The organism is Paenibacillus sp. FSL R7-0179, assembly GCF_038002265.1.
In the GTDB taxonomy this organism is placed as follows: domain Bacteria; phylum Bacillota; class Bacilli; order Paenibacillales; family Paenibacillaceae; genus Paenibacillus_AQ.
On the sequence record NZ_JBBOCC010000002.1, the window covers coordinates 75,172 to 132,842 of the forward strand.

A 57,671-nucleotide genomic window follows, 5' to 3' on the forward strand; every position below is an offset into this window, starting at 1 on the left:
GCTATAGCGAATTGTTGTCAAAAATGCAGCATTTCAGCTTCTCAGAGCGAACAAGTGGCGAAATTGCTGCATTTTGTGCAACATTGTACTAAAATAGTGGGTTTCACAGGCATCAGTGTTGCAGATAATGCAACATAAGTCGGGCAGGAGCCGGGGCAAAGTTTGGTCAAAGGCGAGCTACAGCCGGGAGGAAGCCGGGCAGAAGTTGGGCCAGTCGGGTCGAAGTCGTGTCAAAGTTGGGTCAAGTTAGTGTCGAGTTAAGTTTCTGTACAGCACGAGCCGCCCTACCCACCACCCATCAGCCAGAGAAGCAACATCAGAATAAAGAAGGAGTCGATGACTATGAACAATAGTGAGAACAATTCAAGCGGAGTGCTGAGCCAGCCGGAGTTCACCTCGGCCACCGCGTTGTCTACAGCCGCCAACTACATTATGAACGCGCCGGAGGCGTTCATCCATACGTACCGCACCTATATCCGGCTGCGGGAGAATGGCAGGCTGACTCTGAAGTTCTGGTACAGCAACGCGGTGGATTCGACCTGGGATCTGGGCGCGGATGCCGTAGCCAGTGAACCGGGGGGCGAGTGGAGCATCGAAGCGGCATATGTCGCCGATGGCGGCGCCGCACCGGATGGCAGCATTGTGCCGGGCTCACAGGTGCCGGTTACCTTCAGCGGCGAACGGTCGCGGTGTGTGGAGCCGGGCGAGCAGTTCTGGAGCGACGAGGCGCTTCTGGAGCTGCCGGAGGGCCATATGCTGGCCTTCACCTGGACCTTGAAGACGGCTGACGCAGGCAAGTCCTTCCCCTACAATGTAGAGGGAATGCTGGTCTCCGGCTATGATGCACCGGGCCATCTGGCTGCTCAAGAGTCGGCGGCCGGATTCAGCGTATCGGATAAGCTCCAGGTGCTTCCAAGCTTCCTGGGCTACAAGAAGGACGTAACGAGGAAGCTGGTATTCCTGGGTGATTCCATCACGCAGGGCGTACGGACGGCCAAGAATCAATACACATACTGGGCGGCAAGAATTGCAGAGGGGCTGGGCACACAGTTCGGACTGTGGAACATCGGCTCCGGCTGGGGCCGGGCTTACGATGTCGCCACGGACGGTCCCTGGCTGCATAAGGCGCAGCAGGGGGATGAAGTGCTGATCGTGCTGGGCGTGAATGATCTGGATATCGGCCAGCGCTCGGCAGATGAACTGCTGGGGGACCTCGCACACATTATCTCCAGCATCAAGGAAGCACAGCCGGAGGCAGCGATAATTCTCAGTACGGTGCCACCTTTCAATTTCGAGGGGGAGCGGGAAGCCCATTGGCGCAAAGTCAATGATTGCATTCGTACGAGCCCTCCGGCCGGAGTGGACCGTGTATTCGACATGGCCATCGTGCTCTCTGTTGCGGCTCCCGCTGACCATAGAATTAAGCCGGAATACATGAGCGACGAGTTCGACCCGCATCCGAACGGTGCGGCGGGCGAGGCAGTGGCGGAGGCTTTTCTGGCGTGGTACGGTGGACGGCCATCGGTATCCTGACCGATCTGTCTTTTTCGCTATTGCGTGGGGTTAAATGTTTGTTTGTGAAGTGAGAGAGTAGTTGGATTTTGTCCACTTGCTGATGCGTGATTGCAACCTTTCGGGACAGCAATTGGAAAACCAGCACTTAAATTTGCCTGATTCCACCTTGGGCGGCGTATCTGGCGGTATTAGATGCTGTTAATCCAATTGCTTCAGTCTATTCGGCGGGAATTGAGGAAATAAGCTGCATTTATCCAATTGTTGGCCGAGGTTCAGGCGGTGAACGTTCAAGAGTTAGTTGGCCGTTGGGCGGGATTAGCGGGTAGGGGAATTGTTCATCCATGCCCGTACGATAGCGACCGTAGCACCAGGGCACCAATGTACCCAACCACCCAGGCGGGGCTCAATGCTCAGCCTGTTCCCGGTAGTCCTTGGGCGAATGGCCGGTGTGCTTTTTGAAGACCTTGCTGAAGTATTTGACGTCGTGGAAGCCGACCATTTCTGAGATCTGGGCCAGCTTGAGGCCCGGATTCTGCATCAGCAGCTTGGCCTTCTCAATGCGGACGCTGACGATGTAGTCGGAGAAGTTGATGCCGTATTCCTGCTTGAACCGGCGGGAGACATACTCGCGGCTGACCTGGAATTTGCCCGCCACCTCCTGAAGGGAGAGGTCTGACGGGTAATTCTGCTCGATGTATTTTACGATCTCCGTCATCGGGTTCCGCTCTTTCTGCTGTCTGTCCGCGAGCGCCCGGGATACCTGCTGCATGAATGCCAGGGACCAGTCGCGCCAGGCGAACAGGGAAAAGGAATAACCGCTTGGCTGCGGAGAGGGATTCTGCTGGTCTCCTTGCTCAAGCTCAGTCAGCACGTCAGCGGCCTGGCTGCCAAGCGCTTCCCGGACCAGGCGGGAACGCAGCAGCAGCGCATCGGCCTTCCAGTCGTTCAGCATTTGCGGGGTAACCACTCCCCGGCGGCTCAGCTCCTGGGTCCAGTGCTGCGCCGCTGCGGTCAGAGCTTCAGGCGTCCCGCTGATGACTGCCATCCGCCAGTCCTCCTGGACATCGGCGAAGCTCAGCGGGACTGCGGTCTCCCGCGTATCGCGCTGCCTCCCGCCGGGCATCGTGCCCGGCTCCTTGCCCGTCACTGCACCTGCGCGATTGCCCGTTACCCAACCTGCATCTATTCCCGTGCCAGACAATCCGCCTGCCGCCGAGCGCGGCCCCATGGTTGATTTCCCGCCTGCTGCTGTCCACGCATCCATACCAGATTCCACACCTGCCACCGAGCCCGGACCGATGCTTGGCTTCCCGCCGGTCCCCGCACCCATAGCAGTCTCCCCGCCTGCCGCCGAACCTGCTCCCATGCCTGTCAACCCGCCTGTCACCGTATCCGCCCCCGCAAAGTGGCAGTAATCCTCATGCCGCAATAGATTCCGCCGCAGCAGGGCTTCGGCGGCTTCGGCGCGTCCTGCCGGCAGATGTGCAGGGAAGGCACCCGGCATGCTGATTCCGAAATGCATGCGGAATTGCAGCGTCAGGAAGATGCCCTGATTCATCCGGCTAATCAGCGAAGTGACGGATTCATGCGGCTCCCAGAGCAGGATGGCAATCTCCGGAGGCCCGCCCCAATAGCGGAACGCGATGCCCGTGCCCTGCTGCTGCAGAAATTCGTTGCAGATGTTCACGATGGCATAGTAGAGCAGCTCGCTGTCGCCGCCGAAGCGCCGCAGCAGCGGATTGTTGCCGCTGTCCGTCTGCACAAGGAGCAGACGTGAAAGCTTAATGTCCGGCGGAAGGATGCCGTCATGGATCAGGCGGCGCAGCGAGGCTTCGGCATTCACCCTGTCATCGATCAATGCGGACAGCAGCTTCTCCCCGAAGATCGGCTTGATCTCGTTCAGCCGGAGGCTCTGGTGCTGGCGGTGGCTGCGTTCCGCCTCCTCGGCCCGCCAGGCGGTTACCGCCCTCGACACCGCGCTGTTAATCATATCCGGCTCAATCGGCTTCAGGATATAATCGATGCCCCCGTGGCGGACGGTCTGGCGGACGAAGTCGAAGTCATTATGCCCGCTGACCACAATGAACTTGGTGCTGCCTGCGAATTCATCCACCCAGGTCATCAGCTCCAGGCCGCTCCCGGACTCCATCATCATATCCATAATGACCAGCGCCGGCTTCTCCTGGCGGATTAGACCGATGGCCTCATTGCCGTTACCGGCCTCCAGAACCTCCTCAATCTGATGGGCCTCCCAGTCCACCAGCAGCCGGACAGCCTTCCGGACTCTTGCCTCATCATCTACAATCAGTGCCTTCATATCCGCTCACTCTCCACTATGATATCGATTTCCAGGCGGATGATTACCCCGCCTGCCTTCAGATTATCCACGGTCAGCAGGGCATTCTCCCCGCAGACCAGCCGCAGCCTGGTCAGCACATTCCCGAGGCCGATGCCCGCGCCCGGAGCATCGCGTCTGCTAGGGCTGTCCTGTCCGGCGTTCTGCAGCAGCTCCCGTTCTTCAGCCGTGCTGGACTGCTCCAGCTCCTTGCGCAGCGCCTCCAGCCGGCCTGCCGGAATGGGGAGGCCATTGTTGGAGATGCTGATCTCCATCCGCTCCGGAGTTGCCCCGGCCACGTTAATCTCCATGTATCCGTCCTGCCGGTCAAGCTGGAAGCCGTGCTTGAAGTAATTCTCCACAATCGGCTGAAGAATCATTTTGGGCATCAGCGCCTGAAGCAGCGGCTCCTCCACCTCACAGCGGAAGCTGAACTTGTTCTCGAAACGCTCCTTCTGCAGCTGGATGTACGCCTTGACATGGTCCAGCTCATTCTGGACCGTCACCACCTTCTCATCATTGTACATGCTGTAGCGCATCATTTTGGCCAGAGCCGAGAGCAGGCCGTAGATCTGCGGCACCTTCAGCTCCAGAGCCAGCGTACCGATAATCTGGAGAGTGTTGTTCAGAAAATGCGGATTGATCTGGGACTGGAGCGCCCTTAGCTCATTGGTCCGGCTCGCCAGCTCCAGCCTGTACTCCCGCAGGATCAGGTTGTTGATCGTGTCCATCATACTGCGGAAATGCTCGGTGACCACGCCGATCTCATCGTTGCCTGCCGGGCGGATCTCAATATTGAGATTCCCGGTCTGGACCTGATTCATATACCGGGTCAGCTGCTTGATCGGCGCGGTAATGCGGAAGGAGACGAGGATCGTCAGAACAATGATCGTCACCAGCAGCAGCGCCAGCAGCAGCAGGTTGATCGCGGCGGCCTCCTTGGCTTCGCGGAACAGGTAGGAGACGGGAATCTGCTTGACGAGCGTCCAGCCGAGGCCGATGCTGTCGATCTTTTGATAGATGAATACAGAGCTGTCCTGTTCAAAATAACCCTGCAGCTGCGTGCTGTCTGCAATCTGGCTGTTATACCAGGCAGCATTCAGCGGTTTGCCGAGCTGCCCGGTAGTCTGGCTGTACACCAGCCTGCCGCTGCTGTCCACCAGATAAAGCTTCTCCTGATCCTGTTCGTACAGCTGGTCTACAATCTCACTGAGGGCAGCCAGCTTCACATCAATTGACAGATAGCCTAGCGCCTGCGAGGTAGGGATCCGCTCAATTCTGCGGTGCAGCGTAAAGACCGGCTCCGGCACGAACTGTGTTAACGGCAGCCTTAGCCCGTAAGCGTTGCTCAGATGCGTACTCTGCACGCTTACCGGAGAGGTTCCGCTAAGACTGGACTGGTGGTAGGGCGCAGCAGCCAGCCAGCGCTTGGGTGTTGTATTGTCGGTAATCAGCGTAGCCTTCGTGTCTTTCACACTGTATAAGTACACCTGTGAGAGGTTTGGCAGCGAGGTGGAGATATAGCTGAGCGAGTTATAGATGGCAATATCGGAGGACAGATCATCGTACCCTGCTTCTAGCAGCCGGTAGAAATCGCCGTCAGAATACACGTTCAGCGACAGACGGTTGATCTCCTGCAGCAGACTGTCAATGTTCTTGTAGCCCTGATAGAGCAGGTTCTTGTTCTCATCAACCGCCCGGTCCCGCAGCGACTTGGTGGTGTGGGAATAGCTGACATACATCGTAGCCATAATGCAGATTAAGGTGGGCGCAAGCAGGAAGACGATCAGCTTCGTGCGGATACTGGTCCATTTCATGGGGCGGGTCACATCCAGGTCAATATTTTACACCCTAAAGATCACTTGCGTAGGTGTAAGAGGCTCTGCAAAAAACAGATAATATCTTTAGATCATAAACAAGTGAGTGAGTAAAAGAAAGGGGGGCCATAACATGCGCGGCAATAAATTGTCCCAATTCGGTCAGCAGGTATTTTTCGTTGGCCCGGCATTATTGTTTTTTACCTTGATCATGATTATTCCGTTTCTGATGGGGATGTACTACTCCTTCACGGACTGGAACGGCGTATCCGGTAATGTAAGCTGGGTCGGCTTTGAGAATTTTAAAAGTATTTTTACGAATGATCACGACTTCTGGTCATCCTTCTGGTTTACCGTGAGATTCACCGTGCTGGGTGTGATCTTGACTAACATAGTAGGCTTCTTCCTGGCCTATCTGTTGACCAAACCTTTGAAGACACGCAATATGCTCCGGACCATTTTTTTCATGCCGAATGTGATCGGGGGTCTGCTGCTCGGGTTCATCTGGCAGTTCATCTTCATCAAAGGCTTCTCCACGATGGGCGATCTTACGGGTCTCTCCTTCTTCAACCTTCCCTGGCTCGGGGATGCGACCACCGGCTTCTGGGCGATTGTCATGGTCTTCATCTGGCAGTCCTCCGGCTATCTGATGGTCATCTACATCGCTTCGCTCAGCAACGTCTCCAAAGAGGTGCTCGAAGCGGCCGAGATTGACGGCGCCTCCCGGATGCAGGTGCTGCGCAACATCATCTTGCCGCTGATTATGCCTGCGGTTACGATCGGACTGTTCCTGGCGATCTCCTGGTCCTTCAAGATGTTCGACCTGAACCTCTCGCTGACCAAAGGCGGACCGTTCAAATCGACGGAATCCGTAGCGATGAACATTTATAACGAAGCCTTCCTGAACAACCGTTATGGTCTGGGTACGGCTAAGGCGCTGTTATTCTTCCTCATTGTAGCGCTGATCACGGTCATTCAGGTCCGTATAACGAAGAGCAAGGAGGTAGAAGCTTAATGAATGCCAAGACCAAAAGCAGATGGAATATCGGCATTGAAGTGATGATGATCCTTCTGGCGCTTCTGTTCCTCTCACCGTTCTACTTCCTGCTGGCGAACTCGGTGAAATCCTTCGGTGAGATTCTGAGCGACGCGGCCAGCTGGCCGCAGACCTTCATGTGGTCGAACTATACGAATGCCTGGAAGCTGGCCCGGTTCTCCGAGGCCTTCCGCAACTCGCTGATTATTACGATTATCAGTGTAGCGCTGATCTCGCTGTTCAGTGCGATGGCGGCGTACCGTATGGTGCGTGCCAATAACCGGTTCAACCAGATTCTGTTGCTGCTGATGGTAGCGGCGATGGTGGTGCCGTTCCAGACGATCATGATTCCGATCCTGAAGGTCGTGAATGTCCTGGGCATTAACAACTCCTTCACAGGTCTCATTATCTCCCATCTGGGCCTCAGCATTCCGATGGCGATCTTCCTGTTCCACGGCTTCATTAAGTCCGTGCCGCTGGAGATTGAAGAGGCGGCCACGGTAGATGGCTGTAACCCGATCTCGGCGTTCTTCCGGATTGTATTGCCGCTGCTCAAGCCGATGCTGATGACCATTATCGTACTGAATGCGCTGGGGATCTGGAATGACTATTTGCTGCCGTCCCTGATTCTTCAGGCACCCGGACTGCGGACGATTCCACTGGCGACCTTCTCCTTCTTCGGCCAGTATACGAAGCAGTGGGATATGGCGCTTCCGGCACTGACCATCGGGATTGCCCCGATCGTCATCTTCTATCTGTTCATGCAGCGTTACATTGTTGAGGGAATAGCGGCTGGCTCGGTGAAGGGTTAATTCACCGGGCTCCCGTTCCACATAAGAAGCAGTTAAATTATTCAAGGGGGAAATATCCAATGAAGAAGAAACATTCTGCACTGATGATGTCATCCGTAATGCTAATGTCAGTAGTGCTCGCGGCTTGTGGCGGCAATGCCGATAAGTCTGCCTCAAATAATGCTTCGAATGGAAGCGCTGGCAACAGCGGCGCTGTGAAGACGGTTAAGATTTTCCAGTTCAAGACCGAGATCGTGGAAGGCCTGAATGAGCTGAAGGTGGAGTTCGAGAAAGAGCATCCTAACATCAAGCTGGATATCCAGACGGTTGGCGGCGGCGCAGACTATGGCGCAGCGCTGAAGACCAAGTTCGCGTCCGGCGATGCTCCTGATATTTTTTCCAATGGCGGGTATGCGGAAATGGCACTGTGGCAGGACAAACTGGAAGACCTGTCCGACCAGCCTTGGGTGAAGGATCTGATTCCGCTGGCAGCAGAGCCTATGACCAAGGACGGCAAAACCTACGGGATGCCAATGAACCTTGAAGGAATCGGTTATGTCTATAACAAGGACCTGTTCGCCAAGGCCGGGATTACAGAGACGCCAAAAACCATTTCACAGCTTGAAGAAGCAGCTAAAAAGCTGCAGGCGATCGGCGTAACTCCGTTCGGCAACGCTTATCAGGAGTGGTGGCTGCTGGGGATTCAGGGGATTAGCGTAGCTTTTGCCCAGCAGGATAATGTGGATGAATTCATCAAGGGCCTGAACGACGGAACTGCATCCATTGTTGGGAATGAGAAGTTCAAGGATTGGAGCAACCTGCTGAACCTGACGGTAAAATACGGCCAGAAGAATCCGCTGACCACCGATGCCAACACTCACCTGGCGCTGTTCGCCAAGGGCGAAACGGCTATGATGCAGGAAGGCAACTGGGCACAGACGCTGGTGGACAACATCACGCCGGACATGAACATCGGGATGTTCCCGATGCCGATCAACGACGATGCAGCAATGAACGATAAGCTGTCGGTGGGCGTTCCGGCGAACCTGGTAGTGAACAAGGAATCCGGCTCCAAGGAAGAAGCGAAGACGTTCCTGAACTGGCTGGTGACTTCGGATATGGGGAAAGAGTATATCGTGAAGAAATGGAAGTTCATTCCTGCATTGTCCACCATTCCGGCAACCCCTGAGGATATCGGTCTGCTGGGTGCGGATGTCTGGAATTATGTAAAAGAAGGCAAGGTCTACGGGCTGCAGGCCTCCAAATTCCCTGATGGCGTTACACAAGAATTCGCCAGCTCCATTCAGGAATTGATTGCCGGTAAAGTAGATGAAGCCGGCTGGGAGAAGAGCATGCAGGCTGCCTGGGATAAGCTGAAGAAATAAGCAGGCTTCCCTGGACTAGCGGAGTAACTGCAAGCGTACAAATAAAGTTCCCGAAGGGAATAGCTTGGATAAAGTGGAATGCCCGGGACGCTCATGCCCATCTCAGTGAATGAGGTGAGGCGGGGCGTCCTTTCGGGTTTCGGGTTAACAGGTGCTTGAGGTATACTCGAAACAGAGTCTTGTACATTACGATAAGAGGGAGCTGGGCACAATTCGGGAGCGGAATCATTACAGCAACGTGCAAATCGGTGTCGACTATTATCCTGAGCATTGGGACGAGTCTATGTGGGAGAAGGATATCAAATTAATGAAGGAAACCGGGGTCAAGGTTGTCCGGGTTGCGGAATTTGCCTGGAGCCGGCTGGAACCGGCGGAGGGGATCTTTGATTTCGCCTGGTTGGACCGTGCGCTGGAGCTGTTCCATACTTACGGTATCCGGATTGTGATCGGGACGCCGACAGCGACAGTGCCGCGCTGGCTGACGGGTGCTTACCCCGATGTGCTGCCTGTATTCGGTGATGGAAGCGTATTCTACCCCGGTGTGCGCGGTCACCGCTGCTACAACAGCAATTCGCTACGAAAATATGGCCGCCGGATTATTGAGGCGCTTGCCCGCCGTTACAGCAGCCACCCTGCGGTTATCGGCTGGCAGACGGATAATGAATTCAGTATGCTGGATTGTCATTGCGAAAGCTGCAACCTGGCGTTCCGGGACTGGGTTCAGCAGAAGTACGGGACGCTGGAGCGGCTTAATTCGGAGTTGGGAACCGTGGTCTGGAGCGGAAGCTACAGCAGCTGGAGTGAACTGACGGTTCCTTATGGCGCTTCACCTTTTCAGAACCCCTCGCTCCTGCTGGACTTCCAGCGGTTCCAATGGGATTCAGTGATTGCCTTTCAGAAGTCGCAGATTGATGTGCTACGGGCGATCTGCCCACATCACTTCATCACCCATAACTTCCACAGTTATCCGCAGCGGCTGGACATGCACGGGCTGGCTGAGGAGCTGGATGTGGCGGCCTTCGATTATTATCCGAATCCTTCGCCTAAGAAACAGGCCACTGCACCTTACAGCGGTGCCTTATCCCTGGATCTGACCCGCGGTATTAAACGCAGGGGCTTCTGGATCATGGAGCAGCTTAGCGGCCCTCCGGGCTGCTGGTTCCCGATGTGGCGCACTCCGTATCCCGGACTGATCCGTGCATATGCCTGGCAGGCGATTGCCAGAGGTGCGGATACCGTAGTGCATTTCCGCTGGAGAAGTGCAGCCGCCGGAGCAGAGCAGTTCTGGCATGGCCTTATCGATCACAGTAATGTGCCCGGGCGGAGATTTGCCGAATTCGCGGAGCTGTGCGGTGAGGTGAATGCTCTGGCTCCGCTGCTGGAAGGGACCGGGGTTATGAGCCAGACAGCTATCCTGTATTCGCACGAGCAGCTGGCTGCGCTGCGGATTCAGCCGCAGGCGGAGGGGCTGGACTATTATGATAACATCAAGCAATATCACCGGGCGTTAACCAAGCGTGGCATCAGTTGTGATGTGGTGGACTGGCGTCAGCCGCTGGAGGGCTACAAGCTGGTTATAGTCCCGAGCCTATACCTGCACGACGAAGAGGCGGCCCAGGCGCTGGAAGCCTTTGCGGAAGGCGGCGGCACGGTCATTCTGATGAGCCGAAGCGGTGTGAAGAACATGAATAATGTCTGTGTAATGCAGCCTCTCCCCGGGCTGTTCGCGCGTGCGGCCGGCATAACGGTGGAGGAATATGATCCGGTTGGAGTTGAGGTTCATACGCCGTGATGCTGAGGGGAATCTGTATGCATGCAGCCAATGGTGCGACATTCTTCGTCTGGAGAGTGCGCAGCCGATAGCCTGGTATGAAGATGATTACTATGCCGGAGTTCCTGCGGCTACAGTGAACCGCTTCGGGGCGGGCAAGGTATATTATATCGGAACCTACCCCGGCGAGAATTATTGGCTGAAGCTTCTGGGGGATATCGCGCTGGACGCAGGGCTTGAGCAGTTCGAGGAACTACCGGAGGGCGTTCAGGTCTTCAAGCGCACAGGAGAGAACCGGGAGCTGCTGTTCCTGCTGAACCTCAGCCGGACGGCTCAGAACATCCGGCTGGACAAGAACTACCGCAGCGCGCTAACCGGCACTCTGGAGACTGGAACCGTCATGCTTCCGCCGTTTGCTGTTCAGATCCTCCAAGCTGTAAGCGGTGGCCGGCAGTAAGCCTGAATCAGGCAGTAGGGTGACGTCTATTCTCCGGCAGACGGGAGGCCAGGGAGATCACAGGAGCTTTGGGCTGTGGCTTCCGCCTTTCGGTCTGATGCTTCTGAGCCGCCATAAGCTCCTCTTGGCGGAACCGGGTTAGGAGGTCATGAACAGTTCTGATTTCACTCGTACCGGTCGCTATTTCTATGCCATCCGGGTTACCGGGCAGCCGGAACTTCCACTGTTTGTTATCCATTGTGCTCACTCCTAGAAATTTGTCAGTTGGGGTCTCGCGTCCCTGTTATATTTCCATCATAATCCGTGGAGCGGATCATGTATAATGAAGGGAAATGATGGAGGCCATCACTGCGGCTGATGGATGATCCGGGGGGAGCGATGCGGCGTGGATACGGGTCTTCTGAAAGTATTTCTAGCGGTTGCCGAAGAAGGAAGTATCTCCAAGGCGGCCCAAAGCCTGAATTATGTACAGTCCAATGTAACCGCAAGAATTCAGCAGCTGGAGCAGGAGCTGAAGACTCCGCTGTTCTATCGGCATAGCCGGGGGATTACCTTGACCTCGGCCGGACGGACGTTCAAGGAGTATACGGTCAAGATTCTTAATCTGCTGGATGAGGCGAAGCTGGCGGTGTTGGATTCGCCGGTGCCTACAGGCTTGATTAACATAGGATCGGATACGACGGCGGCAGTGCGGCTGCCTGCTATCCTGTCCACTTACCGGGGATGCTACCCGGAGGTGGAGGTGCATCTGCAGGTCGGACGGGCGGGGGAGCTGATCGAGTCGGTTCTGCAGCATCAAGTGCAGGGGGCCTTAATGGACGGGCCGGTGGAGCACCCGGAGATTGTCCAGGAGCTGCTCATTCATGAGCGGATTGGGCTGGTGATTCCCGATAGTATGGATTATGAGGGTATCCTCTCTGTTCATGACAAGACCCTGCTGATGCTGAATTCAGAATGCCTGTACCGGAACAAGCTGGAGAACTGGCTGGCGGAAGAGGGCGGACGGCTGGGTAAGGTGATGGAATTCGGGACGATGGAGGGATTACTCGGCTGTGTCAGGGCGGGGATAGGCTACGCAGTGCTGCCGTTATCCTATTTCACACGGATGAATGTCACGGAGGGCATCCGGATCTATCCTTTCCCCGAGCAGTATGCAGAGGTGCCGACGGTATTCATCCGGCGGCGCGACCTCTATATGACGAGCGCGTTCCGGGAGTTCATAGAAGAGCTGAAGGCAGGTCTGCCGGAAGCGGAGACTTATACAGACACGCTGCAAGGCAGCGGCGGTGCCGTGGAGGAGCAGGCGCAGTGAAGGTATAAGCGTAGGATAATAATAAGATGCGAAGCACGCGATGTGGCTGGCTCTCGCAGAAACGGATACCGTCCATTTATAAGGAAAGTATCCGTTTTTGTGTTGTATACAATGGGCTGCTGCGAAGGCGATAGGCCGAATGTATGCGAAAAACCGATCACATTCGGGTGCCCCGGCGGCGTAAGGCCAAATGTAATCGAAAAACCGATCACATTCGGGTGCCCCGGCGGCGTAAGGCCAAATGTAATCGGAAAACCGAATACAATCTTACTTGCTACTCAGTGCAGCTTCCTGAACTGCTCCGGCGTAACCGCCGATTGCTTGCGGAAGGTGGCTACGAAATGGCTGACATCGCGGAAGCCGACCAGCTGCGAGATGGCCTTGACGGTAAGCTCGGGCTTCGCAACCAGCAGCTCCTTGCTCTTGCGGATGCGCAGCCGGACGAAATAAGCATAGGGTGATAGCCCGAAGGTCTGCAGGAACAGGCTGTTCAGATATCTGCCGGATACCTCAAGGCGGGAGGCGAGATCACTGAGGCCTATCTCTGGATCGCCATAATGGCTGTCCATCCATTTCAGCAGCGGCTGAAGCTTGTCTACATTGCGGGAGATTGCCGTGTTGTTATGCAGCTGCCCGTATTTGTTCAGGGTCAGCAGGAAGCGGTAGGCATCGCTGGACTCTCCCAGACTGAACATGTCATTCGAAGCATCGTGGCGGTCCAGCATCTCCCTTAGCATCCAGCATAGCGGTGCCCCGTTCTCCCAGCGGTAGAACAGGCTGGTGTTCATCCCGAGCGAATCCAGAATATGCCGGGCTGAGGTCCCGCCGAAGGTGAGATAATAGGTGCGCCAAGTCTCTGAGGAGAGCGCTTCATAGCGGTGCGGAGTACCGGGCATCAGCAGAATGCCGTTGCCCTCGGTGAGGGTGAGCTTCTTGTTGTCGAAGTGGATCATTCCGCTGCCATGTGCCGTCTGCAGCCAGTGATAGGTGTGATAGCCTTGCGGCCGGGAGACCTGCTCCTGATCAGGGTTATAACCCATACTGTCGAGGGTGATGGGGAGCAACTGGCCGCTCTCCTGGGCGAATACGATTCTGCGGACGGCATCCAGTGACATTCGGGTTCATCTCCTGTTGTTCCATATTATTATATTAAGATTCATTAATATTATATTTATAGCGATAGAAGTAACGATTAGAATAAGAATATACTTATACTATAAAGGATGTGCGTAGCGTGATCAACGAGAAGTTACCTAAGATCTGGTACGGTGGAGATTATAACCCGGAGCAATGGGAGGCCCCGGTCTGGGCAGAGGACGAGCGGATGTTCAAGCTCGCTGGCATCGACGTGGCAACCATCAATGTGTTCTCCTGGGCGCTGATTCAGCCGTCTGAGGATACGTACGATTTCACGGGTCTGGATGAGCTAATCGACCGCTTATATAAGAACGGCACCTATGTATGTCTGGCTACGGGTACAGGGGCGCATCCGGCCTGGATGGCTCACCGCTATCCTGAAGTGACACGGGTGGATGTCCAGGGCCGCAAGCGCAAATTCGGCGGGCGTCACAACTCCAATCCGAACAGCGCAGTGTACCGTAAATATGCGGCGCTGCTGGCCGGCAAGCTGGCTGAGCGCTATAAGGATCATCCGGGCCTGGTGGCCTGGCATATCTCTAATGAATACGGCGGCTATGATTACTCCGAGCAGTCCGAGGCTGCTTTTCGCGTCTGGTTGAAGGAGCGTTACGGAACACTGGATACGCTCAACAGAGCCTGGAATACCCGGTTCTGGGGCCATACCTTCTATGACTGGGAGGAAATCGTTGTTCCGAATGAGCTCAGTGAAGAGTGGGGCGGCAACCGGACCAACTTCCAGGGGATTTCTCTGGACTACCGCAGGTTCATGTCGGATAGTCTGCTGGAATGCTACATCCTCGAATATGAGGCCATCAAGGCGCACAGCAAGGATATTCCGGTTACGACCAATCTGATGGGCTTCTACCCGGAGCTGGATTATTTCAAGTGGGCAAAATATATGGATGTAATCTCTTGGGATAACTATCCGTCATTGGACACCCCGGTCAGCTATACGGCGATGACGCATGATCTGATGCGCGGCCTGAAGAACGGCCAGCCGTTCATGCTGATGGAGCAGACGCCAAGCCAGCAGAACTGGCAGCCGTACAATTCCCTGAAGCGCCCCGGCGTCATGCGCCTCTGGAGCTATCAGGCGGTAGCGCGGGGTGCCGACACCGTGCTGTTCTTCCAGCTGCGCCGGTCCATCGGCGCATGTGAGAAGTACCACGGAGCGGTTATTGAGCATGCAGGGCATGAGCATACCCGAGTATTCCGCGAATGTGCTGAGCTGGGCCGGGAGCTGGAGAGCCTGGGCGGCGAGCTGCTGGATGCACGCAGTGCGGCGCAGATCGGGATTATCTACGACTGGGAGAACCGCTGGGCGCTTGATCTCTCCAGCGGCCCGTCCGTTGCACTGAAATATGTGGACGAGGTCCATAAGTACTATGACGCGCTCTATCAGCAGAACATCGAAGCGGATATGATCGGGGTAGAAGAAGATCTGTCGCGATACAAGATTATCATTGCACCGGTGCTGTATATGGTGAAGCCGGGCTTCGCCGAGAAGGTAGAAGCCTTCGTCCGGGCAGGCGGAACCTTCATTACAACGTATTTCAGCGGGATCGTGAATGAGAATGATCTGGTTACGGTTGGCGGGTATCCGGGAGAGCTGCGCAAGGTGCTGGGAATCTGGTCCGAGGAGATCGACGCCCTGCTGCCGGGCATGAGCAATGAAATCGTAATGAATAAGGACTGGGGAGCCCTGAACCGTTCTTATGCCTGCGGCCTGCTCTGCGACCTGATTCATCCCGAAGGCGCAGAGGTGCTTGCTCAGTATGGCACGGATTTCTATAAAGGCATGCCTGCCCTAACGGTGAACAGCTTCGGCGCTGGTAAGGCTTATTATGTGGCCACAAGTCCCGATGCGGCTTTCCTTAGCGGCTTGCTCGCTAACCTGTGCGCGGATAACGGTATTGTGCCGCTGGTCAGCGCACCGGAGGGTATCGAGTCGGTGCAGCGTGTGAAGGACGGCGTATCCTATCTGTTCCTGCTGAACCATTCAGCAGAGGAGCTTCGGGCGGATATCGGCACCGGCGAGCGGACCGATCTGCTTACCGGGAAGAGGTTCAGCGGCTCGACTCCGGTTCCCGGCCGCGGTGTGCTGATTCTCTCAGACAAACAGTAAGGCACGACAAAGCAGTCCCGAAGGCCGTTCATTAAACACGGCTGGCCGGGACAGCTTTTTTATTACAGATTCAGTTCTATTGAGTGAAGGAGCCGAAGTCCGTAATCTTCAAATCAACGGTGACATGAATAGGGGTCCGGCTGAACTCCTCATCCCAGTGATCCTCCAGCTTCCGCCATAACGCGGGCTCCTGAATACTGAGCCTGGTGGAGAATCCGGCCGCATCTGCTTTGTAATTGGACTGGAGCTTGTGAAGCAGGTTCTGCATCATCTGCTCCAGCCGCTTCTTGAACAGCTTCTCTGCTTTTTGGGGAAGATGGGTGGCAGCAGGGTATTCCTCTGCGTTCCAGGTTTCAATCAGCCTTCCTTCCGTTTTAATGTTGACGTCGAAGGACAGATGGTCGCCGTCTACTTTGGACGTAATTTTACTTTTCATGGACTTGAGTTCGTAGGTAATGGGCTCATTGCTCCAGTCGTAGGTCTTGATGACCCCGCTTTGCCCCCCGTTGGTCAGCCAGCTCAGACATTCGGTCTCTTCCTGATTCAGCGGGCCTACCCAGTGCCCGGTATCTCCCTTGATGACTCCGGCTCCCGAGAATTCAACCTCACCATTCGCCGTTACCAGGTTCTGCAGCGCATAACTGCGTTTGGAGTGCATATTGGCATCCATTTTCGATAAAATCACAGGGTCCAGCACCTTACTGGTTCTCTTCTGGTTGCGCAGCATATCTCTGATGTGAAAGGAAGGGATTTCATTTTGTTGCTTCGAGACCATGGTGTCTGCTGCCCGGTCTTGGCTTAGGAACACCATCGTACTGGGGCGGATGTCATTATCCCGAAGGACGAAATCCAATAACTGGTTGATCTTCTGCTGCTTGAGCAGCTTACTGGAGATCACTATAACCTTGAGGTGGTGGCCGATGATCGGCCGTTCACGCAAGATCGAATACTGACGGAAGATCTCCAGCACAGAATCTCCCGTTCCGGTTACATTCATATAGGGTGCACTACTACTGCTGCTGCCGCCTTGTTTATCCGCCCCTCCCACAGAGTTAGCCGGAACCATCTGCACAGTGGCGGTAATCTTATTCTTTTTATAATAGGTGGCGCCCTTGTCCTCCAGCTCCTGTTCTGTGGGCGAGAACTCTCCGATATCCAGAGCCAGGCCAGCGTATAGGGCCAGATCCTCAATCTCTTTACTGCTCCAGCAGGAGGTCAGTGTGGCAAGGATCAGCAGACAGCACAGCACCACCAGGATTCGTCTACACATGCTGCTTCAGCCCCTTCACCCGGATCAGCCAGACGACAGAGAGCAGGACAGGCACCAGCAGGAACAGCCCCAACCCCATCTTGCCTATGGTATCTCCGAGTGCGAACAGGTCGCCTAAGGATTTGGGCAGCATGGCCGAAATGAATAGAAGCGGAACCAGTGCATAGATAACCGGGTGCACCTTAAGCTTGAAGATCTGTGACAGACCCAGCGAGGACTGGAAAAAAAAGCTGCTGAAGTTGCAGAACATCTGCATCAGCCAGATGACCATGAACGGGAATTCCAGACGCTCGAAGAAAAATCCCGGCACCTCAAAGCTGCGCAATAGATCGATAGTGGGCCAGGTGCTGGTGATGGCGGAATCAATAGAGATGCCTCCGATTACTATAATAATAGTCAGGAAATAGATGGACAGCAGGATGGTCAGGCCTCCAAGCATGGCTTTGACAGCCTTTTTGGGGTCCTCCATGAACGCAACAATCGTCATGGCTACTTCACACCCGGTGAATACAAGCACAGTGGATTTGAGCCCTGCAAATACGGGGGACCATCCGTTACCGAGTACAGGACGCAGATGATCGATATCGAACATCCGCAGGCTGAGCACGAAGGAGATGAGCAGAATCATAATGCTGATCGGAAAAACAATGGTGAAGACACGGGCTATAGAATTGATGCCTCCGTACACCAGGTAGGTGCTCAGCCAGAGAAAAGGAAGAATCACTGCCCAGATCGGAGTTCCCTCCAGCAGAAAAAACAGGGTAACCTCGGCCAGTGTACGGATCTCAAAACCGGCGATCGTGATGAAATACAGGATTAACAGCATGGACAGAAGGCCGCCGATGAACCGGCCGGTCAGCAGCCTTGAGTACTGAAAGACGGTTTTTCCCGGAAATTGCTGGCTGATCTTCACCATAAGAAATACAGCCAGCATCACAATGGCTCCGCCGAGCAGGGTGGAGATCCAGCCATCCGGGGTTCCGACACTCTTGCTCACGCTGCGCGGCAGTGTGAGAATACCCGCGCCCAGCAGTGTATTGTTCAGGAATATAGCCGTTTGTGTAGCGGTAATTTTATCATCGGTACGTATGAACATACTGCATTCCTCCTTATACCAGGTGCGGTTATGATCTTCGTTTACTCTGTTTGGTCTTCATCATTTTCGGTCTGCGCTTCATCAGTGCCATCGGAGCGCGCAGGAACAGATCCTTCCAGTCATTGAGCCGGAACGGGGAGAGCGGGGTCAGATAAGGCACTCCGAAGCTCTTGAGCTTGGTCAGGTGGCAGCAGATCAGCAGGAAGAACAGAATGGTCCCGTACATTCCGAGCACCGAGGCGAACAGCATGCCTGCGAAGCGCAGCATCCGCAGGGTGATTCCGGCACTGTACATGGGAATGGAGAAGGAGGAGATGGCGGTTACGGCGACCGTAATGACCAGGAACGGACTGACGATCCCGGCCTGGACCGCTGCATCACCGATGATCAGACCGCCGACGATGCCCATCGCCGGACCGATCGGCTTCGGCAGCCGGATGCCCGCTTCCCTAAGAATCTCAATGGCGACCTCCAGAATCAGCACCTCTATCAGAGAAGGGAAGGGCACACCCTGCCGGGTCTTAATAATCGTGATCGCCAGCTCTGTAGGAATCAGCCCCGGATGGAAGGAGATGAATGAGATGTACATCGCCGGAGCCATCAGTGCAAGGAAGGAGGCGAGAAATCTCAGTAGCCGCAGCAGAGTGCCTGGCAGCCAGCGCTCATAGTAGTCTTCCGGCGACTGCAGCAGCATGCTGAAGGTCACCGGTGCGATTAGCACAAAGGGTGTGCCATCCAGCATAATGGCTACCCGCCCTTCCAGCAGGGCACTGATGACCCTGTCCGGCCGTTCGGTGTTCTGCAGCTGCTGGAACGGACTGAGATAATTATCCTCAATGAGCTGCTCAATATAACCGGATTCGGCCAGGAAATCCATATCGAGCTTGCCGATCCGGTTCTTGATCTCGTCCAGCAGGTCAGCGTTCACGATATCCTTCATGTAGGCCACAACAATCTCCCTTTCAATAGCGGTCCCTGCCCGGAAGGATACCATCTCAAGCTGATCGCTGAGGCCCTGGCGGCGCAAAATAGAGGTATTCTCGCTAAGCACTTCCGTGAAGCCCAGTCTCGGGCCGCGGAGCAGTGCTTCGGAGACCGGCTCGTCCGCCTGGCGGCTGGGAGCACCGGGCATCTCGATCAGGAGCCCGCAGGGCAGCCCTTCGATCAGTAGGGCCGCATGGCCGAAGAGGACAGACTTATTGAAGTCCCTGACATGCTCTTCTTCCCGAAGCTCGCTGAAGGGGAGGCGAAGCCCGGCCAGTTCAAGTGAAGACTGTGGACCGGCAGGCATCTCATACATCAGGTAATGCATGACTTCCATACTGAGCAGCCGGTCGCTCTGCATCCCGTCGACATGGATGACGACTCCTTGTGCACCAGTGTTCGCATTTGTGAATGCTCTGAAATGGACATCGCTGTTGTTGCCGATGCCGGATTTAACCGCCTGCAGGTCAGCCTTAAGATCACCGGTAAACCGGGCGGAGGATTCCTCCGGAGCCAGCGGTGGCTGCTGCGGAAGGGTTCTTGCGCCGTGCCCGATCTGGCCGCGTCCGCTGCCTACCAGCTTGTAGAGCGATTTATAGAGAAAGGCCAAGAGCAGCGGAACAAGCATAGCCACACCCGCCTGGGCGAAGATTGCCCAGCCGGGTATATAGGATAGAATCATACCGAACAGTGTAATCATCCCCAGCTTTCGAATTTGGGTATAACGGAGTATGAGCTTTCATCTTCATGCAGTTTTCCAAACTTTATCTAAATTTACTCGTAATTACCGAAAAAAAATTTGGCACAGCGGGTCCGGCTTATAGGCTCCCCGGGTCCGGCAGCCCTGCCGTGCGAAATAAGATATAATGCATAGAGTACAGGTTGTTCCATACATTTCGGAATGAAGCAGTCAGGAGAGAGGCGTGCACATGAAGACTTTACTGGTCACAGGCTACCGGGCCCATGAGCTCGGCATTTATGACAGCAAGCATCAGGGCATTCCTTATATCAAAAAAGCACTCGCGAACCGGATCATTCCGCTGGTGGAGGAGGGACTCGAATGGGTCATCACTCCCGGGCAATATGGCGTCGATCTGTGGGCTTGCGAGGTGGTGCTGGAGCTGAAGCAGCAATACCCCGGGCTGAAGCTGGGCATTATTACAGCCCATGCCTCACCGGAGGAGAAGTGGAAGGAAGAGAAGCAGAATGAATACCGCCGCATTGTGGCCGGAGCCGATTACTACGGAGCCGTTAGCAATGCCCCCTATGACGGGAGCTGGCAGTTCAAGGCCAGAGATGATCTGCTGCTGCGCAAAAGCGACGGGATTCTGTTGTTCTACGACGAGGATGCAGCGGAGAGCAGTGCGAAGTTCACGAAAGAGCGGGTCGTGAAGCTGCATGCCGAGGGCGATTATGAGCTGCATCTGATGCATGCCGAGGAGATTCAGAGCATTGCCGATGAAGAGAACCGGCATGACTATGATTGAAGGAGAGATGTTCATGAATGAGAAGACGGCTTATCCCGAGGATATCTGTTACGTCATTCTGCTGAGTCCCACGGAGCAGGACCGCAGGGATATGGAGATCATCCGGGCGCATGTCAAGCATCTGCAGGAGCTGGAGAGAAGCGGACAGCTGGTGCTGTGCGGACCGTTCAGTGACAGCCCCGGCGGGATGGTGATTATCCGCGCAGCTTCCCGTGAGGCAGCGGCTGCTATTGCAGAGCGGGACCCTTATGTCACCTCAGGAATCCGCAGCTACGAGCTGCGCACCTGGGGCCTGTCCCATGAAGGCAACAGGCATATGGGCATAGCCGCAGATTAGGCACTGTATCAAGAATTATAGAGCATAGAGTGAAGTTGAATCAGATGAAGCTGCGGAGTGAAGGCGGCTTGCGTACCTTATAGTTCTGCTCATAAGCATAGGCCAGTCTGACAAGCACCGGTTCTTCATAGGCTCGGGCGGAGAAGGTTACGCCGAAGGGGACTCCGGCTGAGGTATAGCCTGACGGCACAACGATGGACGGATATCCCGCTCTTGAGGTAATCCGTGCGCCGAAGTCAGCGGGGAACAGCAGAGCGTCAAGCTGATGCTCGCGCATGGTAGCATCGATTCCCAGCTCCTTGCAGAGCCTGAGATCTGTCATACGGTCACGCAGATATTGCGGCTCAGTGAAGGTGCCGGAGGTCGTATGCTCAGCATCTAGCAGGGTCGCTTGCCCGAACTTCAGCGTCTGGACCGGATGGGCATGATTGAAATCAATAATATCCCTTAGGGTGCGCACCGGTGCACCCGGACCCAGGCGGGCCAGGTAGGCGTTCAGCGAGGTTTTGAATTCATTCAGCACTACGGATGAATAGCTGATCTCCCGTGCTGTTGTAATCTCGGCCGGATCAATGATGGTCGCTCCAAGCTCCCGCATTCTCTCTACAGAGGCATTGAATAGCGCAAGCTGCTCCTCCGTCAGCTCCTCGAAGTAATAATCGCGCGGAATTCCGATTCTTGCTCCCCGCAGACCGTCTGCATCCAGGAAAACCGTATAATCCTCATGAACCTTACCTCTGTTCGTACCCATGGCCGCATCGCCGGCATCCTGGCCGAGCAGGGCATTCAGCAGAAGGACGGCATCCCGGACCGTTCGTGCCATAGGCCCGGCAGTATCCTGCGTGCTGGAGAGCGGCAGAATACCCGAGCGGCTGATTAGCCCCACCGTGGGCTTAATACCGATAATAGATCCGAGATTGCCGGGATTGAGGATGGAACCCGAGGTTTCCGTTCCAACGGAGACAGTGCAGAAGTTACAGGCCACCGCTACCGCAGATCCGGCGCTGGAGCCGCCTGTCGGTGTGGAGATGTTGTAGGGATTCAGCACCTGCCCGCCCCGGGAGCTGTAACCGGAGGGCATGCCATTCGTCATGAAGTTGGCGAATTCTGTCATATTGGCCTTGCCCATAATGATAGCTCCCGCCTCGCGCAGCCTGCTGACGATGAAGGCATCCTCTCCTGCAAAAGAGTCCGCCAACGCGAGTGAGCCTGCGCTGGTATGCATGTTATCCCCGGTATTAATGTTATCCTTCAATAGCACGGGGATGCCGTGCAGCGGTCCGCGCGGCCCCTGCTCCAGACGCTCAGCATCCAGGGATTCAGCGATGAACAGCGCATCCGGATTAATTTCCAGCACGGAATTGACGGTCAGGCCGCTTTTGTCATGATCGGCAATGCGCTCCAGATACATCAGGACTAATTGTCTGGAAGTGGTCTCTCCGGAATCCAGAGCAGCCCCAATCTCCGCTATGGTAGCCTCTACAATTTCAAAACTCATGCGGGTCCACGCTTCTTTCCCTTTTGGATTTTAGTAGTATTCTCCATCATATAAGCATAGTTTTGGCTGTCTTCATAGTGTTGTTTTACGGGCGGGACGACCATGACTTTGGATGTAACTTTTAAACGGCTGATTAAAAGGGGGGCTCCTGTGGTTAAATACATCACAAGATTTAACAATACTACTTGCTGAAATCATTAGGAGGAATTGAACTTGAAGAAATGGACTACGATTTTTATGGGTGTTATGCTGACTGTTGCCTTGGCCGGCTGCGGCAATAATGAGGAACTCAAGCCCTCGGAGGGGGCTGCAACGGCTGCGCCTGCAGGAAACGCGGCTCCGGAGGCTTCCGCTTCAGCAGCGCCTGCTGAACAGACATCAAAAGGTGTTCCAACGGTTGATGAATTGGTTCAGAAATCGGTTGCTGCATCTGGTGATCTGAAGAGCTATGCAGTTGACATGCAGGTGAAGCAGAAGATTAATGTAAAGACGGCACAAGGGGACAATGCGCAAGATACTGATATGACCACGAAATCTACGTTCATTAAGGAGCCGCTGATGATGCATCAGGAGGTGCAGATGAAAACGGCTCAGGGTGACCAGAAGATTGAGCAATATGTGACTAAGGACGGCTTCTATTCCCAGATGAACGGGCAATGGATGAAGCTGCCTGCTACGATGGGTGAACAAGTCCTTACTGCTATGCAGCAGTCCGCTAACCCTGAAAAGCAATTGGCACAATTCAAGGCACTCACCGATAAGACCAAAATTACCGAGGAAGGCGATAGTTATCTGCTCTCTGCTGAGGTATCCGGAGATGACGTCAAGGAACTGGCGAAGACTTATATGAACCAGACCGGCAGCTCTGACCAGCAGATGGCTGCCATGATGGAGCAGATGAATATCAAGAGTATGAACATCGCTTACGCAGTGGATAAGAAGACCTACTTCCCAACCCGTACCGATGTAACCATGGTCATGGATATGACCAGCAATGACCAGACGATATCGATTGATATGGATATGAAGGGAACCATCAGCGATCACAACAAGGTTGATGAGATCAAGGTTCCGCAGGAAGCGCTGGATGCGAAGGAAGTTGAAATGCCAGCGGCTCCGGCAGCTCCTACAACTCCGTAACAAGCGTACCGGGCTGAATAGAAGTGTAACATATGGAAACGGCGCTGCTGTCCTGATTAGGACGGCAGCGCCGTTTTTGACGTTTGAGGGGTGATTTTAGAATTTGAACGAGTTACTGAGCATTCCTAAGGCTGCACCGGCAATGACGGAGGTGATCAGCTTGTAGAAAATATATCCGGTCACAATGTTGGCGATGGCAATCGGGTATAAGGTGTCAATGCCCCGGCTGCCGCCGCTGTTCAGCGGATGTTGGAACAAAGCCGTATTCATGCTGATGAAGACGAACAGGAAGGACAATGCCACCAGTGTGGTTGAGAAGGAGTACAGGCTGACAAATAGTGTGAGAATCGCCAGCACCAGCAGCGCCACGGCCGGAACAAGCAGCGTCCCCATCCGGGTAATCAGCAATTTAAAATCGAAGCTGACCTTCTCCAGCCGGAGAACGGCATAAGTAGCTCCGCAAGCAATGGCAAGACCTGCCGCCGTCATTAGCAGCGGCTTCAGGAAGCCGGGGCCGAAGATGGCCGAGACATCCCATTTGATGAACAGGGTGAGGAAATATAAGGCCGTCAGCAAGGCCATAAGCCCCATAGTGATCAGGCTGTTCATGAAGTGAGCTACAGGAATTTCCCTCATTGTACTGTAAGGGCGGGTAAGGGCCCTCAGGTAAAAGCTCCAATACTGCTTGCCTACCGCCTGTGCCTGCTGTACACGTTCATCCTTGAGCAGGTTGTTGAACTGCTCAGTTACCTTGCGCTGGGGCTGCGGTTGCCCAGGTTGGTTGTTTGGCCCCTCAGGATTCGTGAAGGGTGTTCCGCCTTCCGGATTGTTCATGGTGATTCCTCCTTGTGAAATTTATGGAAAATGCCAATGGCTATAGTATAAGGGGCCTCAGCGGGAAATTCTACAAATTTGCCGGAATATGCAGCAATTCATGCAAAAAAGCCCGTAAATCGTCGATATACGTCGATTTACGGGCCGGGGCCATTCTATTCCAGTGGTTCGTCCGCCACCCGGACAAAGCCCTCTTCTGCGAGATATTCCTCCGCTTCACCCGTCGTCTCGAAGGCCATCTCAAGCTGGAGACCGGCGTAGAGATACCACAGATCCTCTTCGAATCTCAGGTTCAGCGTATGGCCATCCTCATTCTTCCACAGCGACTGCGCTTCTGCTCCGCCTGTCTGCGCTTTTTTCTTTCTTTTGGAAGGGGCCGGAGCCTCGGGAATGTACATCAAGAGAGAGGTGATGGACGCATCCAGCAGCTCGCGCAGCGCAGCCTCCGAATAATCGCGGATGTTGACCAGTCCCTTATCATCCGTCTCATAGCCCCGCAGCAGCCCGGCATAGACGAAGCCGTTCCCGTTCGGGTGAATATGCGAAGCCACAGTCTTCTTGTCATGGCGGCTCTGCTCCAGGTGATAATTCACCCGTCCCAGCGAGACCTTCCGCGCCTCCAGCTGGGGATAGGAATCAAGAATAGCTATTTTCTGTTCAAAAGTAAGCATATACGCCTCCGGTTTCCACTTGTAGTCAGTTGATTATAACACGCAGTGTGGCGCGGGACTACAGGCGTGCTTCCCGGGCTCATGACTCTGCCAGCGGGAGCCGCAGCACGAAGGTACAGCCCTGCGGCGGGTGGCTGCCCAGCTCCAGGCTGCCGCCCATGGCCTCGGCCAGCAGTCTGCTGAAGGTCAGGCCCAGCCCGAGTCCGCGGAGCAGGCTCTGCTTGCCGGAGCTGCGGTAGAAGGCTTCGAAGATCCGTTCCCGGCTGTCCGGATGGATGCCCGGCCCGTTATCCGTAACGGTGATTTCGGCCTGCCCCTGCGGCGTAGACGTAAGTTCAAGCTTCAATTGAAGCTTGCGGTCCGTCGTCTTCGCCTGCAGGCTGTTGCCCAGCAGATTCACAATAATCTGCTGGATGCGAAGCGGGTCTCCCCGCAGCACAAGCGGGGTCTCCGGCAGCAGCAGGATGGGCTTATTGACCTCCTCGCTCTGGGTCAGCATCCATTGATAGAGGATTTCCTCCAGCAGCGGAGCCGCTTCAAGGTTATCATGACGGACGGCAACCATGCTTGCGGTCAGCGCATTATAGTCCAGCAGATCAGCGACCATATGCTGCAGCCGTTCGGTCTCAAGCAGAGCGATATCGAGGAATTCATTGGCCTCCTCGCCTTCGACAACGCCCTCGCGTACTGCATGAAGCAGTCCTTTGATTGAGGTGACCGGGGTCTTCAGCTCATGGGACACGCCGGCCAGCATGATGGCCCGTGACTGCTCGAACTGCTGCAGCTTACCCGCCATCTCCTGGAAGGAGACGAGGAGCTCGTGAATCTCTCGCTCTCTGGCCCCGGTCTCAAGCACGATATTATACTGGCCGCTGCTGATCTGCGCAGCGGCGGCAGCCACCCGCTGAACCGGTTTGGCCAGCTTGATTGACAACAGATAGATCGTCAGCCAGCTTAAGATAATCAGGAAGACGATAATGACCGAGAAGAAGGTGATCTCCTCCGTCGGAATGTGACGCAGGGAGCGCTTGGACTGCATAACCAGCACTTGCCCTAGCGTGCCCTCGTCGCCCTTGATCTGTGCGGCAGCCGCCTTGTATTCAGGCGTCCGCGAATCGGTCAGGCTATCATTGAGCTTGTACCGCATCTCCTCGTCCGTCATCGGAGGCTGGGAGTATAACAATTCGCCTTCAGGTCCGGTGATGATTACGCACATCTCCTCAGTTACCTTGAAGAAGCGTTTGCGGTCCTCTACCAGCCTATTCAGATTCGGAGTAATTGCTAATTGACCGTCTGTATCCACGCTCCGGTCAGCGATCTCCTGCGCCAGCAGGCCGGTCGTCTGCATCCGGTTGCTCATCGCCTCCTGCTGCATCCACCATAAGGTGAACAGCGCTGTCAGCAGCAGCCCGATGCTGATGATCAGCAGATACCTCAGAGTCCAGTAAGTGAGAATGGAGGTGGTCTTCTTCTTGTTGCGTTTCTTCTTACTCTTATTTATGTTGTCCATAATTGATATCCTGTTCCTCTCAGTGTACGGATCTCGCCCTCATGTTCCGGCCAGTGCGAGAGTGCCTGACGGAGCCGCTTGATGGAGAGATCCACGGCCCGGTCGCTTCCATCGTAGTCCATCTCCCATACATGCTCCAGCAGCTGGTCGCGGGTGCAGATCTGATTCGGGCGCTCGGCCAGGAACAGCAGCACCGACATGTCGCGCGGGCTGAGGCTGACCTCAGCCCCATTCAGAAAGATGCTGCGCGCCGAGAAATCGATGAACAGACTGCCGAAATGGCGCTTGCGGCTGCCGTCCGACCACTGCGAGGGACGGCGCAGCACCGCCTTGACCCGTGCGACTACTTCTTCGGGAATGAAGGGCTTGGACATATAGTCATCGGCTCCGCCGTCCAGTCCCGCGAGCCTGTCATTGATGCCGTCGCGGGCGGTGAGCATGATGACCGGACAGCTGCTCCGCTCACGGATGAGCTGCAGCAGCTCGAAGCCGTCCATCTCCGGCAGCATGATATCGAGCAGGACAAGTGAGGGCGGTGTTTCCTCGAAGGTGTCCAGGGCACTCCGGCCGTCTGCTGCCCGGGTGACGTGGAAGCCTGCTTTTCGCAGATAGGCACTAAGCACCCGCGCGATGGCTTCTTCATCCTCAACGATCAGAATAGATTGCATAAGCTTCAGTCCCTTAATTAAAATTACGACAATTCTATCATATTCCCGGCTTGCCCGCTTTGACTTATTCCCGACATATTGCTCTGGTAGAATGAGATTCAGCTGGAACAAGCGAGATACAGAAAATGGAATGGAGGAGATCGTATGAAGAAGAGAGCAGTCGCTATAACCGCAGCCATCGTAATTATTGCAGGAGCCATCACCGCTTTCATCTTAGTGAACAACAGCCTTGGCAATAAGGTGGAGATTGAATCGGTGATACCTGAGCAGGCTCAGGACAGCGGAGCCCAGAAGGAAGGAACAGCCAACGCGGCTGCGGCCGCTGCTGCGGTAACGCCGGAGCAGTTGAACGGAACCTGGAACATTACAGAGCCGTCCAAGGTCTACTGGTCTGTGACCACATCCAAAGAAACCGTGAACTTCGTAGACCCCTCCGTTAAGGGAACCTGGAAGGTGAATCTGGAGGATGCCTCCGCGATGACCGGCGAAGGGTCGGTAGACATGAACGCGCTTGATTCGGGAACCGCCCAGCGGGACGAGCATGTTAAGGGATCGGACTTCCTGTCCGTGGCAGAGTTCCCGGAGGCCACCTTCAAGGTGAAGTCCTTCTCGGAGCTGCCGAAGGAATGGACAGAGGGTACAGCGGTGCCGGTACAACTTAAGGGGATGCTGACCGTGAAGGGCATTGAGAAGGAAGTCACGTTCGACTCACAGGCCGCATACAGCGGCGGAGAGCTTAAGCTGTCGGGTACGACTACCGTAACCTTCGAGGATTTCGGCCTCAGCAATCCGCACTCCATCGTGCTCAGCACCGAGAACAACCTTGAGGTGCGCCTGGAGCTTGTGCTTAAGAAATAATATAGGGTTTGGAGATTCCCCTTCCCGTTTGCCGTGGATTCGCGGCTGGCGGGGAGGGTTTTTGAGGTAGGTTGGGCTGTTGCGGCGGCGGGGGCTGTGGAGGATGTATGTGGAAAAGCGAACACATTAGGCCGGTGCGGGGCGTATGAGCGGAATGTATGTGGAAAAGCGAACACATTAGGCCGGTGCGGGGCGTATGGCCAAAATGTAATCGAAAAACCGATTAGATTAGGCTGGCGCGGGGTGTATAGCCAAAATGTAATCGAAAAACCGATTAGATTAGGCCGGCGCGGGGCGTATGGCCGAAATGTAATCGAAAAACCGATTACAATGGGCTGGCGCGGGGAGGATGGCTATTCGGAGGAGCGTCTGCGTTATTGGTTCGGGCTGTAATTACCGGCCTGTATGAAGCTTGAGGGTCCCGGCGGGAGGCCAACATGTACACAACAGGGAGATTTTGATAGAATCAGAGGGACCTGAGCTTCATTAAGAGGAGGATTTGACTATGGCAGAAGATAACGCTTACAAGGTAAAATGGGGCATTCTCAGCACTGGCTGGATCGCCCATCAGTTCGCTACGGATCTGGCCCATGCCGGCAACGGTGTAGCTTATGCGGTCGGCTCGCGCTCGCAGGAGAGCGCGGATAAATTCGCAGCCGATCACGGCATTCCTGTGGCATACGCCACCTACGAAGAGCTTGTGAACGATCCTGATGTGGACGCCATTTATATCGGCACACCGCATCCGTTCCACCGGGAGAACGCGCTACTGGCCCTGCGTGCAGGTAAAGCCGTGCTGTGCGAGAAGCCTTTTACCGTGAACAGTGGTGAGCTGGAGGAAGTAGTCGCCTATGCCCGCGAGCATAAGCTGTTCCTGATGGAAGCGATGTGGAGTCGTTATATCCCGGCGCAGGTGAAGGTGCGGGAGTGGCTCGTAGCCGGGAGAATTGGTGAAGTGCGGCTGGTGAAGGCGGACCTGGGCTTCCGCGCCGACTGGAACCCGGAAGGACGTCTGCTGAATCCGGCCCTTGGCGGCGGAGCGCTGCTGGATGTCGGCATCTATCCGGTGTCCTTCACCTCGATGGTCCTCGGCCCCCATCCTGAGAAGGTCAGCAGTACTGTCCATATTGGAGAGACTGGCGTGGACGAGCATTTCTCGCTGCTGCTGTCCTACGGGGATGGCGTGTCTGCTTCACTCAACGCCGGCATCCGCCTGAATCTGGATGATGAAGCTTATATCTATGGAACGGAAGGCCGTATCGTGGTCAATGGCACCCTGGTTAATCCAAAATCAGCCGAGCTCTACGTAAACGGCGAATTGGTGGAGAAGTTTGAAGATGACCGCACCTCGGTCGGATACTGCTTCGAGGCGGAAGAGGTAGGCCGTTGTCTTCAGGCCGGACTGACCGAGAGCCCGGTGATGCCGCTGGATGAATCCATAGCCCTGATGAAGCTGCTGGATGAAGTCCGGGCGCAGTGGGAACTGAAGTACCCCGGCGAATAAAGGCAAGCGGGAAGCTGCCGGGAAGGGAGAGAGCAAATGACATTAACGATGGACCGTTATCAGGGCTGCCTGCAAGGGCTGGCCGCCGGGGATGCGCTGGGCACAACTGTAGAGTTCCAGGCACCCGGAACCTTCAAGCCAATGACGGATATGGTCGGCGGCGGGGTATTTGGTCTGCAGCCTGGACAGTGGACAGACGATACCTCGATGGCGCTCTGTCTGGCGGAGAGCCTGCTGATGGTGCAGACCTTCGATCCGGTGGACCAGATGCAGCGTTATGTGAAGTGGTACCGCGAGGGAGCGCTGAGCAGTACAGGCCGGTGCTTCGACATCGGCAACGCGACGCGTGAGGCGCTGCACCGGTATGAAGCGAGCGGGGAGGCTTACAGCGGATCAGCGGACCCGTTCTCTGCCGGCAACGGGTCGATTATGCGTCTGGCTCCGGTGGTGATGTACTACGCAGAGCAGCCCGCCGAGGCGATCCGTTATGCAGCAATGAGTTCAAGAACCACACACGGGGCCGCCGAGTGTCTTGCTGCCTGCCGCCTGCTCGCGGCGTATATTCTCGCCGGTCTGCACGGCTGGAGCAAGCAGGAGATGCTGGCGCCGGAGGCCTTCCGTGAATGGCTGGATGAAGACACGCTGACGCCGCATATGCTGAACATCAGGCAAGGCTCCTACAAGCTGAAGGAGCCGCCGCAGATTCAAGGCTCGGGCTATGTCGTGGAGTCGCTGGAAGCGGCGTTATGGGCATTTCATAAGTCGGACAGCTTCGCAGAGGGCGCCCTGCTCGCCGTCAATCTCGGCAATGACGCCGACACCACCGGTGCCATCTACGGCCAGATCGCCGGAGCGTACTATGGCCTCAGCGGCATTCCGGCCGAATGGAGCCGTAAGCTGGCAATGCGTGAGCTGATCAGCGGCTATGCGGGGCGGCTGTTTACGGAGCGGATGCAGTAGCAGTAAGCGGGATTGATAAGGTGCATGTAGGAGGCGGGATGCATTTCGGTGCGCCCCGCCTTTTTGTGATGCGCAAATATGAGGTTAAGTTCGAAGCAAGTCGCTGATTGTATTTCCTGCAATAGAAAACTCATATTTGACTGTAAAATGAGGTTCTAATGTATTTCGTACAGTGGAATGTGGCATTTTGGGCGAAAGGAGGCCTATATTCTAAATTCAATTGTAACGAATACAATAGATTCTATTTCGAAGACCCTTTTACAGCATTCTAATGTACAAAATACAGTTGCTTCCATTCAAGCGTCTACATCATACGTATGATTGCTGCGGGAGTAAGGAGCTAGTTATCTTTTGCGGAACAAGGCCGTCCACAGAAAAGCTTCACCGAACAGGTTCTCACTCTGCTCCGTCTGGCGCATCCTCCGGAACCGGATATTCTCGTAACGGCCGAAGAATGTCTGGAGCTGTTCCTCCGTGAACCCCAATCCTCCTCTCATCCGCCGCTGACGGTACACCTCCCAATCGGTAATCTCTGCACCCATGGAGCCTGCTGCGAAGCAGGTTAAGCCGAAATGACCGCCGGGCATAAGCGCCCTGTCCAGCAGTTCCAGATAGGTGGCTCTGCGGTGGGGATAGATGTGATGGAAGCATCCGCTGTCATAGATGAGGTCATAGCTCCCGGGCGCCAGTTCCAGGTCAAAGATATTCCCGCAAGTGAAATTCACCTCTACCTGGTGTGCCCCCGCACGCTCCATTCCCCAATCGACCGCTGCCTGTGAAATATCCACAGCGTCTACCTTACAGCCCTGACGGGCCATGTACACTGCATTTCTGCCGCCTCCGCAGCCTAGCTCAAGCACCCGGGCCGAGGTGAGCACTCCGCTGCTGAAGGATTCCACCAGATTCTCATCGGGACAATCCCGGAAAAAAGGAATGTCCTTCTCCTTGTCCGCATAGAACCCATCCCACCATTCCCCCTCCTCCCGGAAAAAAGAGTCCAGCATCCTCAGTGTGTCCTCATGGCTATAAATCGTTTCGTTCGACATGCTCTCACAGTCTCCCTTCCTATCATTATGCGGTACACCCGATGTAACCCTGAGACAATCCAGACAGTAACCCTCCTAAATTATGTTATAATATTCCGGAAATATGTTCTGTGCGGTTGGTTGCAGAGTTAATAGAAGAAAGGGGGCAATTCCCGTGTCCAAGACCTTTGAAGTAACACTCCAAAAAGTAGTCGATCACTCTTACTCTATTGAAATCGGTGAGCATCTGTTTAGTTCCCTAATCAGCGATTTGCATCAGGGTCTTGTAAGTGGAGCCAGTAAATATGCTATCATTACAGACTCCACGGTGGAGCCGTTATATGGCTGTCCTTTACTGGAGCTGCTGCGGCGTGAGGGATTTCAGGCGGACTTATTCTCTTTTCCGGCAGGGGAGAGCTCTACCGGCCCGTGAATTCAGAAGCGGTCTGGCCGAGACCATCAAGCACGCCTGTATGAGCGATGAGCAGTTCTTCAGCTATCTCGAAGCGAATATGGACAGAATCATTACGGAAGAAGGGGAGCTAATTCTGGATGCCGGAGTGTGTGAGCATATCGCGCTGACGAATTGCCGGATCAAATATGAGGTGGTAGAGCAGGATGAGCACGAAAGTAATCTGCGGCAGATTCTGAATCTGGGGCATACCGCAGGACGGGCGCTTGAGGCGCTAAGCGGTTATCGATTGCTTCACGGCGAAGCCATTGCTGTGGGGCTTGTCATCCAGGCGAGACTGGGGGCGAAGTACGGATATATGACGGAGGAAGAGGCTGATCGTATAGCGGCTCTGCTGAAGAAGGCAGGTCTGCCAACAGAGATTCCTGAGGACATTACCAACCGGGCGCTTCTGGATAAGATGTACACGGACAAAAAAGTGCGCAGCGGCCGCATCCGCTTTGTCTTCCAGGACGGCATCGGGGCGATGAAGCGTTTTGAGGACGGTTCGTTTTCCGTTCCGGTAGAGGAGTCAGAGGTGATGGAACTGCTGGAAGAGTTACGCGCAATCCATTAATCACTCCCGATTTTGTTCACACATAGAATCGTCCACAATGAACACGGGCCGACCCGATTTTCACTCTGCGAAAGTTGAGTTGGCCCATTCCATTCTCGTTGCTATAAATAAGCTCCAAAATAATACTCTACCTTCTCTTTCGCATAACGGTCTATGCCAAGCCATGAATCTACGGATACGAAGTCCGTTCCTCTGCCGCGTTCAGGTCCAAGCCGTTCTTCAGAAGCTAATATACCTGCAAAACCCCATATCTCCATCATAACATCCCGTTCATACTGGTTGGAGGATAATACATCCTTCCAGCGCTTCTCTAATTTACGTGCGGAATCCGTCTCAGCGCAGGCATCCACCTCTGCCAGTAAATTTTTGAGGATCTGAACATCCTCAGAGGTCACCACTACCGGTTCCTCCTTCGCTAGCAGTTCGAGATCCATCCAGCAATAGAGGAGCCAATTTAAGCGGACACCCCCCCATTTTACCCGTTCAAAATTCAAAATATTAATATCCTCATTATTCCATTCCTCATGAGTCATTAATTTATGCTCGTTACAATAGAAGCAATGGCTGTAGCTGGCACGCTCCAGAAGCTTGTCACTATATTGATGCCGGGGAAGATGGCTGGTTAATGCATAGCTGGATAACCCGCTTCTCAGATGTACTTCTCTTGTGGATAGGCTATGTAAAAAGGCAGCAGCTACCCTGTCCTTCGTAACCACATGCTCCAGCAAATAACGGATTCTCGCCACACACTCATCATGCGTCATCGTTACAGGATCGAACATGACCCCTTTGCTTTTAGCATATTCAAACTCTTCTCCGGCAAAAGGCAGTCTTGTCCCGGCAGGCTTCCAGCCCTGCGCAGACCAAAACGTTTTGTTTAATATTTTTTTCGCTTTAGCGTCCATGATTTCCCTCCCATTCATCTAATTATGTTATATAGTATCATCGTGACCATTAATCTTTCAATATTTGGAACATGCTTCCTTTGGCTGCCCCCCTTAACAATGTAGAGTTTCAGGTGAACTGAATCCCGCCTCCTCCATTCTGGGTAATATAGAGAATGAGAGCTTAGGAGGAGGGACGATCATGGGGAACCCGCTGAAGGAATTCAAGAACAGCATCGATGGCCTGAAGCAGTCACTGGATGGAGTGAAGCAGTCGGTGGACGGGCTGAAGGCGCCGGTCGAGGAGTTTAAAGCGAATATGCAGGAGACGCTGGATGAAGCGAAGCAGAGATCGGACGGGGTAAAGTCAGAGCTTGGGCGGATGAAGCAGTCGGTCAAGGAGACCCAGACGGTACTCGGCGAGGTGAAGGAGACGCTGAGCGCATCGGCGGAGGTGCTGTACAAGAGGAAGCGATATCTAAGACTGTTCAGCCGCAAAAGAAAGCCGCAAACCACCAAGGCCCGCCGTTTATAATCTATCCCTCACTTGTACGGGGACATATTCCACGCGCCAAAAGAAAACGCAAGAGTCAGGGCGGTATCCGTACCGTGTGACTCTTGCGTTTTTGGTTTTCCATTTTGATGTGCCGTTTTGATGTACAGGTCCATGCGGACAGGAGGGCCTTTATTTGGGCTATTTGCTCTATTCCGGCTACCTACCCGGACTCAGAGGCCCTTAACTAACGTGTATCGCCTCATTTTCAGCATCATTGCGCCCTTTAACGGCCTCACAGTCCGCAGCGGGCAGAAAAGTTGCCTTTTTGACCAAATAGCGTCCCCATCGTCCGCGGAGCATCCAGCCGGGCCGCCAACATACTACAATCACACTACCGCACCGCAACTTCATTCCACATATCGCACATCGCACATCATCCCACACCGCTCTCCCACACCAATCCTGATGCCACTCAGGAACGGTGCAGCACCCGGCGATGACAACGCGGCCGTTCCTCAGCAACCTGTAATCTCCGTATTCCGCATATCAAGGCGGCGTCAGGCTTAAGCTCCCCATCGAATCGACCACAAACACAGGCACAGACTCCTCGCCAAGCTCCGTCTCCACCGTGCCGTATCCATTCTCGAACTGGCCGCTCACTGCGGTGAGTCCGGTAAGTTGGCTTACCTCGCCCTGAAGCAGCAGATAGCGGCCGTTCGAACGGGCGACTGCTCTTCCGGCAGAGTCGATAGAGATATCGCAGGACAGCATCACTTTCTCATAAGGGAACAGCTCAAGCTGTGTAGCATCAATAGGGGTGTAAGTGAACTCCTGATAGAGTTCCGAGAATTCATATACCCCGTTTACCTGCCGGAAAATAGCGGTCCTATCGGCGACACCATCAGCCAGATTCGTGTTCATTACGCGGATGGAGCCATCCTCCGCTATTAGCTCATAGCTGCTGCCTGTGAAGCTGAACAGCAGGGAGATTCCTTCCGGCCGGATGGCATAGCCTGTGAAGGTACTGCGTCCGTCAGTCTCACCGCTGTTAGCTACAACTACGGGAGCTTCGGAGTAAGCAGATAATGCTTCGTCAAAAGAAAGAGCGCTCAGCAGCCCCGAACCTGGGATCACCTCCCCGGTCCGGGTGGAGACCGTGCCGTCCCCGCTCATCTCGGCGTAGACCAGCCTGCCGCCGGCGTCTACTCCGGCTACGGCCACCTTGGTCCCATAACGCCCGGTGACAGAGGCCGTCAGCGTGTAGCTGCCCTGTACTTCGCCGCCCGGCAGCAGCCGTACCGGCTCGGCCAGGTTCCAGGCTAGCGTTGCGGCAGCGGTCTCCTTGGAGGTATCCTGTACCGGGGCCAGCTCCGCATAGAGCCTGATGGCATCGGCATACCGGCCGCCGCGCACATGGCGCGTGCCCTCGCGGAGCAGCCGGGCGATGCTGCTGTCGATCAGCTTCAGCACCTTGGAGCTGGTGATGCCGGCAGATGCCGCATAGCTGCGGTAGCGGGCGGCATGTCCGGCGAACGCCGCGGTGTGGTCACCATCCAGATCCTTATTCAGGATGAGCGAAGCGCTCTCCTGAACCTGCTTGTTAAGCCAGGGCGCAGTATAACTATGATTCATATAAGCTTCTTCCATAGAGAGGGCGCTCTCCAGCATAGGTCCGAAGCTTCCGGCTGCGGCCAGAGCCTTGAGCCTCGCGGTATCATGGGCCTTAAAGCTCGCCGCGAGCAGCTTATCCTTGGCGGCGGCTCCCCCGTAATAGTCTGCCGGAATTTGCAGCAGGCTCCATTTAAGATTGTCCGTACTGTTGCTATCCGTCCCCGAATCTGACCCCTTAGACGAACCAGCGGCGAGTCCGGCCAGATACTCATCCTTGAACTGCCGGAACCCGGCGGTCATCTTGTCTGAGACGCCTGAATCCGCCGAGAGCTGGCGATAATAGGCTTCATAGGGACCGCCCGGCGTCATATACTTGCTCTTCAGGCTGAGCAGGGAGGCATAGCTCTCCATCATCCCTGTGAAATCCTTCACCGTCAGCTGGTCCGCAAGCGTTAAGGATAGTCTGCTTAGACTGCTGCGGATGCCCGTGATGGGAGCCAGCTTTGCCAGTCTTGCCGTAATTTCTTCTTCTTTATATAGGATCGCATGGTTGGCCGCTGCTTGGCGGTACCGGCTCTCGGCAGCGATCAGCTTCCCGGCAGCGTACAGTTCTCCGGCTTCCTTTACATCCTGAAGCTTATGCTTAATCCCCAGCGCCTTCTGCCCCAGAGGGAGCAGCATCAAAATACACAGAATAATCATAATATTCCGCAGGGTTATAGCCCGTATAATCGTCATATAATATAGCCCCTTTATTGATAGATAAGGTTTAGAGCGGCAGTCAGCTTCTAACCTTACACTTCAGGGTCCCAGCGGTACTTAAGCTCACGGATCTCCTCCACCTTGGCATCCAGGCCGTTCCACGGCTCATAAGGGTTCGCGGCAATCAGTCTGGATAAGCGCAGAAACCGGTCCTTGGGCAGCTCCTGCACATAGCGGCCGATCATGCCGGAGTAGAGCAGTGCGTACCGCTTCATGCGGACTGCAGCACTGGCAACGGCGGTCATAATAATCAGGCCCTCATCCATTTCGAGAATCTGCACCTCGTAATTCTTGACATAGCGCAGGGTGCGGTCTTTGATCAGCTCGGGCCGGACCCTGGCGATCTCGCCGATATATTCAGCCAGCAGCGGCTCGAAGTCCTTCAATAGCAGCTGCTCCAGCTCCAGCGTCATGTCCTTGCGCAGCTGGAAGCCGTGCAGCAGGGCGACGCGCTGGCGGGAGATCCGGTCTCCGCGCAGCAGCACGGAGATCTCGCGCAGCTTCTCATAAGCGAGCACATCATTCTCGCGCAGTACCGTCACGGCTTCCTGGCGGTTCAGCTCCAGATCCTCCTTGATGCTATAGATATTACGGCCAAGCAGTTTGTTCAGCGCATACAGATTTTCGTTCTGCCGTACTTTTCGCTGCGTATAGTAGACCAGTCCGGCTAATACGAGACCGCCTGCGCCGCATAGTACCATCTGCTGCAGATTCTGTCCGAAATAGATTCCGGCCAGGGTCAGCAGGAGAATAACGAGCAGCCGGGTCTGTACCCTGCGCCCGGCTAAGGAAGCTGCATACTTCTCTACCGGAGCCAGCGAGGCACGGCCGCAGTGGGTGCAGCGTTCCTCGCCCAGCGCGGTGTAACGGTGGCAGCGGCGGCAGATACGCAGCTTCTCGAAGGCATAACGGGGAGCCTTGAAGGGACGGAAGATCACCGGTTTCTTTTTACTCACGGGCCGTATCTCCTCCGTTCAATGCAGCCAGCAGGCGCTCGTCGATATCCTCACGGGTGAGCGGCTTCCGCTGGCGGGAAGCATATAGAATGATCTGAATCACAGCATAGAGAAACGTTATCCCGAGTATGGCGTATGTAATCATGGAACTCTTCCTTTCTGCTCTGGTTACGGTCTTTTAATCAAATATTCAGGAATGCGGCGTATACTTAGAATAGTCTATCCGGCTCAGGATGGCGATTGTCACTAGCGGAAGTGCCGGTCCAGCGGTCACTATGTTGAAGTTTACAAGGTTTAATTATATCATAATGGCATGCTATTGACAGAATTTAGCTATGCGTTACGGATCTGCCATATCCGCCTAATTTCACACAAGAGGAGCCCTATTTATGCTTCGTAACGAACGTGATTTCAGCAAGGCCAAGAATAGACTGCAGCGCATATTGCCTGTATTGCTCATGATCTTATGCATCACTGTATCCCCATATGCTGCTTCGCGAGCCAGCGCGGCTTCAGCCGCACCCTCACATATTGACGCTGTGCTGCTGATCGATGTCAGCAACTCGATGAACAAGAGCGACAAGAACAAGATAGCCAATGAAGCGATGAAGATGTTCATAGATATGCTGTCCACCCAAGGCGATAAGGTAGGCATTGTGGCCTACACCGATACGGTGCAGCGCGAGAAGGCGCTGCTCGGCATTAAATCCGCCGGCGACAAGGAGGATCTGAAGAATTTCATCGACGGGCTTAGCCGCGGACCCTACACGGACCTGGCGGTCGGTATGGAAGAAGCGGTGAAGGTGCTGGAGAACGGCAGCGATCCCGGCCATGAGCCGATGATCGTCATGCTGGCGGACGGCAACAATGACCTCAATGAAGCCAGCGGCCGGAAGCAGTCTGATTCCGACAAGGAGCTGAAGGCGGCAGTAGAGGCTGCCAAGCAGAAGGGGTATCCCGTATATACCATAGGACTGAATGCGGACGGCAAGCTGAACAAGAATATTCTGGCCGGGCTGTCCACCGAGACAGGCGGCAAGGCGTTTACCACGAATTCTGCCGATGATCTGCCGCAGATTCTCAGCGAGATTTTTGCCAGCCACTTGAAGCTGAAGGTGGTGCCGGTGCCGTCCATTACGGCGAACGGTGACTATCAGGACGTAACGGTGAACGTGCCGAACAGCAGCGTGCTGGAAGCGAACATTTCCATTATGTCCTCGAAGCCGGTGACGGCGAAGCTGAGCGATCCTTCCGGCAAGGAAGTTGCTATTCCCTCGGATAAGGTGCTGCTGTCGAAGTCGTCCACCTACACCCTGATCAAGCTGCTCGCGCCGGAGCAGGGGGACTGGAAGCTCCAGGTCAAGGGCGTGCCGAAGGACAAAATCGACATTAATCTGGTGTTCAACTACGATCTGGAGCTGAAGCTGGATGCTCTGCCAGCCAAGTCTTACGGCAAAGGAGACACGGTGGATATCTCCTCGCATCTGTTCAGCAATGGAGCAGAGGTAACAGAGAGCAGCCTGTATCAAGAGATGAAGGCCGTATTGCTGGCTACAGATAAGGACACCGGCCAGGTGCAGGAGATTCCGCTGGATAACTCGGGTGCCGAGTTCAAGGGTGCTTTTGAAATCAAGGATAATCATGAATACGAGCTGAAGGTCCGGGCCGAAGAGAGCAGCTTCTACCGGGAGAGCGATGTGCTGACCATCAATGCCAAGACGGGAACAGTGGCGACCACCCCGCCGTCAGCAGGCACTCCTGCGGGTGAAGAGCCAGCCGCTGAAGAGACCTCGAACACGCTGTACTATATCATCGGCGGCATTGTGCTGCTGCTGGCGGCGGCTGCTGCATTCTGGCTGCTGCGCAGTAAGGCTAACCGGGGGTTCGTCGGACAACTGGTAGTGGAAGTGGTGGACGGCAACACCGGAGAGAAGACCTATCCGCAGTACAAGAAGCTCGCCGCCTTCCGCGGCAAGTTCACTCTGCACCAGCTCCTGCAGCTTGCTCCTGAGCTTAAGGAGAGCGAAAAGCTGGTCTTCACCCCGGGAACCCACGACCGGCTCCTGCTGCGCGGAGGCGAAGGGATCTCGGTGGAACGCTCGGGGCGTGCTGCTGATACCTCACGGGGCCTGGAGATGAAGAACGGGGACCGGGTAACGGTCACTCTGCAGACGGTAGACAAGACGATTTCTTTGGAATATTTGATCTGATAAGCAGGCTAAGTGTATGCTCCCGAAGCGAATATGCGAAGTGCTTCGGGATGCATAGGCTATCATGACTTTTGGGGGAGAACCTATGAAACCGGTAGTAAGAGAACATATTCAACAGCTGGATGTATCGCTTGGCGGAGGGATCGTCAGCGACAAGATCAGAGTGGATACCATCGACAACCCGATCCTCATTATCGGGCTTGGCGGCACGGGCATCGATGCCCTGCTGCGGCTCAAATACCAGATTAACCGCCGCTTCAAGCTGCCTGAAGATCCGTTGTCCAAGAAGAAGCGGGATAAGCCCGATAACGTGGAATTCCTGGCGTTCGAGACCAATGAACAGGACCGCGGCAAAAAATACAAGGGCATCGGCCTCGACCCGCAGAATGAATTCGTGCTGCTGGCCAATGCCGAGATCGGCGGCCTGCTGCAGAACCGCAGCATCCTGGATTCTTACATTACAGACTGGCTGTCGCCGGAGCTGAGCATCACAGACGGTATGAACGGAGCCGCCGGGGTGCGCCAGGCCGGACGCCTGCTGCTGTTCACGAAGATCAATCAGGTGGTTGCCGCCATCGACAAGAAGATCAAGACGCTGTCTGTCGGCACCAGCAAGAAGCTTATGGTCTTCCTGCTCACCGGTCTGTCCGGCGGAACCGGCAGCGGGGCGTTCCTGGATATCGCCTACATCGTGCGCGGTATTATTGAACGTGACTATGGCGCAGCGGGCATTGACCGCGTGAATACGCTGGGCTATCTGTTCACACCGGACGTCAATCTGGCGAACAAGAGCCTCAGCGAGCATACCCGCGAGTATATCCGCAAGAACGGCTATGCCGCGCTCAAAGAACTGGACTACTGGATGAACGTGGACAGCCGGGGTGAACGGTTCCGTCAGAAGTACGGCAATATTCTGAGCGTCAACTCGCCGCTGCCGCCGTTCAATCTCTGTCATCTCATCTCCGCAACGAATACGGAAGGCAAGCTGCTGGAGAACGCCTACGATTACTGCATGAACGTGACGGCTGAGAATATCACGAACTTCATGGCCAGTGAAGAGAAGGCCTCCGGCGAGGAGTTCGCCATCCATGACTATATCAGCAACATCCGCACGAACATTGCCCAGATGAACAAGACCTATCCTGCCAACTATGAATACAACATTATTGGAGCATCCTCGGCGGTGCTGCCGATTGAGGAAATGACAACCTACCTGGCCTACCGTCTCTTCGACAAAATGGACAAGATGTTCCATCACGCCCCGAACCAGGAGGATGTGGAGAAGATGGCGCGTAAGCTCGGCATCGATCTCGATACGATGATCAAGACGTTCGAGTCCCGTGTGCCGGAGCCGCTGCCGGGCTATCAGAACAGCGAGCGCCTCAGCCATGCGAATGTGGTCAAGAATCAGGTCGTCAGCATGGATACGGAGCTGGAGCAGAACTTCCTGGCCCGTGCCCGTGAGGAATATATCAAATCCAAGAAGCAGCTTCCGGGCGAGATTGCCGGACGGTTCGGCGAGGAACTGGAGCGCATCTTCCTGCATCCCGAGCAAGGGCCGTTCTATGTGTCACGGCTGCTGTACACCGAGAAGGGCTTCTGTATCCTGAAGCTGATCCAGTCTTATATTGAAGCGCTGCGCGAGAGTCTCTTGCGCCTGCCGCGTGATATTGAGACCGCACAGGAGAGTGCAGAGGATAAGCTGGGCGATGCGCGGAGCGCTTTTGTGTCCAAAGAGAAGAAGAAGAACGCCTATATTGAAGCCAAAATCAATGAATACTGGCTGCACGCCGATGTGGAGCGCACCGAGCAGATGATCCAGTTCTATGAGGATCTGTATGAGCTGCTGAATGAAGAGAACAGCCGCATCTACGGTGTGTTCACCGAGATTCTGACCGCGCTCAGCTCGATCTTCGAGAAGAACGGCGATATTCTGATTAACGGCGAAGAGCAGGCAGACCACAAGGGCAACAAAACCTACTACTGGAATATCGTCAACGTGCCGGATATCTCGGCGACCATCTCCAAGATCATGGACCAGAAGGACGGGGATGACCTGATCCGTGACTTCACACGTGAGATGCTGAAGCATTCCGGGCGCTGGGTAAGAGAGCAGGAGATTGATATTGTCCGCTCCATCTCCGAGTTCCTCAGCGACAAGTTCGGGGATCTGATTACCCGTTCGATGGAAGACTTCCTGGTGATGAAATACGGGCGCGAGGAGCCGCTGGATAAGTTCGTGGAGCGGATTATAGCCGGACGTCTGGATGAGGATGCGGTGCCGATTTTCCACCTGAGCAATAGCTCTGGCAGTCTGCACTTCCCGTCCTGGGGCTTCGTCTCTGTGCCGGTGAAGGCGCCGGGGATTCTGAAGGGTGTGCGGAATTATCAGAATAATGCACTCGGCAAATCACAGTTCACGATCAAGGAGAGCGAGGTCAAGAACCGGATTTTCTGGCTGAATACACGCAACGGGGTGCCGCTGTTCGTCTATACGCCGCTGCGGGTGTACGAGGAGAACTACGAGCGGACGATTCTCGACAAGGAAGGCATCGGCCGCCATCTGGTGATGACCGACAAGGACAACTGGACCTATCTGCCTTCGCCGATCCCGGAGAAGTCCTGGGGCGATACGTATGCGAATCCGCGGGTCCGTGAGTACAATGCCAGAGTGCGTGCAGATTTCGGCCGGGCGCTTGCGTCCGGTGTGATTATTGAGAAGGGTGTGGACGAGAACACGAGCAGCCGCTTCTCCGTGATCTTCACGAAGCCGCTGGATCTGGGCAAGCTGCTGGGCGCTTATGATCTGCAGCTGGATGCACCGCGTCCGAATCTGGGTGAAGTGCGCAAGGCGGCGGAAGAGCTCAAAGCGCTCATGACCAGCGGTCTTGAACGCGAAGCGGTGAAGGACATCTTCGGCAGCATCAATCTGGAGCTGGCCCAGGAGAACCTGATCCGTTCCCCGCAGCTGATTGCCCGTGTCCGCGAGGAACTGGCTAAGTACGATGCGCTGTCGGCCAAATCCAAGGAGCTGGAAGCGCTGGTGCATCAGCATCTGGATGAAGACAAATGGCTGGACCAGTTCATCGAAGCACTGTACACCGATACCATCACCAAAAAAGGCGCGCTCTATGTCTATGACCGTGACGAGGACGAGGATGCCTGGGAGCCGTTCGCCAATCTGATGAAGGAACGCAGCTATGTAGAGTATGCCGTCTACCGCCATTTCCGCGAGCTGGATGAGAAAAGCCGCAGTGTTCTGCTCCGCAAGGCAGCGCGCCGGGCCGGAGAAATGACCGCAGCCGAAGATGTAACTCCGCTGCTGTATAAGCTGGAAGGGATGTATGTCTCGTTCCTGGAAGCGCGTGACGCTCTGGAATATGAGCGGGTAGAGCATGCCAACGGAGATGAAATGTACGGCTTCTACAAGAGCCTGACCGGCAAGCTTGGCAGCATCCGCAGAAAGCTGAAGTAGGCCTATGATCAGAGATCAGGCCTTACAATATGCTGAGCAATACGCTGCCCAGGAGGAAGCACAGCATAATAAGGGGGATGGGCGCAGCAGTATCCATTACCCTGCGCTGTTCCTGTTCCTGGGCGATAAAGTGACCCAGGCGATCGGCCCTGTGCTGGAACGCTGCCAGCGCAAATGGGACAATGCGGGCGGCGTGATGGCGCTGCATGCCGGTTCGCACAACGGCAGCGGCAGTACGCAGGAGAAGGAGGGAGTCAGGGGGCGGATCGGCAGCGGAAACAGCAGCGTCCATGAACGCGTGATGCACATGACCCTGCCGGATACGGCAGGGCGTGATCCGCGTACGGTCCGGCATGAGCTGTACCGCGAGTTTCATGAGGATAGCCAGTATTTGGCCGGAATGAACCGGACGCTGCGTCAATTAAGCAACAGTATAGCGGATTACGGACGGCTGTATTCTTCTTTTGACGTCATCCATCTGTCTGTTATTACACGGGTCGATGATCCGCAGAATGTGCTGTTGCCGCAGATCGTGCTGCTGGCCCGCGCCATTCTTAGCCAATCGTTCAAATCGGTGCAGATTGATCTGTACGCGCTGATTAACGAACGGGAGCAGGGGGATAACTTCGGCTATTCCAGCTCGGTCGGACTGGCTTGTCTGCGTGAGCTGGACGGGATGCAGGCGGCGGATTATACCTTAAGCGCTCCGCTGCTGGTGACAGAGGAGGGGCTGTCCATTCCCGTGACGCATGGCCCTGCTCCGCTGTTCGATCTGGTCTATCTGCTCTCCGACAAGAACGAGCGCGGACTGATGTCGGTTCATGGCATGGACGACAATTACGAGATTATCGCCCACATCAGCCTGCTCAAGAACCGGGTCCGGCCTGCGGCCGATCAGGCCTCCGGTCACGGCGGCTACAATAATATGACGTTCAAAAGCGGCATTCGCGGCAGCACAGGCAGACAAGGCTACGCGTCTGCCGGCTTCTCGGCGGTGCGGCGGCCGAACCGCCAGATTGCGCTGGCGGTGCTGTACCATGCGCTGCATTATCTGTCCGGGCGGCTGCGTGCAGGCCAACCCCGGAGTCTTAAGGAGCGGCAGGCGATGCTTGGCCTTGGAGCGGATACCCTGCGGGACCGCGCGGCGGAATTGCTGCCGGAGCAGTCCGCTCTCGCCGAGATGACCGGGCTGATGAGCCACGGGCGTCCCTCCTATTCACAGCTTCGGATGCTCTCGCTGCGCGAGGCTGAGGAGCTGCTGTTCGGGGAAGGGGCGCAGGCGTACTTCCGCAGTAATTTTGCGGAGGTGTCTGCTCGCAGGGCTGCCGGGATTGATCCGGCCCGGGAATGGGCCGGAGTGCTGGCTGCCGAGGAGGCAGGAGCTTCCCCGGTCACCTTCTACCAGCTGGCGGAATGGACCAGTGAGAAGACAGGTGAGGGGGGCAGCGTGCTGCAGGCCTTGCGCCAGCATATGGGCGGGCTGCGCTCCGCGCTGCTCTCCGCCCAGGAGGAGCTGGAGCGGCTCTACGCGGAGAGCGTGGAGCGCCAGCCGTTCCAGCGGGTGCCGCTGCTGGATAAGCGGACGGTGCGCAATTTCATTCACTACCTGTTCGAGTCCGTCTACGGCAAGAAGTATGAGATTCTGCTGCTGGAGAGCGAGCTGGCACTCTGTCTCCGCTATGACGCTGCACTGGAGCAGCTGCACGCAGACAGCAGAACGAAGGTGGCGGCGATGGACGCATTGGAGGAGGAGCTGCATGGCGTAGCCCTCGCCAGCATCGGCCGCAGCAAAGAGACAGTGGATCAGAACATCATGGAGTATTACCGCAGTGTGACGGACGAGGTGATGAAGGATATCGAGACCCGGCGCGGTGCAGGGATCTTCTTCAGTGAGCGGTTCATGGGCAGCCTCTCCGGGCTGCTGGTGCACGGAGGCGGCCAGGCTGTTGCCGAGCGGCTGATCGAGCTGTGCCGCCGGGAGCTGCTTACGGCGGGGCCGTTCAAGCTTCCGTTCGAGGAGGAGCTGCTGCGGCGTGCCAATGTTGCAGCAGCTTACGAGAACCGGGATATCGTCTCCAAGGAGGAGCTGTTCAAGCAGCTCTACCGCAGTCTGGAGGAGGAGGCGGCGATGAATGTCCGCCTGTTCGAGTATACGCAGGAGCACCGTCACGAAGAGAAGTACTTCTTCGGCGACAGCTCCTCCGAATTCCTGCGCTATGCCTTCAGCGCCGACGAGACCACCCGCATCTACCGGCTCGGCTTCGTGCATGAGCAGCGCCGCAGCGGCGTGGAGAAGCTGAACCTGATGGGCGGCTTCCACCTGGAAGACCTGCTCTACTACCGCAACGGCAAGGTCTATTACGAGACATATGCCGGCAACGGATACCAGCTCCACGGTATGGAAGAGGAGCAGCTGCCGGAGATGAGATGAGTGGCATTTAGATGCGATGAGTGCTGATGAGCGGAGACGGGATGAGTGCTGATGAGCGGAGATGGTATGTGCTGATGAGCGGAGTGCTATGACAAACTATTATTTGTGTTATGGCTACCATAGCAGTAGGGTCAATAGTCCGCGTGAGTTCGGCAGCTGACCGGATGCTGGTGAAAGTGAGCCAGATGGTGAAATGAGAGGGATAAATCCCTCTGATGCTGGCTGAAGTGGGCTGAATGGCGGGAATGAGAGGGATAAATCCCTCTGATGCTGGCAAAATGGGCTGGATGGCGGGAACGAGAGGGATAAATCCCTCTGATGCTGGTGAAAGTGAGCCAGATGGTGAAATGAGAGGGATAAATCCCTCTGATGCTGGCTGAAGTGGGCTGGATGGCGGGAATGAGAGGGATAAATCCCTCTGATGCTGGCAGAAATGGGCTGGATGGCGGGAATGAGAGGGATAAATCCCTCTGATGCTGGCTGAAGTGGGCTGGATGGCGGGAATGAGAGGGATAAATCCCTCTGATGCTGGCGGAAATGGGCTGGATGGCGGGAATGAGAGGGATAAATCCCTCTGATGCTGGCGAGTGTCAGTAATAATGCCCCTGATTTCACCGAAAGTATGCCGAACTGCCAAATGAGGAGCATTAGTGCCCCTGATTACGCCGAAAGTGTGCAAAACCACCAATTGAGGAGCACTAATGCACCTGAGTCATGAGGCGGCCGGAGATCCGAAAGCTTACCATAATAATGCCCATGCTCCGGGTCCCGGATGTGGGTGCGTGCCTACACTAACAGGCTTCATAGGACAATTCTCATTCATTCCACTGCCGGATGTGCAATAGAATGGAATGGGGAAGCGTGTGATGATCAAGCTTTTCCCGGAAAGGATGAAATGCAATGCAGCGAAAAATCAATCTGCTCCTGCTGCTGTTCAGTCTGCTCGGCGCGGGTGTAGCGTTTGTGCTTGGTGAGCTGCTGCTGGACCGCAGGCCGTATGATTTACCTCAGATGGTGCTGGTCGGCATTTATTTTGCTATCGTGGCTTTATGTGTCGGAATAGGCGCTCTGGTCGCAGAGACGATCTCGCCAAGGCTGAACGGACAATCCTGGAAGCTGCGTTACCTGGGCACCTCGTGGAAAATGTTCCCGCTCATGGTCGTGCTGCTGCTCGGCGTGGGTACGCTGACCGAGTTCGTGTACGAGCTGAACTTCGGCGGCAGCAAGCCGGTGAAGAATGTCGTCATGGTGATCGATGATTCCGGCAGCATGTCGCAGAGCGACCCGTCAGACAGGCGCTACGCGGCGGCCAAGAATCTGGTGCAGCAGCTCAAAAAAGACAACAAAGTCGCGGTAGTCACCTTCAGCAATGAAGCTTCCGTGGTCCAGCCGCTGCTCCCGCTCTCCAAAGCGGCGAACCGCGAGAAGGTGATGGAGGTAATCAGCAGCCTGAAGACAACCGAAGGCGGTACGAATATCAGCGGCGCGTTGGCTGAAGCGATGAAGGTGATTCATGAAGACGGCGCGGACCGCGGAGCGATGGTTATTCTTTTATCCGACGGTGTCAGCCAGTTCAATACCTCTACGGAGCTGACAGACTATGTGGCGCGGGGAATCAAAGTGAATACAATCGGGCTGGCCCTGGACGATCCGTCCGGCGCAAATCTGCTCCAGAATATCGCCAGCGGTACCGGCGGACAGTATTATGATGTGGCCGATGCGAACCGGCTTGGCGACGTATTCCAGCAGATTTATGACCGTCTGGGGGACCGCACACTGCTGACTGAACGCAGCGACCAGACCGCGGACAGCCCTTATTATGCTGTGGTGCGTGTGCTGGCCTTGATGCTGCTCGGTACGTCGCTGGGGCTGGGCCTTGGCATTGTGTTCGATAACCGGCATCTGGCCCGGAGCTTCAGTATCGGGGGCGCGGTCTCGGGACTTGTGGCGGGGCTGATCCTCGAATCCGGCCTGAACGGCGACACGCTCTGGGACCCTATAACCCGGTTGCTGGCGCTGCTCGTTCTGGCGGCTATTCTCACCTTGTTCACATATATCGTACCTGTAGGGGAAGGGCGCTTGTCGCGCCGGGGAAGAGCTGCGGGGGCTGCTAATGCGCCTGTGGACAGTATTCATTCACCCCGCCGTAACCGCGGCAGTAAAGGGTTCTAAAGCCAGATGCAGGGAAAGGGGCAGGTTGCCATGAAGTACGCCGAGGCAGACGCTGGAGCACCGGTGATTACCGAAGTTGTATCCAGAGTAGAGGACCGGTTCTGTACGCTGCGCTGGCGCTGGCCGGACGGTGTACAGGCGGTATATATTCATAAGGCCTCTGCGGAGGCGCCGGACAGTCATGAGCATCCGCCTCCGGGCATGAAGCTCTACACGCGTGAAGAATACAAAGCGAATAACGGGTACCGGGACCGGCTGGACGAGATCGGAATGGTGGCTTACACCATTTATGTGCGGCTCAGTGAGAATGGGGAGACGCTGCTGGTCCGTCAGCAGGATGGCGGGAACCGGGCGCTCGTCAGCGCGGGCAAAGCGAGGATCTACTATGCGTTCCAGCACAAAAAAGGGTTGTTCAGCAAGCTGAAAACCGTGCAGATGACGATTACTGCCGAGGTGCCGGTACCAAAGGAAGTGCTCTGCTATGTCAAAAAGCGGGATGCGCATCCATCCTCCAAGGAGGACGGTGCAAGGTTCCCGTTCGTCCAGGACTTCGCTCCCGGGCGCAACCAGCTCCCGCCGATTGAGGTCGGCAAGGACGACTTCATCCGTATTTTTTTCACCGACGGGCCAAAATACGGGACGTATTATGAGCTTGTTCCCGAGTGAGCGGGAGCAGCATACCGGGTGCTGAAACAACCCTGAGGAGGATGAGAGATGTCTTTTTTTAGCCGTTTCATGAAGAAGAATCAGCCTGCAGCGAGGCCGCTGTATTACGATATTGTCTGCCCGTTCTGCTTCACCCGCTTTGAGCCGGAGGAAGTGGTGTTCCGGGCCATGCACAGCCGTGAGGATGATGAGAATTATGCGCTTGGTGAGGATGATCTGCTGAATAAATACCGGGAGCGCTTCGGCCTCGATACGGTGGATGATATGGAAGCGGTTCTGCAGCCGGCGGATATCCCGGAGGAGTATCATCATTATACCGACAACGTACTGACCGGGCTCACCGACCGCTATGGGGTGATGACCCGCAGACGGCTCTGTCCGTCCTGCCATAACGAGCTGCCTGTAACGGCTGGCAAGGTGCCAAGCAATATTATTTCGATTATCGGCGCTTCCCAGGTCGGGAAGTCGGTCTATATGACCTCGCTGATCCATACGCTTCAGCATACAACGGCAGGGCATTTCGACGCAGCCTGTATGCCGCTGAATGCTGAGATCAGCCGCAAATTCCGCACCCTGTATGAGGAGCCGCTGTTCGAGCGCGGGGATTTGCTGGCGTCTACCCAGAAGGAGAAGATGCAGGAGCCGTTTATTTTCCAATTCATCTTCAAGGATGAGTCCAAGCCCCCGCTGACGCTGGTGTTCTTCGATGTAGCCGGTGAAGGCATGGTCGATCAGGATTACTTAGGCCTGCACGGCCAGCATATTAAGAACTCCGCAGGGATACTGTTCATGGTCGATCCGCTGCAGATCCGTTCGGTCCGGGAGAAGATCCGCATTAACTTCGGCGACCGCCCGGGAGAGTGGGTATCGCAGTATGATGAGCCGCGTGATGTGGTGCTGACCATGTTCGGTGATTTCATCGCCTATCAGGAGAAGAGCAAGACCGAGATTCCGACCGCAGTGGTCTTGGCCAAAAGCGATATGCTTCACTCCCTCAAGGATGAGGATGGCGACTACATCAAGTCGAACAGCAATGTGTTCAACAACTACGTGCACCGCAAAACGCTGAATATGGACGAGTTCCACAACATCGACGGTGAGATCCGGCGCTTCATTGAGAAGGTGGACCGTCCGTTCAAGGATACGATGGATGTGTATTTTGCCAATACGGGGTATTTCGCCGTGTCTGCGCTGGGCAGCAATCCGGTCAATCAAAGGATAGAGGGTGTGGTCAGTCCGATCCGGGTCGATGAGCCGTTCATCTGGCTGCTGCACAAGCTGAATTATATTGAGGGGAGCGACGGGCCGTGAACAGATTGTCAGGGTCCATGATCACCCAGCAGATGTATACCCGCGAGCGCCGCGGCGTGTACCGGTCTACAGAGGGCTTCGATACAGTAGCGAAATCGGAGAGTCTCGATAATAATTTTGTCAAAAAAATCCTGCATCCCTTCTGTCTCTACGATGCCCCGGCTGAGCTTACGGCGCGCGGCGAGAAGGATGAGGAGCTGTATCCGGCTGCGCTGCACCTGTTCCATACGGAGAGCAATGAGACTGTGATCGGAGAGAGCCGTTATCTGGCGGCGGATTTTACGGGGCAGCGGAGCGCTTTTTTTGCCCATAATTTCGTGGTGCCGCCTATCCGCTCCGAAGAGATTGTCGAGGGGTATGGAAGCTGGCTGCACGCGGGGTTTGCCCGGAGCTATGAGGGGGAGCCTGGCGGGACCCTGCCTGAGCTGGAGTCGATTCCCGTGGCAACCCGAGAGCTGGACGTGCCGTCAGATCCGCGCAGCGTGCTGTCCGGTCTAGGATTCACAGAAGAGCTGTTCAAAGCCCTGCTGCAGGCGGTAATGCTGTCCGTAGCCGGGAAGAAGAAAATCTATGTAGCGCTGGATGTGCCCATCAGTGAGCTGTCGCAGCGTGCAGTCCGGCTGACGGAGGTACTCTTCGCTGCGCTGCCGTATGACTTCCGCCGCAGGCTGGGAGTGATCACGTATGCCAAGGAGCCGCAGAGCCGCAAATATATTCATCTGACCTTCGTGGAGAAGGGCTCTCTGCGTCCGGGCGACCGCAATATCGAGAAGGATTATATCTTCGATCTGGCAGGCGCAAGGTTCCTGAATACCGACTTCGGCGAGTCGCGGCAGATCTATGCCGATCTGGCCTGGAAGACGCTGGTGGAGAAGGGCGGAAGCCTCCGTGATTTCGCTAAGTTTGCCGACAGCCTGCTGCTCGGGGAAAGTGCGGAGCGTAAGCTGTCGCTGGCGCTCTACAATGAGCTGGCGGTTTTTTATGAAATTGAGCAAGGCAACGAAGCCTTATATACAGACAACAAGAACGCTATACTTAGCGGCTTGCTGTCCTATCTGAAGCCGGAGGGGAAGCTGGACTCGCGGGTGCGGCTGAATGATATGTTCCTGGAGCGGTTCGACCGCGAATATGATCTGATCCGCAAGAAGGGGATTCCGTCAGTGGAAATCCTGGAACAGTTCAAGGCGTATTACGCGCTGCCGGGCCATAATTACCGGGTGAAGATCGTCGATTACTTCATCAACGGGATGCTGAACTGCCAGTCCGGGGGCCGGGAGGATGTGCTGGCGGCGGCTTACGGAATTATTGAGAGCAATGCGGAGCTTAGTGAGGCGTTCTTCAAAAAAGTGCTGTCGCAAGCACTCTTCCGCAGAGCGCTGTTCGAGCCGTATCTGGAATCCAGGCTGGCTGCTGCTGCCGGAACGGCGGATATCCTCCGCCTGGTAAGTCACTTCGGCCGGAGTCTTCCAGAGGTGCTTCAGCAGGCAGCGGTACGGGATACCTTCAAGGAATATCTGCTGGAGAAGCTGCAGCGGGAGCCTGAACCGGTAGCGGCGGTAACGGCTGTTCATGAAGCGGTCCAGCAGGCAGAGAAGCAGCGCCGCAGAGGCGGTGTATACCCGGAGGCCTTGTCCGTTATGGAGGAGCTGGGCACCGTTGCCGACCGCTTCCTGCTGAACCGGCTCTCGCTGGACGAGCTGACGATGGAGCAGCTGCTGGAGATCTCGTTCCTGCGTTACCGGGATACGGCAGACTGGCAGCCGCCGCTCGACGCGATTGCGAAGCGCAAAGCGAATGCGCTGCGCGCGGCCTACCGCTGGTTCGGGGAGGAGTCGCCGGACGAGGAGATTTTTGCCGGATTGACGCCGCGTGAGCTGGACGATGTACAGCTGCTCGGCGCACGGTGGCTGAAGGAAGCGCGGAGTCTTGAGCCGTTCGACAGGCTGCCGCTGGCCTTCTATCACAGCAGTGAACGTGAAGGCGGACCGCTGGATTATGATGCGCTGCTGGATCTGGTGGTCCGCAAGGCGGGCAATGACAAGGAGACAGTGTACCGGTTCCTGGACTGGTCGCAGCATAGCTGGCTGTTCGCAAGCTCAGGCAAGAAGCTATGGCCGAATTACAAGCGGGCCGTGCTGCGGTATTTCCTGAAAAGCGACCGCGAGGCGTTCAAGAACCGGGAATTCCGCAAAACCCATCTCGACACAGCAACGCCTGCCATGCAGACTGTCTACAATGAAGCCCGCGCCCAGCTGGCTTCGCCGCTGGCGCGGTGGGTCAGCCGCAGCCGATTTCAAATCCTGATCTCAGGGAGCATCCTCGGGATCATTCTGATTGCGGCGGTTATCCTGCTGAGCCAGCTTGGGGGACGCGGCAAGGATACAGCTGCGCCGGTGGCCAGCCCCAGCCCGCTTCCGGCAGTGACCGGACAAGCCGCTGCAGCGGCCCCGGTCTCTGTCCGGCTTGTCGGCGGTGATGGAGAGACAGGCGGGAATAACGGCGGTGATGCGGGAACTGGCGGAAACGCGGACGGTGGAGCAGGAAGTGGAGAAGCGGGTAAGAATAACGGCGGTGATGCGGGGGGCGGAGAAGCGGGTAAGAATAACGGCGTGAAGCTGTTGTTCAGCTTCACTGATGCTGCGGAATGCTCCGCCTTCAAGCCGGAGCGGGTAGGCGTGGAGTCCGCCAGCGGCGTTACGGACTACGAGGTCAAGGCAACGGTTAGCAGTTGCCAGGTTGCAGCAGGCGCCGGAGTAGACGGCGATGCGAAGGGTGAGACAGGCGCTGGAGTAGACGGCGATGCGAAGGGTGAGACAGGCGCTGGAGTAGACGGCGATGCGAAGGGTGAAGCAGGCGCTGGAGTAGACAGCGATGTGAAGGGTGAGACAGGCGCCGGAGTAGACGGCGATGTGAAGGGTGAAGCAGGCGCAGGAGTAGACGGCGATGCAGATAGTGGAGCCGCCGCCTCTCCAGCGGCGGCGGGGACTCCTCCGTCACGCGTATACGAGGTGACGGTGGAGCTATCAGCAGGCGCGAAGCTGGCGGCAGGTGATATGATCACCGCCGGAAGATACTCGCTGAAGCTGGAGGCAGATCCGGGCAGCGCCCCGGAAGCTGCAGCCACAGCCGCGCCTAGTGCAGAGCCATCCGCTTCTGCAAGCCCGGAAGCGGACACGGACGCGGAATAAAGCTGCGGCATTAACAGGCTGTTTAAGCTTTTAACTAATGAGCAGGTAAATCTTCGAGTAAAGCAAATCGACGGGCGCTACTGACTAACGTAATTGACTGCCGTAATCGACTGCACCTAACGACCGACGTTATCGACTAATGCTACTGAGTCACTTAGCCGCCTCACCCAACTAACTGACGTTTTTGACTCGTTATCGAGTAATGGTCCTGAGTAACATTGCTTACAGAGATAGGTGTACTCTGTACAACTAAAAACAGTGAAAAAGAAGGCGTACCTCTCTTAATTGTATTCCATACAACTAAATTTGCCCGAAAGGGCGAAAAGCCGGGTACATAAGCATTTTAGGTGTACGAAATACAGCTAAAGGTACATTTGGCGGTAAATCAGACAGTTTAGTTGTACAGATTACATTTAAGCATAACGTGGGGAGCTAGTTTGGCACATTACGGTAGAATGGGTATGGCAGGCTGAAATATGTGAAATGTAGAAGATAGTTATGCTTATGTCCGAAAGAAGCTGCTCAATTGAACTTTGTACACTAGAATGAGGCATGTTGAGCCTTATATGGCGTTCTGTTGTATTTGGTGCAGTAGATTTTTGGGATTTGGCCCGGCTGAGGGGAATTTGCTGTAATCGGTGGTATGGAGTGCAACAGAATGCGTTAACGGCTGCTTTTATACTAATTCTGATGTACGGAATACAATCGGCCTTCTGCCGAGGTTTCCATAGGTTCGCCATCGAGTTGATTACAGCAGACCAACGTCTTGATCAGCAGCAGAAGAGTAACTTTTTATAGTCCTGAATAGTACGATGTGCCGGGGAGGGCATGTGCTGTTCAGGATTTTTGTGCGGAATGGGCTGAGTCTTGGGGGAGGTGGAATAGATATAGCTTGTCTATAGACATACAGGGGAATAGTCGATATGATGGTTTGAGAATATTAAAATTTAATAAGCTTGAGGAAAAGGTGCAGATTGCCTTAGAGACCGCGCGCTGTCGCCAGCAGAAGCTGGCAGGGCTATGTCTAATAGAAGAATCTGCTTAAAAGGGAAGCCCGGTGCAAGTCCGGCGCGGTCCCGCCACTGTAAATACGGAGCGACTCCTGAGGAGCCACTGTCTGCTAAGCGGATGGGAAGGCGGGGGAAGCGGTGAAGTATGAGCCAGGAGACCTGCCTTTTTCATTGTTGTTTCTATTCTTCGGGGGTAAGAATGTGGAAGCAGAGGCTGATATCTGATATTGGCGAGGGCTGTATGCGCTGTATTGTATGTAATGTGGGAGAGCAACCGGCTCCCTTCAGCCGCCCTATGCGAAAGTTCTTCCCCGGCCGCCCTGCACAGGGCGGTCTTTAGGTTGCTGCTCTGTGTGCAGAGAAAGCAGGATTTATCCATTCTATTTCAGGAAAGAGGTTAGTTATGAAGAACCATTCTCTATCATCCAGGTTCACACGGCTGGGACTTGCTGTTATCATGCTTTTTGCACTGCTGGGAGCAGCTGTAGCCCCAGCAGGACAAGCTGCTGCTGCACAGGCAGGCGGAACTTCCGCACCAGCGGTATCTGCTCTGCCCGCAAGTGAGGCAGCCAGCGTAACCGCTGCGGTCTATGCTACTGCGGAATTCATGCTGAAGAACGGAGTCCAGTCCGACTGGCAGGCGATTGGCCTTGCACAAGCAGGCTACAAGGTACCTTCCAGCTATCTGAAGGCGCTTGAGGTTAAGGTGAGTGAGGCTAAGGGTGTTTTTGCCAGAGCTACGGATTATGCCCGGATCACGCTTGCCGTTAAGGCACTGGGCGGCGACCCTGAGAAGGTGGCAGGCTACAACCTGATTGAGAAGCTCTACAATCACGATGCAATCACTGGCCAGACGCTGAATAATCCGGTTTATGCACTGCTGGCTCTGGATTCCGGCAGTTATACCATCCCGGCAAATGCGAAATGGACACAATCTAAGCTGCTGGCAGAGATTCTGGCCAAGCAGAACCCGGACGGCGGCTTCACCCTGACCACGGGTGCGAGTGATCCGGATATGACAGCGATGACGCTGAATGCACTGGCTGGACACAAGCAGGAAGCAGCCGTGAATACTGCTGGTCAGCGGGCAGCCGCCTGGTTGTCTAAGGCACAGGACAAGAACGGCGGATATGGCGACAGTAGCGAGAGTGTAGCTCAGGCCATTATCGGTCTGTCTGCCTTCGGCATTGATCCGGCAGGAGCAGAGTATACCAAAGGCCAGATTAATCTGGTCAGCAAGCTGCTGAGCTTCAGTGCAAAGGATGGCGGATTCGTCCACACTGCGGGCGGCAGCTCCAATCCGCTCTCCACGGAGCAGGCACTGGAGGCTTTGGTAGCGTACAAGCTGTTTGGTACAGGCGGTAAGCTCTTTGATTTTAGCGGCACACCTGTGAAGAATCCTCAGGTAAGTGTCGCGGTTACAGTTGAAGGTCCGAATGGAACGTTGGCTGAGGGCAGCGTGTATGCTGGAAATGTGCTTAAAGCACTGGAAAAGACAGCAGCAGCCAAGCGCCTGGTCCTGGTCAATGAAGCAGGCAATTATGTGACGGGGATCGGCGGCGTGATTGCAGGTACTTTTGGCGGATATGACGGCTGGATGTATGTGGTTGCGCGCGGCGGAGCATGGATCTATCCAAGTGTAGGGATGGGCGACTTCGCACTGGAGGAGAATGACCGCATCGTGGTCTATTATGGCGGAGACAACACGCAGGTGGTTGATGCCGTAACCGTGACTCCCGCACAGCCGCAGCCTGGACAAGATCTGAAGGTGCAGGTAACCCAGAAGCAATGGGTCTGGAATGAGGCGACCTTCACCTCCGATCCGGTAACTTCACCGGCAGCAGGCGTACAGGTAACCATCGGCGGCAAAACAGCAGTTACAGATGCTGCGGGCGTGGCTGCTCTTGCTGGTGGTCTTCCGGCGAATAAATATACCCTGACGGTTACGGGATATCTGAAGGATAAAACCCCGGCCATCGTCCGTCATACGGTTCCGGTAACGGTGGCTTCTGCTGCGGCGGACCGTCCGGCTTTTGCCGATGTGAAGTCGATTTCGCCTTGGGCGCTGGAGTCTGTATACACGGCGTATGACCGCAAGCTGATGAATGGTGTGAGTGAAGGCAGTCTGATGTTTGCACCGAAAAAGAATATTACCCGTGCTGAATTTGCAGCACTGCTGCTGCGCTTAACCGGGAACGAGCCGTCTGCGGCGTCTTCCGCTGGGGCCTTCAGTGATGTTAAGGCCGGTACATGGTATTATGGAACAGTGAACCGGGCAAAAGAGCTTGGAATCATTAGCGGCGTGACAGCCACGGCGTTCAAACCGGACGGGCTGGTTACGCGCCAGGATATGGCTGTGATGATGGTTAGAGCTTTTAAACTGGATGCAGCTGGAGCGGAAGCCGGAGCAGGCGCGGGTAAGTTCAGCGACGAAGATAAAATTAGTGACTATGCATTGTCCGCTGTCCGTACGGTAACGGGACTTGGATATATGAGCGGCACCGGCGGCGCATTCGAGCCTGCTGCTGTCGTAACTCGTGAGATGGCTGCTGCCGTAGCGGTTAGGTTGCCATAGTTCTTAGTTGGTAGGGAGCTGACTGTACTGTATGCTGGTATTGCACGCTGGTACTGCATGCTGGGGCCAACGATAAGTGGATAAATGACATCTAACTTGGTCTAATTTGCTGTAGAGCGGGAGCTAGTTGGATAAATGACACTTATTCAGGGCTGAAGCTGCAGAAGGTTGAGGTATGGGCTAAATTAGATGCTGTAAATCCAACTAATGGCTGCCAGATGCGTAATCAGGATAATTAAGTGTAGAAAATCCAACTAAAGCATCCGTGCTGATGAGCCGTTGAGGCGTATAGGGTTGCTGAAGCGCTGAAGACTCGTTAGAGTGACGGATTTGCTTGGAATTTGTTTGGATATGTGTTGAAAAGTAAGCATAAGGTGTATGAAGGAACGGGGAACAGGCTGACTGCCCCCGTTCTTTTCCCTTTTTGTGGAGGTGTGCAGGTAATGTTCAATCTAGTCAAAAGAGGCCGGGGAAGGCTGGCTCCGCTGCTTCTCCTGCTGATGGTATTGCTGCTCCCCGGCTGCTCCTCAGCGCAGCCGGATCAGGCAGGCGGCGGTACGCAGCCGCCCGCCGGAACCCCGGCCGCGCAGACGCCGCGGCCTGGAGACGAAGCGGCTCCGCTGCCGGGAGCCGCTGAGGGCACTGCCGTACCCTCCGCCCCTGCGGAAGGTACGGCAGCTCCAGCGCCGCCAAGCGCAGCGGCGGCGCAGCCAACGGCGGGCGCAAGCGAGCCCGCCAAGCCCTTGGCGTCGCCAGGCGCAGCCGCGACGCAGCCACCGGCGGGCGCAAGCGAGCCCGCCAAGACCCCGGCGCCGCCAGGCGCAGCGGCGGCGCAGCCACCGGCGGGCGCAAGCGAGCCCGCCAAGCCCGCGTCGCCAGGCGTAGCGGCGACGCAGCCACCGGCCGCCACACATTCTCCGGCGGCCACACCCAAGCCGCCGACCCCCAAGCCCGCTCCGGCAGCCACGCCCAAGCCGGACCACGCGGTCACCCTCTCCATTACCGGAGATGAGGAGCATGGCGTGATTCTGGCCGCCGCCCAGTATGAGATCAAGAAGGGCGAGAGTGTGCTGGACCTGCTGAAGCGGATTACGCGGGAGCAGAAGATCCAGATGGAATATCAGGGCAGCAAAGCGTTTGCTTACGTGGAAGGTATAGATAATTTGTACGAGAGTGACCACGGGGCAGAGAGCGGCTGGATGTACAAGGTCAATGGAGAATTTCCGTCCAAGGCTGCGGGCAGCTGGATCGTGGAGCCCGGGGATACCATCGAGTGGCTGTATACGCTTGATCTGGGCAAAGACCTGGGGGCCAAAACGCCATGAGCAGCGGCTTCCGTTCCATGCATCCGGTAGTAGCCCTGCTGTATT

Annotated in this window: 45 protein-coding genes and 1 riboswitch (1 of these 46 running past the window's edge); of the genes, 28 read left to right on the top strand and 17 right to left on the bottom strand. The window is 55.6% G+C overall.

Features of this window, described 5'->3' with window-relative positions; translation table 11 throughout:
• The first annotated feature begins 342 nt into the window (after window positions 1-342).
• Window positions 343-1,533 carry an SGNH/GDSL hydrolase family protein gene (locus MKX63_RS17145; protein WP_341018792.1) on the top strand — a complete coding sequence of 397 codons (1,191 nt, stop codon included), beginning with the start codon at window positions 343-345 and terminating at the stop codon, window positions 1,531-1,533.
• A 385-nt stretch (window positions 1,534-1,918) separates the two neighbouring features.
• Here MKX63_RS17145 and MKX63_RS17150 read toward each other — a convergent pair whose 3' ends face one another.
• Window positions 1,919-3,832, bottom strand: a complete 1,914-nt coding sequence (locus MKX63_RS17150) for a response regulator transcription factor (protein ID WP_341018794.1) — start codon at window positions 3,830-3,832, stop codon at window positions 1,919-1,921.
• Complete coding sequence (locus tag MKX63_RS17155) at window positions 3,829-5,667, bottom strand: cache domain-containing sensor histidine kinase (RefSeq protein ID WP_341018796.1); 1,839 nt, start codon at window positions 5,665-5,667, stop codon at window positions 3,829-3,831. Before MKX63_RS17155 ends, MKX63_RS17150 begins: the two co-directional genes overlap by 4 nt.
• 133 nt (window positions 5,668-5,800) lie before the next feature.
• Between MKX63_RS17155 and MKX63_RS17160 the strand changes: the two genes are divergently transcribed.
• The 5 genes from MKX63_RS17160 (at window position 5,801) to MKX63_RS17180 (ending at window position 11,107) form a co-directional block, all read left to right on the top strand.
• The gene (locus MKX63_RS17160) at window positions 5,801-6,682 is read left to right on the top strand and encodes a carbohydrate ABC transporter permease (protein WP_341018798.1); all 882 of its coding nucleotides are present in this window, start codon (window positions 5,801-5,803) and stop codon (window positions 6,680-6,682) included.
• Entirely contained in the window at window positions 6,682-7,515 is an 834-nt protein-coding gene (locus MKX63_RS17165) for a carbohydrate ABC transporter permease (protein WP_341018802.1), read from the top strand. Before MKX63_RS17160 ends, MKX63_RS17165 begins: the two co-directional genes overlap by 1 nt.
• Window positions 7,516-7,574: 59 nt before the next feature.
• A complete protein-coding gene (locus tag MKX63_RS17170) occupies window positions 7,575-8,879 on the top strand; it encodes an ABC transporter substrate-binding protein (RefSeq protein WP_341018804.1) in 1,305 nt (434 codons plus the stop codon).
• A gap of 151 nt (window positions 8,880-9,030) precedes the next feature.
• Window positions 9,031-10,671, top strand: coding sequence for a beta-galactosidase (locus MKX63_RS17175; RefSeq protein ID WP_341018805.1), 1,641 nt, complete (start codon window positions 9,031-9,033; stop codon window positions 10,669-10,671).
• Window positions 10,652-11,107: a beta-galactosidase trimerization domain-containing protein gene (locus MKX63_RS17180; RefSeq protein WP_341018808.1), complete on the top strand. Its 456-nt coding sequence runs from the start codon at window positions 10,652-10,654 to the stop codon at window positions 11,105-11,107. Before MKX63_RS17175 ends, MKX63_RS17180 begins: the two co-directional genes overlap by 20 nt.
• A 7-nt stretch (window positions 11,108-11,114) precedes the next feature.
• Here MKX63_RS17180 and MKX63_RS17185 read toward each other — a convergent pair whose 3' ends face one another.
• Complete coding sequence (locus MKX63_RS17185; protein WP_341018811.1) at window positions 11,115-11,345, bottom strand: hypothetical protein; 231 nt, start codon at window positions 11,343-11,345, stop codon at window positions 11,115-11,117.
• A 147-nt stretch (window positions 11,346-11,492) separates the two neighbouring features.
• Here MKX63_RS17185 and MKX63_RS17190 point away from each other — a divergent pair, with 147 nt between their 5' ends.
• A complete protein-coding gene (locus MKX63_RS17190) occupies window positions 11,493-12,419 on the top strand; it encodes a LysR family transcriptional regulator (RefSeq protein ID WP_341018813.1) in 927 nt (308 codons plus the stop codon).
• 278 nt (window positions 12,420-12,697) lie between these two features.
• Here MKX63_RS17190 and MKX63_RS17195 read toward each other — a convergent pair whose 3' ends face one another.
• Window positions 12,698-13,534 carry an AraC family transcriptional regulator gene (locus MKX63_RS17195; RefSeq protein ID WP_341018815.1) on the bottom strand — a complete coding sequence of 279 codons (837 nt, stop codon included), beginning with the start codon at window positions 13,532-13,534 and terminating at the stop codon, window positions 12,698-12,700.
• A 119-nt stretch (window positions 13,535-13,653) separates the two neighbouring features.
• Between MKX63_RS17195 and MKX63_RS17200 the strand changes: the two genes are divergently transcribed.
• Window positions 13,654-15,684 (top strand): beta-galactosidase, encoded by a 2,031-nt coding sequence (locus MKX63_RS17200; protein WP_341018817.1) that lies wholly within the window; start codon window positions 13,654-13,656, stop codon window positions 15,682-15,684.
• A gap of 76 nt (window positions 15,685-15,760) precedes the next feature.
• Here the strand turns inward: MKX63_RS17200 and MKX63_RS17205 are convergent, their stop codons facing one another.
• Genes MKX63_RS17205 through MKX63_RS17215 form a run of 3 tightly spaced genes read right to left on the bottom strand, consistent with a single transcriptional unit; the run spans window position 15,761 to window position 19,725 of the window.
• Window positions 15,761-16,954: a Ger(x)C family spore germination protein gene (locus MKX63_RS17205; protein ID WP_341018819.1), complete on the bottom strand. Its 1,194-nt coding sequence runs from the start codon at window positions 16,952-16,954 to the stop codon at window positions 15,761-15,763.
• Window positions 16,947-18,050, bottom strand: coding sequence for a GerAB/ArcD/ProY family transporter (locus tag MKX63_RS17210; protein ID WP_341018820.1), 1,104 nt, complete (start codon window positions 18,048-18,050; stop codon window positions 16,947-16,949). Before MKX63_RS17210 ends, MKX63_RS17205 begins: the two co-directional genes overlap by 8 nt.
• A gap of 28 nt (window positions 18,051-18,078) precedes the next feature.
• Window positions 18,079-19,725 carry a spore germination protein gene (locus MKX63_RS17215; protein WP_341023073.1) on the bottom strand — a complete coding sequence of 549 codons (1,647 nt, stop codon included), beginning with the start codon at window positions 19,723-19,725 and terminating at the stop codon, window positions 18,079-18,081.
• A 238-nt stretch (window positions 19,726-19,963) separates the two neighbouring features.
• On the opposite strand from MKX63_RS17215, the gene MKX63_RS17220 reads away from it, so the two are divergent.
• Window positions 19,964-20,521 carry a DUF1273 domain-containing protein gene (locus MKX63_RS17220; protein WP_036731292.1) on the top strand — a complete coding sequence of 186 codons (558 nt, stop codon included), beginning with the start codon at window positions 19,964-19,966 and terminating at the stop codon, window positions 20,519-20,521.
• Window positions 20,508-20,858: a YciI family protein gene (locus MKX63_RS17225; RefSeq protein WP_341018822.1), complete on the top strand. Its 351-nt coding sequence runs from the start codon at window positions 20,508-20,510 to the stop codon at window positions 20,856-20,858. The genes MKX63_RS17220 and MKX63_RS17225 overlap by 14 nt, the downstream gene beginning before the upstream one ends.
• 40 nt (window positions 20,859-20,898) lie before the next feature.
• Here the strand turns inward: MKX63_RS17225 and MKX63_RS17230 are convergent, their stop codons facing one another.
• Entirely contained in the window at window positions 20,899-22,356 is a 1,458-nt protein-coding gene (locus tag MKX63_RS17230) for an amidase family protein (RefSeq protein ID WP_341018824.1), read from the bottom strand.
• 213 nt (window positions 22,357-22,569) lie between these two features.
• Here MKX63_RS17230 and MKX63_RS17235 point away from each other — a divergent pair, with 213 nt between their 5' ends.
• A complete protein-coding gene (locus MKX63_RS17235; protein ID WP_341018826.1) occupies window positions 22,570-23,496 on the top strand; it encodes a DUF6612 family protein in 927 nt (308 codons plus the stop codon).
• Between the two features lie 96 nt (window positions 23,497-23,592).
• Here MKX63_RS17235 and MKX63_RS17240 read toward each other — a convergent pair whose 3' ends face one another.
• The 4 genes from MKX63_RS17240 to MKX63_RS17255 form a co-directional block, all read right to left on the bottom strand.
• Complete coding sequence (locus tag MKX63_RS17240; protein ID WP_341018828.1) at window positions 23,593-24,330, bottom strand: hypothetical protein; 738 nt, start codon at window positions 24,328-24,330, stop codon at window positions 23,593-23,595.
• Window positions 24,331-24,485: 155 nt separating this feature from the next.
• Window positions 24,486-25,001 carry a hypothetical protein gene (locus MKX63_RS17245; protein ID WP_341018830.1) on the bottom strand — a complete coding sequence of 172 codons (516 nt, stop codon included), beginning with the start codon at window positions 24,999-25,001 and terminating at the stop codon, window positions 24,486-24,488.
• 79 nt (window positions 25,002-25,080) lie between these two features.
• Window positions 25,081-26,511, bottom strand: a complete 1,431-nt coding sequence (locus MKX63_RS17250) for a HAMP domain-containing sensor histidine kinase (protein ID WP_341018832.1) — start codon at window positions 26,509-26,511, stop codon at window positions 25,081-25,083.
• Window positions 26,499-27,179 (bottom strand): response regulator transcription factor, encoded by a 681-nt coding sequence (locus MKX63_RS17255; protein ID WP_341018834.1) that lies wholly within the window; start codon window positions 27,177-27,179, stop codon window positions 26,499-26,501. The genes MKX63_RS17250 and MKX63_RS17255 overlap by 13 nt, the downstream gene beginning before the upstream one ends.
• 144 nt (window positions 27,180-27,323) lie before the next feature.
• On the opposite strand from MKX63_RS17255, the gene MKX63_RS17260 reads away from it, so the two are divergent.
• From MKX63_RS17260 to MKX63_RS17275, 4 genes are all read left to right on the top strand, one after another.
• On the top strand, window positions 27,324-28,037 hold the full coding sequence (locus MKX63_RS17260; RefSeq protein ID WP_341018836.1) for a YceI family protein: 714 nt from the start codon (window positions 27,324-27,326) through the stop codon (window positions 28,035-28,037).
• A 33-nt stretch (window positions 28,038-28,070) separates the two neighbouring features.
• On the top strand, window positions 28,071-28,430 hold the full coding sequence (locus MKX63_RS17265) for a hypothetical protein (RefSeq protein WP_341018838.1): 360 nt from the start codon (window positions 28,071-28,073) through the stop codon (window positions 28,428-28,430).
• Between the two features lie 112 nt (window positions 28,431-28,542).
• Window positions 28,543-29,541, top strand: coding sequence for a Gfo/Idh/MocA family protein (locus MKX63_RS17270; protein WP_341018840.1), 999 nt, complete (start codon window positions 28,543-28,545; stop codon window positions 29,539-29,541).
• A 36-nt stretch (window positions 29,542-29,577) separates the two neighbouring features.
• A complete protein-coding gene (locus MKX63_RS17275; RefSeq protein WP_341018842.1) occupies window positions 29,578-30,501 on the top strand; it encodes an ADP-ribosylglycohydrolase family protein in 924 nt (307 codons plus the stop codon).
• A 344-nt stretch (window positions 30,502-30,845) separates the two neighbouring features.
• Here the strand turns inward: MKX63_RS17275 and MKX63_RS17280 are convergent, their stop codons facing one another.
• The gene (locus tag MKX63_RS17280; protein ID WP_341018843.1) at window positions 30,846-31,547 is read right to left on the bottom strand and encodes a class I SAM-dependent methyltransferase; all 702 of its coding nucleotides are present in this window, start codon (window positions 31,545-31,547) and stop codon (window positions 30,846-30,848) included.
• 154 nt (window positions 31,548-31,701) lie between these two features.
• Here MKX63_RS17280 and MKX63_RS17285 point away from each other — a divergent pair, with 154 nt between their 5' ends.
• Both MKX63_RS17285 and MKX63_RS17290 read left to right on the top strand, forming a co-directional pair.
• Entirely contained in the window at window positions 31,702-31,959 is a 258-nt protein-coding gene (locus MKX63_RS17285; RefSeq protein WP_341018844.1) for a hypothetical protein, read from the top strand.
• Between the two features lie 40 nt (window positions 31,960-31,999).
• Entirely contained in the window at window positions 32,000-32,554 is a 555-nt protein-coding gene (locus MKX63_RS17290; protein ID WP_341018845.1) for a 3-dehydroquinate synthase family protein, read from the top strand.
• A gap of 101 nt (window positions 32,555-32,655) precedes the next feature.
• Here the strand turns inward: MKX63_RS17290 and MKX63_RS17295 are convergent, their stop codons facing one another.
• The gene (locus tag MKX63_RS17295) at window positions 32,656-33,459 is read right to left on the bottom strand and encodes a hypothetical protein (RefSeq protein WP_341018846.1); all 804 of its coding nucleotides are present in this window, start codon (window positions 33,457-33,459) and stop codon (window positions 32,656-32,658) included.
• Between the two features lie 181 nt (window positions 33,460-33,640).
• Here MKX63_RS17295 and MKX63_RS17300 point away from each other — a divergent pair, with 181 nt between their 5' ends.
• Window positions 33,641-33,973: a hypothetical protein gene (locus MKX63_RS17300; protein WP_341018847.1), complete on the top strand. Its 333-nt coding sequence runs from the start codon at window positions 33,641-33,643 to the stop codon at window positions 33,971-33,973.
• A 507-nt stretch (window positions 33,974-34,480) separates the two neighbouring features.
• Here the strand turns inward: MKX63_RS17300 and MKX63_RS17305 are convergent.
• From MKX63_RS17305 to MKX63_RS17315, 3 genes are read right to left on the bottom strand one after another with little or no spacing between them, the layout of a single operon-like run.
• Window positions 34,481-36,283 carry a hypothetical protein gene (locus MKX63_RS17305; protein WP_341018848.1) on the bottom strand — a complete coding sequence of 601 codons (1,803 nt, stop codon included), beginning with the start codon at window positions 36,281-36,283 and terminating at the stop codon, window positions 34,481-34,483.
• Between the two features lie 56 nt (window positions 36,284-36,339).
• On the bottom strand, window positions 36,340-37,263 hold the full coding sequence (locus MKX63_RS17310) for a hypothetical protein (RefSeq protein ID WP_341018850.1): 924 nt from the start codon (window positions 37,261-37,263) through the stop codon (window positions 36,340-36,342).
• Window positions 37,256-37,408: a hypothetical protein gene (locus MKX63_RS17315; RefSeq protein ID WP_155991665.1), complete on the bottom strand. Its 153-nt coding sequence runs from the start codon at window positions 37,406-37,408 to the stop codon at window positions 37,256-37,258. The genes MKX63_RS17310 and MKX63_RS17315 overlap by 8 nt, the downstream gene beginning before the upstream one ends.
• Before the next feature lie 244 nt (window positions 37,409-37,652).
• Here MKX63_RS17315 and MKX63_RS17320 point away from each other — a divergent pair, with 244 nt between their 5' ends.
• The 10 genes from MKX63_RS17320 to MKX63_RS17365 form a co-directional block, all read left to right on the top strand.
• The gene (locus MKX63_RS17320; protein ID WP_341018851.1) at window positions 37,653-39,473 is read left to right on the top strand and encodes a vWA domain-containing protein; all 1,821 of its coding nucleotides are present in this window, start codon (window positions 37,653-37,655) and stop codon (window positions 39,471-39,473) included.
• Window positions 39,474-39,558: 85 nt separating this feature from the next.
• Window positions 39,559-42,948 (top strand): tubulin-like doman-containing protein, encoded by a 3,390-nt coding sequence (locus tag MKX63_RS17325; RefSeq protein ID WP_341018852.1) that lies wholly within the window; start codon window positions 39,559-39,561, stop codon window positions 42,946-42,948.
• Window positions 42,949-42,952: 4 nt separating this feature from the next.
• The gene (locus MKX63_RS17330; protein WP_341018853.1) at window positions 42,953-45,379 is read left to right on the top strand and encodes a transcription initiation factor TFIID; all 2,427 of its coding nucleotides are present in this window, start codon (window positions 42,953-42,955) and stop codon (window positions 45,377-45,379) included.
• 900 nt (window positions 45,380-46,279) lie between these two features.
• Window positions 46,280-47,551 (top strand): vWA domain-containing protein, encoded by a 1,272-nt coding sequence (locus MKX63_RS17335; protein ID WP_341018854.1) that lies wholly within the window; start codon window positions 46,280-46,282, stop codon window positions 47,549-47,551.
• 30 nt (window positions 47,552-47,581) lie between these two features.
• Window positions 47,582-48,217, top strand: a complete 636-nt coding sequence (locus tag MKX63_RS17340; protein ID WP_341018855.1) for a beta-mannanase — start codon at window positions 47,582-47,584, stop codon at window positions 48,215-48,217.
• A 48-nt stretch (window positions 48,218-48,265) separates the two neighbouring features.
• Window positions 48,266-49,528 carry a hypothetical protein gene (locus MKX63_RS17345; protein WP_341018856.1) on the top strand — a complete coding sequence of 421 codons (1,263 nt, stop codon included), beginning with the start codon at window positions 48,266-48,268 and terminating at the stop codon, window positions 49,526-49,528.
• Window positions 49,525-52,716, top strand: coding sequence for a GAP1-N2 domain-containing protein (locus tag MKX63_RS17350; RefSeq protein ID WP_341018857.1), 3,192 nt, complete (start codon window positions 49,525-49,527; stop codon window positions 52,714-52,716). Before MKX63_RS17345 ends, MKX63_RS17350 begins: the two co-directional genes overlap by 4 nt.
• Window positions 52,717-53,714: 998 nt before the next feature.
• Window positions 53,715-53,907: riboswitch (cobalamin riboswitch) on the top strand.
• Between the two features lie 222 nt (window positions 53,908-54,129).
• Entirely contained in the window at window positions 54,130-56,301 is a 2,172-nt protein-coding gene (locus MKX63_RS17355) for an S-layer homology domain-containing protein (protein ID WP_341018858.1), read from the top strand.
• Window positions 56,302-56,744: 443 nt separating this feature from the next.
• Complete coding sequence (locus MKX63_RS17360; protein ID WP_341018859.1) at window positions 56,745-57,626, top strand: DUF4430 domain-containing protein; 882 nt, start codon at window positions 56,745-56,747, stop codon at window positions 57,624-57,626.
• Window positions 57,623-57,671: the start of an energy-coupling factor transporter transmembrane component T gene (locus MKX63_RS17365; protein WP_341018860.1), read on the top strand. 896 nt of this gene lie beyond the right edge of the window; only the first 49 of its 945 coding nucleotides appear in the window; the start codon lies at window positions 57,623-57,625; its stop codon lies off the right edge, out of view. The genes MKX63_RS17360 and MKX63_RS17365 overlap by 4 nt, the downstream gene beginning before the upstream one ends.

Bases quoted from the DNA above. Each gene is read 5' to 3' on its own strand.
- MKX63_RS17305 (WP_341018848.1), bottom strand. From the start codon at position 36,283: ATGACGATTATACGGGCTATAACCCTGCGGAATATTATGATTATTCTG.
- MKX63_RS17155 (WP_341018796.1), bottom strand. From the start codon at position 5,667: ATGAAATGGACCAGTATCCGCACGAAGCTGATCGTCTTCCTGCTTGCG.
- MKX63_RS17145 (WP_341018792.1), top strand. From the start codon at position 343: ATGAACAATAGTGAGAACAATTCAAGCGGAGTGCTGAGCCAGCCGGAG.
- MKX63_RS17355 (WP_341018858.1), top strand. From the start codon at position 54,130: ATGAAGAACCATTCTCTATCATCCAGGTTCACACGGCTGGGACTTGCT.
- MKX63_RS17255 (WP_341018834.1), bottom strand. From the start codon at position 27,179: ATGCAATCTATTCTGATCGTTGAGGATGAAGAAGCCATCGCGCGGGTG.
- MKX63_RS17185 (WP_341018811.1), bottom strand. From the start codon at position 11,345: ATGGATAACAAACAGTGGAAGTTCCGGCTGCCCGGTAACCCGGATGGC.
- MKX63_RS17290 (WP_341018845.1), top strand. From the start codon at position 32,000: ATGAGCGATGAGCAGTTCTTCAGCTATCTCGAAGCGAATATGGACAGA.
- MKX63_RS17210 (WP_341018820.1), bottom strand. From the start codon at position 18,050: ATGTTCATACGTACCGATGATAAAATTACCGCTACACAAACGGCTATA.
- MKX63_RS17335 (WP_341018854.1), top strand. From the start codon at position 46,280: ATGCAGCGAAAAATCAATCTGCTCCTGCTGCTGTTCAGTCTGCTCGGC.
- MKX63_RS17270 (WP_341018840.1), top strand. From the start codon at position 28,543: ATGGCAGAAGATAACGCTTACAAGGTAAAATGGGGCATTCTCAGCACT.
- MKX63_RS17170 (WP_341018804.1), top strand. From the start codon at position 7,575: ATGAAGAAGAAACATTCTGCACTGATGATGTCATCCGTAATGCTAATG.
- MKX63_RS17315 (WP_155991665.1), bottom strand. From the start codon at position 37,408: ATGATTACATACGCCATACTCGGGATAACGTTTCTCTATGCTGTGATT.
- MKX63_RS17345 (WP_341018856.1), top strand. From the start codon at position 48,266: ATGTCTTTTTTTAGCCGTTTCATGAAGAAGAATCAGCCTGCAGCGAGG.
- MKX63_RS17150 (WP_341018794.1), bottom strand. From the start codon at position 3,832: ATGAAGGCACTGATTGTAGATGATGAGGCAAGAGTCCGGAAGGCTGTC.
- MKX63_RS17325 (WP_341018852.1), top strand. From the start codon at position 39,559: ATGAAACCGGTAGTAAGAGAACATATTCAACAGCTGGATGTATCGCTT.
- MKX63_RS17260 (WP_341018836.1), top strand. From the start codon at position 27,324: ATGAAGAAGAGAGCAGTCGCTATAACCGCAGCCATCGTAATTATTGCA.
- MKX63_RS17280 (WP_341018843.1), bottom strand. From the start codon at position 31,547: ATGTCGAACGAAACGATTTATAGCCATGAGGACACACTGAGGATGCTG.
- MKX63_RS17195 (WP_341018815.1), bottom strand. From the start codon at position 13,534: ATGTCACTGGATGCCGTCCGCAGAATCGTATTCGCCCAGGAGAGCGGC.
- MKX63_RS17250 (WP_341018832.1), bottom strand. From the start codon at position 26,511: ATGGACAACATAAATAAGAGTAAGAAGAAACGCAACAAGAAGAAGACC.
- MKX63_RS17240 (WP_341018828.1), bottom strand. From the start codon at position 24,330: ATGAACAATCCGGAAGGCGGAACACCCTTCACGAATCCTGAGGGGCCA.
- MKX63_RS17295 (WP_341018846.1), bottom strand. From the start codon at position 33,459: ATGGACGCTAAAGCGAAAAAAATATTAAACAAAACGTTTTGGTCTGCG.
- MKX63_RS17320 (WP_341018851.1), top strand. From the start codon at position 37,653: ATGCTTCGTAACGAACGTGATTTCAGCAAGGCCAAGAATAGACTGCAG.
- MKX63_RS17165 (WP_341018802.1), top strand. From the start codon at position 6,682: ATGAATGCCAAGACCAAAAGCAGATGGAATATCGGCATTGAAGTGATG.
- MKX63_RS17205 (WP_341018819.1), bottom strand. From the start codon at position 16,954: ATGTGTAGACGAATCCTGGTGGTGCTGTGCTGTCTGCTGATCCTTGCC.
- MKX63_RS17360 (WP_341018859.1), top strand. From the start codon at position 56,745: ATGTTCAATCTAGTCAAAAGAGGCCGGGGAAGGCTGGCTCCGCTGCTT.
- MKX63_RS17220 (WP_036731292.1), top strand. From the start codon at position 19,964: ATGAAGACTTTACTGGTCACAGGCTACCGGGCCCATGAGCTCGGCATT.
- MKX63_RS17330 (WP_341018853.1), top strand. From the start codon at position 42,953: ATGATCAGAGATCAGGCCTTACAATATGCTGAGCAATACGCTGCCCAG.
- MKX63_RS17245 (WP_341018830.1), bottom strand. From the start codon at position 25,001: ATGCTTACTTTTGAACAGAAAATAGCTATTCTTGATTCCTATCCCCAG.
- MKX63_RS17230 (WP_341018824.1), bottom strand. From the start codon at position 22,356: ATGAGTTTTGAAATTGTAGAGGCTACCATAGCGGAGATTGGGGCTGCT.
- MKX63_RS17300 (WP_341018847.1), top strand. From the start codon at position 33,641: ATGGGGAACCCGCTGAAGGAATTCAAGAACAGCATCGATGGCCTGAAG.
- MKX63_RS17275 (WP_341018842.1), top strand. From the start codon at position 29,578: ATGACATTAACGATGGACCGTTATCAGGGCTGCCTGCAAGGGCTGGCC.
- MKX63_RS17160 (WP_341018798.1), top strand. From the start codon at position 5,801: ATGCGCGGCAATAAATTGTCCCAATTCGGTCAGCAGGTATTTTTCGTT.
- MKX63_RS17225 (WP_341018822.1), top strand. From the start codon at position 20,508: ATGACTATGATTGAAGGAGAGATGTTCATGAATGAGAAGACGGCTTAT.
- MKX63_RS17340 (WP_341018855.1), top strand. From the start codon at position 47,582: ATGAAGTACGCCGAGGCAGACGCTGGAGCACCGGTGATTACCGAAGTT.